Origin of the sequence: Occallatibacter sp. (assembly GCF_049510455.1) — a bacterium.
Taxonomy (GTDB): domain Bacteria; phylum Acidobacteriota; class Terriglobia; order Terriglobales; family Acidobacteriaceae; genus Telmatobacter.
Genome location: NZ_JBEKYX010000001.1, coordinates 57,672 through 106,919, shown reverse-complemented (window position 1 = coordinate 106,919; position 49,248 = coordinate 57,672). Strand labels below are relative to the sequence as shown.

The window sequence follows — 49,248 nt, the reverse complement described above, 5'->3', positions numbered from 1 at the left end:
CTTTCATCCGCTACATCATGCCGGCTTGATGCGGTCTACATCATGTCCTCCAGTCTGGTTGCTACTGCGTTTGAAGAGCACGATGCTTGCGCATCGGGTTGGCGCTACGACACGTCACCCCCAAACGGGATGCTGCTGGTAAACGTAACTTATGCCCGCGTTTACGGGTGTCAACGCTCAGGAAATCAGTAACTTGACGGCCTTCCAATCGAGAACAGTTTTGATGCGTTTACGCGCGTAAACCAGAATGTGCCAGAGAGGGCGCGCTGTGTAAACTCACTGATAGAGAATGGCTTGCCGCATCCGGCGCTTGACGGCCAAAATCGCAGGGTGCAAGCTATTTTTGAGCGGGTTCTCCTATGGGCACTCCCCGCATCCCGGCTTCGTTGCAGTCTCCAGCCTCGCCGAGTGGCGAAGCGCGTCCGGTTCTCCGTGCCAAAACCATTGCAACCAGGGTCACGCCGGAAGAGCTGGCCGAGGTAGAAACCGCCGCCGAAGGTGCGGGGAAGACCTTGGCGGAATGGCTGCGCGAGCTGGCCCTGAAAGCCGCACGGGAGCGTCCAGCAGACCCTACCGAATTGGTGCTGGCCGAGGTCTCAGCACTGCGCTACATGCTCTTGAATCTCTTCCACGCGACAGCCCAGGCGAACGCGGAAGGCAAGCATCTGCTGCCCGATTCCGTGGTCAAAATCCGTGACCAGGCGAATGCGCGGAAGCTGGCGGACGCCCGCAAGCTGCTCGAAGAGTTTCTGTCTCAGGACGGACCGGGAGGTGGTGAGCGATGAAGAAACTTCTCTTTGTCTTCGTGGCCGGAGTGTTCCTGCTGGGCGCTGGCTTTGGGGTGTTTCTGCGTCCACTGCTCTATACCCTGACGCCGCTCCAGCGGTACTACGTCGGCGCATATCTGGCCAGTTCCTGGCATGAGAAAGACCCGGCAGCAACGAGCGAGATTCAATGGGTATGGAAGTTCAAACCCGAAGCCGGATCGAAGAGGAACAAACCGATCCTGCAATATGCACTTGCTACCGAAGCCGACCTGCTTCCGATTCCGGCTCGGGAGCTGCTCTGGAAAGGGGACATCCTGCCCTTCTGGATGAACCGGAAGGCGGAGATGGACGGCTGGACAGGCATCGAACGAGGGTTGCCGACGGAGGTGAATTCAGCGAAGCTGGTGGCACTGCTTCGGGAGGAATTTTTCTATGGAGAGCCTGTGTGGCACTACTTTGTACAGCCAGCTTTGCTGCTCGTCGCTGCACTGCTTCTCTGGTCGCTGATCCTGTCGTGGCGGAGCGCTCGCCGGGAGCGGTATCTGTGGGGAAAGCCGGTTCCGCTATGGCGGGAGCTGGGGCAGAAAGTGCTCAGCTCGGGCGCTGACTTCAGGAAGAGTCTACAGAGGCAACGGGTACTGCGAGCCTCTGCCGCGAAGCCGTTGATTGAGGTTCGTCCCTTAGCCAAACCGGCAACGACGCAGCAGGCCACGTCAGCAGCCACACAGACCGCACTGCCGCCTCCTCAAACACCCGCTGCGAAGAACAACGGGTTTGTGTGGGACGAATCCAAAGGGATTGAGTGAGGCAAAGACAGGAGCAGAGCACAGATGCTGACCATCTCCAGACCGCTCTCGGCAAGCCAGGTGCGGACGTACCATGAGCGGGAGTTTGCTTCGGAGCGGCAGAACTATTGGAGCCGCGACCAGCAGGGACACAGCGAGTGGCAAGGCAAGCTGGCCGAGCAGTGGGGCTTGGAAGGTGCGGTTGGCAATGAGCACTTTGCGAGGCTGACCGAAGGCCAGCATCCGCACACGGAAGCGCAGCTCGTTCGCCATCAGGTTTCCAAAACCTATGAAGGCAAGTTCGGCAAGGAAGTGACGAGCGTGGAGCATCGCGCCGGTTGGGATGCTACGTTCTCTGCGCCGAAGTCAGTTTCTCTCACCGCACTTGTAGGCGGTGATGAGCGCGTGAGAGAGGCGCATCGGGAAAGCGTGTGTGTCGCTTTGGCCGAACTGGAGCGGTACACCCAGGCGCGGATTGGCAACGTCCATGTGCCGGAGACGACAGGCAAATTCGTTGCGGCGACTTTCGAGCATGACACGGCGCGTCCAGTAGATGGCTACGCCGCGCCGCAACTCCATACCCATGCTGTGATCTTCAACGTCACCGAGCGCGACAACGGACAAACCCGCGCCTTGCAACCGCAGGAGCTGTTCGCTTCGCAACGCTATGCCACCAGCGTGTACCGTTCCGAGCTGGCGATGCGGTTGCAGGGGTTGGGCTACGAACTGGAGCGGGGCAAGCATGGGCAGCCGGAGATCAAAGGCTATACGAAAGAGTATTTGGAGGCCAGCAGCCCGCGCCGGGAGCAGATCAAAGATCATTTGCGCGAGATGGGACTCGACGGAGCGGGAGCCGCGCAGGTTGCCGCTCACCGAACGCGGGATAGCAAGGAACTGCTCTCGCCGGGAGAGGTGTTGGAGCGGCACCGCGAGCTGGCAGCGCAGTATGGACATCAGGCCGACAAAGTTGTGGCCGAGGCGCGGGCGCATGAACAGCGCCACGTCTACGAACCCGATCGAATCGCGAAGCAGGCCGTGACCTATGCCCGTGACCATCTCTTCGAGCGTTCCGCCGTGCTGGACCGGCGCGAGCTTCTGGAAGCGGCGCTCAGTCGAGGGATGGGTGAGACAACGTATGCCCACATCCGACAGGAGTTTGAGCAGCGGGCCGCGCGAGGCGAGTTCCGCACCGTCGATCATGCCGGAGCGGGAGAGCAGTACACCACCGCTGCCATGCTTCGCATGGAACGCGAGATCGTCGCACGGATGCAGGAAGGCAATCAGCGTGGAGTGAATGATCCGATGCTTGTGGATTCGCGTATTCGGGTTGTGACGGAGAACCGGCACCCGGAGCTGAATGCCTCGCAGCGACATGTCATCGATGAGATATTTCTTTCCCGCGAAAAGATGGTGGGATTGGACGGCGTCGCCGGGGCAGGTAAGACCACGACACTGGCCGTCATCCGTGAAGGCGCGGAAGCCGAAGGGTACAAAGTGGAAGGCTTTGCCCCTACGTCCCGCGCGGCGCAAAAGCTGGCCGATGCCGGTATGGAAACATCCACGCTGCAAAAGCATCTTGCACGCGGACAGCAGCCGGACACGGGTGATCGACGATTGTATGTGCTCGACGAATCTTCGCTTGCCTCCACCAAGCAGATGCACGAGTTTGTGAATCGTCTGCATCCGAATGATCGCGTGTTGCTGGTAGGTGATCGGCGGCAGCATGAGGCGGTAGAGGCCGGGCGTCCCTTCGCGCAGCTCCAGGATGCGGGCATGAAAACAGTCAAACTCGAAGAGATCGTGCGCCAGAAAGATCCGGAGTTGAAACAGGTGGTCGAGCAACTTGCGCGTGGCGAGGTGCGCGAGGCCGTGCAGCGTTTAGAGCGGCAGGGCCGCGTTCATGAGATCGCAGGACGCGAAGAACGTATCGCCGCGATTGCGAAGGAGTATGCGAAGTCGCCGGAGGGTACGCTCGTCGTCTCGCCCGACAACCGTTCCCGTATGGAGATCAATGAACGTATCCATGTAGAGATGCAGGAGCGCGGCTCTGTCAGTAAAGACGAACATCGCATTCAAACACTTGTGCCGCGCCAGGACCTCACCGGGCCGGAGCGGACATGGGCTGCGCGGTACGAGTTCAACGACGTCGTGCGCTACGCGCGTGCGTCGAAAGAGACGGGCATGGAACGCGGCGAGTACGCGCGGGTCAAGAGCGTGGATGCGGAGAAAAACCTATTGACGGTGGTGCGGGCCGATGGCTCAGAGCTAACCTATGATCCTCGACGGCAGCAGGGCGTCTCTGTGTATCGAGAAGAACCGCGCAGCTTCGCTGTGGGTGATCGCATCCAGTTCACCGCGCCAGCGAATAACTTGAAGATTGCCAACCGCGAATTAGGGACGGTCGAAGCTATCGGGCATGATGGGCAGATGCGCTTGAAGATGGACGGAGGCCGCGACGTGCAGCTCGACGCGCGCGAGCATCCGCATCTCGATCACGGTTATGCGGTGACGAGCCATTCCAGCCAGGGGCAAACCGCCGAGCGTGTCTTGATTCATGTCGATACGGAATTGGCCGCAAAAGACCTGCTCAACAGCCGCATGGCATACGTAGCCGTCTCGCGCGGCGCGGAAGACGCACAGGTATACACCAACGACCGCACAAAGTTACCGGAGGCGTTAGGGCATGATGTGTCCCATGAGAGCGCCCACATGCCAGCGATAAAGCTGGAGAAATCCATCACGCCGCCGCAGCCCGAGATTGCGCCGAGGCACGAACATAGCATCGAGTTTGGACTCGGGATGTAAAGACTGCCTGCCCATCCTGAGGGCAGCACCGATTCGCCAGTTTGATCGAAGCACTTACGCGAAGCCACACAAACAACTTTCTGGGGTCTGCGGAGGAGGTGTCCTCCGCGCTGCGACCGCGTTCGCGTTCTTCGCTGCCACCTCTGCGGGAGTCTCCCTCCCGCAACGCCCTTCCTATAAATACTGTGCGCGGACGCGCACTCGATAAGGAAACCAAGGCTCCCTAGTGGGCGCTGCCCCCCGCGCTCTGCAAGGCCATTCGCCCTTCGGGTTTTGGCTCCCCCACGCTACGCGCAGTCCCCCCAAAAAGCTCCGCTCGAAGACCTTTCCGTTTGCTACCCCCGCCTTCGCCAGGTGGCGTTCGGCATGTACATGCCGCGTTTCAACGCGGAGGTGCAAAAGCCAAAACCAAGGAGCAAACACCATGAACACCACCATTACCACCATCGACAGCAAGAAGCCCCATACCAAGCAGGAATTGGTTGCCACCAATATCAAGCTGCTGATTGAGCAACTGGAGGCCGGACATTCGGAAGCTCTCACCAACTACCTCACGGCCATGAGCCGCTTTCACCAGTACAGCTTCGGAAACGTGCTGGAGATCGCGCGACAAATGCCCTCGGCAAAAAGAGTAGCGGGGTTCTGGACGTGGAAGAATCTTGGCCGTAGCGTTAAGGCCGGACAGAAGGGCATCCGCATTCTCGCACCCGTCGTTGGGGTTCGTCGCAAGAAAGACGCGGAAGCCAACAAGGACATTACCAAACAGAACGAGCGAGTATTGCTCGGCTTCCGTAACGCCTACGTCTTTGATATTTCGCAAACCGATGGTGTAGAACTGCCTGCGCTAAACGAGGTCACCGGCGACCCCGGCGAGAACATCGAACGATTGGCAGAATTCCTCAACAGCAAAGGCATTCAGCTTGTCTACAGCGAGAAGATCGCACCCGCGCTTGGCATGAGCTACGGCGGACGCATCGCCATCCTGCCCGGACAGTCGAAGGCAGAAACCTTCGCCACGCTTGTCCATGAAACGGCTCACGAACTCCTGCACCGCAGCGAACGCCGCACGGCCACCACGAAGACCGCGCGCGAGACAGAAGCCGAGGCGGTAGCGTTTGTTGTCGGCAAAGCCGTTGGGTTGGTCAACGAAGAAGCCAGCGCGTCGTACATCCAGCTTTATAAGGGCAACGCCTCACTGTTGGCCGAATCACTGGAAGTCATCCAGCAGACCGCCAGCGTCATCCTTGCCGCATTGGAGCCGCCCATCGCCGAGGGCGTAACCAGCGAGGAACTGGAGGCAGTTGCGGCATGAAAATCACGCCGTCACCATGTAACAATCGGACGACACACGAGAAACCGACAGACGGGATGCGTAGGCTCCCGTCTGCCATTTTCAGCGGCGCGGGAGACACCCTGCGGGTTTCTCCCGGCCCTCTTCCGCAAGGAGAAAGCTGTCATTCAAACCGGATTCTGCACATTCGCTCTGCACAGTTCCTACACAGCCAAATTCGTGGCATTTAGCTCAATCAGAATCAATAATTTCTAGAATCATTCTCACCCGCTCAGGATGACACGGGGTTGTGGCTGAGGGGTGGGAGTGCTGTTCCACCCCAGCGAGAGCGAGCAAGGCCGGATGGGCTAAACCCTGGTATGCAGGCTGGGCCATTCGGGTTTGCGGTGCTTCAGAAATGCCTGTACGCCTTCACGGAAGTCTTCTGCGGAGTGCTGGTGCGCGTTGACCTCGATGGCGTCTTCGATCTCCTCGTCGAGCCTGCGCTTGGAGTGCATGGCGAGAAGGCGCTTGACCTCCCGCATGGCCTGCGGGCTGTTCTGCAGAAGGCCCTGAGCGCATGCATACGCGGTCTGCATGAGTTCTTCAGCGTTGACGATCTGTGTGACTACGCCGAGGTGATACGCTTCCTGCGTTCGGATGAGCCTGCCGGATATGAGCAGCTCACGGGTGACCTTTTCTCCGACCTGGCGAAGGAGGAAGGAGGCGACGATGGCGGGCACGTAGCCGAGCTTGACTTCAGTGAAGCCGAATTTGGCTTCAGGGACGGCGAGGGTGAAGTCGGCGAGCATGGCGAGGCCCATGCCGCCCGCGATGGCCGGGCCGTTGACGGCGGCGATGACGGGCTTGGAGAATTCGTAGAGCGTGCGCAGGACGTTGGCCATGTTTTCGGAGTCGCGGCGGTCTTCTTCCTCTGTGGTGGCATGGAGCGTGGAGAGGTGCTCCATGTCGAGGCCGGCGCAGAAGGCGGGGCCAGCGCCGGTGAGGATGACGACGCGGCAGTCGGAGTCCTCGGCTTCATCGAGCGCCTGGGTGATCTCCTGCATGAGCAGCGGACAGAGCGCGTTGCGCTTTTCCGGCCGGTTCATGGTGATGGTGCGAATTTCGTTGGCGTTATGAATGAGCAGATGATGAAAGCTGGGCATGATGATCTCCGTTACTCTTCTTTCTTAAGGAGAAGCAGAGCATAACGCAAATTGGGCGCGCTGGGAAATGACTTTTGTCACGTGTCCGACGCGAATCGATACGCAGCGAAATTGTACGCGCATTTTGCGCGGTTGTGGCGGATTGAAACTGCCATGCCGATTGAGACAGGGGAACGGCTGCGAGGATGAGCCGGCAGGTAGTTGAGAGTAAGCTGTCTGGAGTATTTCTTACGAAGTTACGCACCTAAACTGAATGGGCATGCTTCCTTAACAGAAGCATGCCCATCTTTTCTTCCGTGCTTAGGTTGTCAAGACGTTGGAAGTTTTATTTTCCCGCGTCCTGGCGGGCGACACCGCGCACGAACATCTCGTTCACAGTGGCAACAAAGTGGGCCGCTGACGGAGGAGTTGGCACGCCGCCGCCAAGGATTCTGGCGTATGGAACGTTATGGCCGTAGACCTTTTCTGTATCCGAGGAATTCTGGTGAACCACATCTCCGTTGAGGTCGATGCCTGCAAAGAGGCCCTTGCTGCGTGAATAGGTAAGGAATTCGGCATTTGCCAATTCGGTTGTTGAGGCTTGAGCATTGCGGCCTACCGGGCCGGCGGCCACGGATGCATCCGCGCCAAGTTTCACCTTATCTTTCAGGAGATCATCCACCGCATGATGATTCATGCCAATCAAAACCAGATCCGTGGATTGTCCGCCAACTTGAAATCCGAAGCTCGCTCCCTCAAGTTGAACGAACGCGGGAGCGCTCCATCGACCGCTCCGAGTCCGGCAGGTTACCACGCCTTGTCCATATTCGGCGCCAAAAACAAATGCGGCCTTCTTGAAAGAGGGTACGACGAGAACGCATGTGGCTTTGGATGCGACATCGAGCGGCACTCCTCTGTCAGGAGTGTTCATCAGCTCATGTAGAACGGCGTGTGCGGCGTCAATGCGGGCGTCAATTTTCGCATCCTGTGCGACAGCCATTGGGCTCAGGCTGGCCGCTATCAATGTGGCGGTAAGAAAAACTTTCATGTGTCGCTCCTTGCGATTGTGCAGCATCTGGATAGCTTTATTTAAACCCTACGGTCGTTTTGAGACTCATTTTGCTTTTAAGGTTGGCTAAGTGCTCCAACAAAAGTGCTTGCACGTGTGTTGTCAGCGAGTTAGGGGAGGGATTACCAGGCTTGCGATTGATTACAGGCCCAGCTCCGTTGCGCGTTTCTTCATGGCATCGAGGCAGAAGGCTATGTGGGCGTCGAGTTCGACGCCTAGCCCGGCGGCGCCCTGGTAGACGTCGTCGCGGCTGACTCCGCGGGCGAAGGCCTTGTCTTTGAGCTTTTTCTTTACGCTGGAGGGTTCCACGTCGGCGATGGCTTTGGTGGGCTTGACGAGCGCGCAGGCGGTGAGGAAGCCGGAGAGCTCGTCGCAGGCGAAGAGAACTTTATCAAGATGGGTGACGCGGGGGACGCCGGAGTACTGCGCGTGGCCGAGGATGGCGGTGCGGGTTTCGGCGGGCCAGCCGAGGCGCTCGAGCTCGCGGACGCCGACGAAGGGGTGTTCCGCGGGGGTGGGGTGCTTTTCGTAATCGAAGTCGTGGAGCAGGGCGGTGGTGGAGTAGAGCGTTATCAGACGCTCGCGGGCACTCTCATGTTCTGGACCGGTGAGGCCGAGGCGATCGGCTTCGGATTCGCCGTAGGCGGCGACGCATGTCTCTACGGCGAGGGCGTGTTTGCGCAGAGATTCGCTTTGGGTCCACTCGTGAAGCAGGCTCAGGGCCTGGCTGCGGCCGTATGTATTTCCATTCTTGGAGGTTTCGGACATCTGTTCCCCTTATTAACTAACTTGGTTCGTTATTGATCGGTATGGTTCGTGTTTTTTCGGTTTTTTCCGAGTATTATAGTAGCAACTTAGGGGAGACCCTGAGTGAGTAATTGACAATTATGGTTCATTTCCCCCAATCTAGCAGCAATCGTGGTGCAGAGATGCACCGCGGAGATCACGCTCTGGACCTCCGCACACAACCTATGGCAACAGTCGTTGTGAGTATGCCTGTCGCAGGACCCGTGCCGGTGCCAATGGGCCCGGTTCCCGTGATGCAGATGCCAACCCGCGAGGTCATTCGCTGCGAGCATTGTCTTCTGGTTCAGTACCGCACCCAGAATTCGCTTTGCAGACGCTGCCACAAATCCCTTGATATGCCTGAGCCCGCTCCGGCGCCAGGTCCTGTGCCTGTTGCGGGAGTGAGGCCTGTAGCGCCGGAGGAAGAAGCCGGCCTGCAGGTTGCGGCGCAGGTGAAGGAGATTCGCCGGGCGCGCCACCTGAGCCAGCGGCAGCTTGCCGGCCGGATGCAGGTTCCGCGCACTTATATCTCGAAGATTGAGAATGGGAAGGCGATTCCGACGCTGGGCTCGCTGGCGCGGATTGCGAATGCGCTGGAAGTGGATGTTTGCCAGCTTGTGCGCGACACCCGCAGCCGGCGCGAGGAAGAAGTGGCGGGAATCTTTGCCGATCCGTTCCTTGCGGAGGTAGCGCAACTGTTGCCTCGACTGGACTCGCTGCAGCGTACGCTTTTTCTGGGCGCGGTTCGAGACAAGGCGACGGGCCAGCGGCGTACGGCTTAAGGAGAAAACTAGGACTCGACGGCGATTGCGAGCGGGTGGCGCGGCTCATACAGTCCGAGCTTGCCCCCGCCGGGCAGCGGGATGGTGGTGACTTCGCCCCATCGGGCCTGGTGGATCTCTCCGCAGGTTACGCCTTTGGCGGCGAGAGCTGCGATGGTTCGATCCAGATTGCGGCATATCAGGTAGATGTCGCCCGATGAGGAAGTGTCCGTTGGTGTGTCTTCCGGGTTTGGCGCTGGGTGCACGGCCATCTCCGCAGGCGGCAGGGCGAAGATGAGCCAGTTGTGCCCGGCGTCGATTGCCGGCAGCTCCAGCACGTCGCGGAAGAAGGCGCGGTCGGCTTCCGGGTTGCGGCTGTACAGCAGTAGATGCGTTCCGAGAAACATGGCGGGATTGTATGCCTGCGCGTGCAAGCTGTTGTGAAAAATCTCAATTTCTTTAACATGCAGGGGAATTGCAGGTGCGGCGCGGTTGTGCTAGCGTCAAAGAGTCCCACTTTCTGCTGCAAAGTGTGTGGCGTTTCTGGATGGGATTTCGCTCCATGCGCGGAGGGAGCGGATTAGACTAAATCAGGCGAATAGCGCGTATCGCCACTCTGGCCGTGTCCGGCCTCCCGGAATGAGGCATTTCGATTGCGACCCGCAGGCACGTTGCGTATTCATGAGCTGACGCCGGAAGAGCGCGCGATTTACGGCACGCTGAAGCTGGAATGTCTGCCGGAGCACGTGGCCATCATTATGGATGGCAATGGGCGCTGGGCCGGTTCGCGCTCGCTGAAGCGCTTTCTGGGCCATCAGCAGGGGGCCAAGAGCGTGCAGCTTGTGACGGAGACGGCTTCGCGCATTGGACTGCCGTGGCTCACGCTGTATGCTTTTTCGCTGGAAAATAATCTGCGCCGGCCCAAGGTTGAGGTCAACTTCCTGATGCGGCTGCTGAAGAGCTACCTGGAAGGCAATGTGCAGCGCATGATGGATAACAACGTGCGCATACGCTACATTGGCCGCACGCATGAGCTGCCCCGCGAAGTACAGGACACGATGCAGTGGGCGAGTGAGACTACGAACTGCAATACGGGTACGACGCTGACGCTGGCGTTGAACTATGGCAGCCGCTCTGAGCTTGTGGATGCTTTCCGCGCGCTTTCGGCGGAGCTGCGGCTGAAGCACATTTCTCCCGACCGCATTACGGAAGAGGACATTCACCGGCATCTCTATACGGCGCACATTCCGGACCCGGATCTGCTGATTCGGACTTCAGGCGAGATGCGGATTTCCAACTACCTGCTGTGGCAGATTGCTTATACGGAGATTTACGTCACGGATCGGCTGTGGCCGGACTTTCGCGGAGTGAATCTGCTGGAGGCTATCGCGAATTTTCAGCGGCGGGAGCGGCGGTTTGGCGGCCTGAGTGAAAATGTAGGCGTGACGGATGAGGAAGCCGAGCGGGTGAAGATTGCTGTGAGCTGAGCTGGTTGTGCCAGTTGGCATGAAATGATGTGCCATTTGGCGAAATCGGTGGTACGATGGCTGCATGGCGCGATCCGGAGCATTGGCTTTTCAACTTAAGACAAGCGGCGCGCCGCAGCGCGAGCTGATTGAGCGCATCAAGAATGGGCTCAAGTTTGGCGTGCTGGAATCGCTTTCTTCCGCTACCGGGCAGCCGTTGGCTGAGTTGGCCTCACGGGTTGGGATTCCTCCGCGCACGCTGGCACGCCGCAAATCTGCGGGAAAACTCAGCATGGAAGAGTCCGAGCGCGTGGTTCGGCTGGCTGGCCTGTATGAAAAGGCTGCTGAGCTGTTTAACGGTGACGTTGCGAATGCCCGCCAATGGATGAGCCAGCCGAAGAAAGCTTTGGGCGGGGACAGTCCACTGGATTATGCGGCGACCGAACTGGGCGCGCGTGAGGTGGAGAACCTGATAGGCAGGCTGGAGCATGGGGTCTTTGCTTAGCTGCCGGCGTATTGTGCAGGAGCGCTATTCCAAAGAGGCTTTTTCAGGCGAAGGCGCCAGGCTTTACGGTGGGCGGTGGAATAGTGCGGGCCATGCGGCCGTTTATGCTGCGGGGTCGCGCGCTTTGGCTGTGCTGGAGATGCTGGTACATCTCGACGGACCGCAACTGCTGAGTTCTTATCTGCTATTTGAGGCGGAATTTCCGGAGTCGCTGGTGACGGAGTTGCCTGTGGGCGATTTGCCGCAGGACTGGAGGGACGATCCTGCTCCGGCGAGTACGCAAGCGATTGGCGATGCGTGGATTCGGAGCGGCGCATCCGCGGTTCTGCGTGTGCCGAGCGTGCCGATTCCGCAAGAGCATAACTATCTGCTGAATCCGCGCCATGCGGAGTTTGGGAGGATTCGTATTTCGGCTGCTGAGAGGTTTGCGTTTGACTCGCGATTGAAGGGCTGAGGCGGATTGCCGGTTCAATAGCTGTTTCAGAGGATTGGCGCGTTGAAATCCACGATGAACTGAATGCCTGGCACGTCGAGTTTTACCAACTGCTTGTCGCCGGTGAGGAAGAGATCGATTCCGGCGGAGGCAGCGCAGGCGAGATGGATGGCGTCGGGGGCTTTGATGCGTTCTTTTGAACGAAGTTTGCTGAATGGAACGACTGCTCCAGCATCGAACGGCAAGAAAGAAAAGCCCATCTGGATCAGAGCTTCGCGCACGGATTCCGGCGCGTTGGGTTTCGGTGATTTGCCGGCTCCAGCCATTACCTCTCCTAAAGCGAGATAACTGGTATAAAGCCGATCTCCTCTTCGGTGCGCACGAGAAAGGAGCCCACGCACGCGCACAGCATGGTCGGGATGGCCCTCCAAAAGATATGCGAACAGCATCGTATCCCAGAAGATATTGCTCATTGCGCATCCTCATCTTCCGATCTCACCCATCGTATGAATCCCTCCGTGCCTCCAAACGCGGCAATTTCATCCTTGAGCAGACCGCGTATCTTTTCCGTTACCCGGAGTGCCCAGGATTCCGAATCCTCCTGCTCTACGACGTTCACAGCCTGTGTAGGCAACGGAGGCTGCGCTCCTTCGGGATTGATCACGCGGTAGTGGTATACAACGGTCGGACTCATTTTCTGGGGCGGACCATCAATGCTTTCAATTTCAAGATGATGCTCCCGCAAGAATTGTCTCTTGCGAAGTGCGCTGCAAACCTGCGGGATATTGGCCGGTGGAAAACCGACGGAGACAAGATCGTTCATGACATCCCTGACTGCAACAGAAAACTTGGTTGCTCCGGCGATCAATTTAGGCTTCATGAACTTCTCAAAAGCTACGGAGCGTACCAAATCACTCGACCCGCTTTGCATAGCCCCACCTCCACAAAGACAGTATAGACAATCTATAAATAAAAGACAAATTGTCTAACATAAATACATGTCTGAGAGAAGTTATATCCAAATTGTTATCTGAACGCGCCAGTGTATTCTCAACCTGAACGCAATGAAAAGAGTTCTGACTGCACTCGTACTGATTCCTGTAGTTCTGTTTCTGGTGTTTCTGGGGCCCCGATGGCAATGGGTCTTTACGCTGGTTACGGCGCTGGTGGCGTGCCTTGCGGCGTGGGAGTTTTTGACGCTGGCGCGGCAGACGGCGGCCAAACCTCCGCGGGTTGTCGTGCTGGCGGCGATCGTGGCATTGTTTGCCGCGAATTACCAATGGCCCGATCAGCTTGCCGCGATTGGCGGCAGTCTGTGCCTGCTTCTGCTGGTCTACTGCACCTTTACGAGTCCAGTTGCGCGTGTGCTGCCGGATGCTACGAGCTCGATCTTTGCGCTTGTCTACACGGGATTTACGCTTGTGGCGCTGCCTGCTCTGCATGAACAGGCAAACGGGCCTTCGCTAGTGGTTTTTCTGCTCTGCGTGGTGTGGGCGGGCGATATTGCCGCTCTCTATGCGGGCAGGCTCTTGGGGCGGCACAAGCTTGCGCCTTCAATCAGCCCCGGTAAGACGTGGGAGGGCTCCATTGCTTCGGTCATGGGTAGCCTGGCGGTTGCCGGGGCGCTGGTGGCTCTTTCCCGGCATTTGCTGACGAACTGGAATTCGGTGGTGCTTTCCTACCAGGATGAGATCTGGTGGTACTGGTTGATTCTGGCGGCGATTGTGAATGTGGCGGCGCAAGTGGGCGACCTAGCGGAGTCTGCACTGAAGCGGTCGGCTGGTGTGAAGGACTCGGGTACCTTGCTGCCGGGGCATGGAGGCGTCCTGGACCGGATTGACGCGCTGCTATTGGCGGCTCCGATGCTGTGGTACGCTCAGATTATTCATCAGCATTTCTAAGGTTTTAAGGCTGAATTAAAGCATTGAAAAGACTTGCGATTCTCGGTTCTACCGGCTCCATCGGCCAGAGCACCCTTTCTATCGTCGAGCAGTTTCCAGAGCGCTATTCCGTGGCCTCGCTGGCCGCCGGGCGCAATGTGGAGGAAGCCTTTGCGCAGGCTCTCCGCTGGCGGCCCAGGGTGGTTTCACTGGCGACGGAGGAACTGGCTGGGCAGCTTGCCGCACGGCTGAAGCAGGCGGGCGTAACTGGCGTTGAGGTGGTTTACGGAACGGAAGGCACCGTTGCCTGCTCGACGCTGACTGATGCGGATTTTGTGGTCTCGGCGATTGTGGGGGTTTCAGGGCTTGAGGCGACTTATGCTGCGATTCTGGCGGGCAAGCCTGTGGGGCTGGCGAACAAGGAGTGCATGGTGGCTGCGGGCGAGATTCTTACTGCCGCGGCGCGTGAGCGGAATGTGCCGATTCTGCCGATTGACAGCGAGCACAACGCCGTACACCAGTGCATGCGGGTGGGTACGCACGACGAGATCAAGACCATCTGGCTGACGGCTTCAGGCGGGCCGTTCCGGACGACGCCGCTGGAGCAGTTTGCGAGCATTGCACCGGAGCAGGCGCTGAAGCATCCGACGTGGGTGATGGGGCGGCGGATCACGATTGATTCAGCGACGATGCTGAACAAAGGGTTGGAAGTGATTGAGGCCTGCCGGTTGTTCGATGTGGCGCCGGGGCAGGTGCGGGTGACGATTCATCCGCAGTCAACGGTGCATTCGCTGGTGGAGTATGTGGATGGGTCGATTCTGGCGCAGATTTCTGTGACCGATATGCGGCTGCCAATTTTGTATGCGTTGGCGTATCCGGAGCGGCCTGCTTCGTCGCTGACTTTTGATCTGGCCGCGCTGAAGCACCTGGATTTTGAGCAGCCGGATTTTGCGCGCTTTCCGTGTTTGCGGCTGGCCTTTGAGGCCGCGGAAAAGGGCGGCGCGCATTGCATTGCGCTGAATGCCGCGGACGAGATTGCAGTGGAGGCGTTTCTGGACCGCCGCATCCCATTTATCGGGATCGCGGATACAATAGAAAAAGTGCTCGCAGCCACGCCGGAGTCGCATCCGGACACGATTGCCGAGGTGCTTGCGGCAGACGGCGAAGCGCGCGCTTTGGCGGCTGCTATGGTTGGCTGAAGGCTAGAGGAATACACGCTTGTTCTTGGAAAATCTTCATGGTTTTGTCGTTGCCGTCATCGCCTTTGTGGTGCTGATTGGCGTGATGGTGGTGGTGCATGAGTTTGGCCACTTTATTGTGGCGAAGCTCTTTCGCGTCCGCGTTGAATCGTTTTCGATTGGCTTTGGCCCACGCCTGTTTGGCGTGAAGTACGGCGACACGGATTACAAGGTCTGCCTGCTGCCGCTGGGCGGCTATGTGGCGATGACCGGCGAGGCGATGCCGGGCGAGAACATGAAGCTCGAAGCCGACAGCAAGGAAGAGATTGAGGCGTACCAGCGGGACCCCGGCGCGCTTACCTCGCACCCGCGCTGGCAGCGAATACTGATCGGGCTGGCGGGGCCGGTGTCCAACTTCATCCTCGCGTTTGTGCTGATGGGCGTTTATTACTGGTTCTTCAATGAAGAGCCGAAGGACGCGATCAAACAGACGGTCGTGGAGTGGGTGGTTCCAGGTTCGCCCGCGGCTCAGGCCGGCATTCATGCCGGCGATATCATCCGCCGTTTCGATTCCTACGACAATCCGGACTGGGGCATGGTTGGCGCGCGCATGGCCGTCAATCCCAACCAGACCGTGAGCGGTACGATTGAGCGCAACGGGCAGAGCATGCCGGTTTCACTGCATGTGCCGGCGGAAAATGCGAAGACTCAGGAGACGGAGACTACGTTTGCCGGAATGCTGGCGGAGAGCTATCGCGGGCCGATTGGCGTGTTTAAGGTGCAACCCGACAGGCCGGCAGAACGCGCGGGATTACAGAATGGCGATCAGATTCAATCAGTGGATGGGCAGCAATTTCATACGGTGAGCACGCTGCTTGCCTACATGCAGGCTTATCCCGGCAAGCAGATTACGCTTTCCGTGCTTCGCGGCGGTTCTCCGCTGACGCTGACGGCGCAGCCCTCGGTGCAGCCGGGAGATACGAACTGGACGCTCGGATTTGAGTGGGCCAGACCTTCAATGCAGATGAAGCCTCTGCCGTTTGGCGAGGCTATGGTGAAGTCCGCGACCTTCTGGAAGGATAACTCCACGCTGATTCTGGACATGCTGAAGCGGCTCTTCACACACAAGGTTGGGGTTTCACAGCTTTCCGGCCCTGTAGGCATTGCGCGCCTGGCTGGGCAGGCTGCGGAGATGGAAGGCTACCTGCCAAAGTTCGGGCTGGCGGCTGCGATCAGCCTCAATCTCGGCATACTCAATCTGATGCCGTTCCCGATTCTGGATGGCGGCATGATTCTGCTGTTGCTAATCGAAGGCGCTATGCAGCACGACATCTCGCTTGTGGTGAAGGAGCGCATCTACCAGGCGGCGTTTGTGGTGCTGGTGGTCTTCTTTGCGTTCATCATTTTTAATGATGTGACCAAGCTGCCGATCTTTACTCACTTGAAGCCGTAAAAACAGGGGTCAGGGATCAGGGGTCAGGGGTCAGCTTTTCCGCTGACCATGCCGCAATCTGATCTCTGATCTCTGACCCCTGATCTCTGTTCCTATGCCAGTTACCTCTAAAATCCGCGTGCGGTATGCCGAGACCGACCAGATGGGCGTGGTTTACTATGCCAATTATTTTGTCTGGTTTGAGATTGGGCGCGTGGAGGTGCTGCGCTCTGTGGGGCTTTCATACGACCAGATGGAGAAGGATCACAAGCTGATCCTGCCGGTTGTGGATGCGTCATGCCGTTATAAAGCGCCTGCGAAGTATGACGATGAGATTCTGATTGAGACGCGGCCTGCGATGCTGCGCGGGTCTGTGATCAAGTTTGCTTATCGCATTTATCGCGATGCAGGCCGGGACGGGGAAGAGCGAAAGCTTCTGGCGGAAGGCGAAACGGTGCATGTGGTGTGCGATGAGAAGTTTGAGCGGCAGCCGCTGCCGGACAGCTACGCGGCTGCGTTGCGGAATTTGATGGAGTAGAACTGAGCACGAATTCACGACAGGCTAGAGTGCATGGAACTGATCTTTGAGGTGCGTGAGGCGGAAGAGGGCGGATATACGGCGTGCGCGCTGGAGATCGTGATCAACATGCCGAGGAATTTCCGAAGAGCGGAGAGACATCGATGGACGGCAGTCCGTCGGCGCGATTGGATTCAAGCGCTGCTGAGAGATTCTCTTCCGGACGGATCAGCAACTGCTCAAGCCGCTGGTCCACGCGATTCCATAGATTCCGCATCGGGCGGCTTGGCATAGGGCCTGCTTTCGGCGAGCAATTTGAGCGCTGAATGGAGCGGCTATTTCTCTCGCGCTACAACAAAATCCGGCACCCAGAGGAGCGCGCGTTTGAAGTCCGACTCCGCGAATCCGGCGAGGGCCTGGCGCGCCTGCTCAGCGTAGCGCTCGGCTACTTCCATGGCATACGCCACAGAGCCGTGGCGCTTGAGGATCTCCTGAATCTCCTGCCGGGAGACGTGCTCAAAGCTGCGATCGTCGAGCACGCGCTGAATGAGCTGGCGCTCGGCGGCGGTTCCGTGATCCCATGCGTGAATGATGGACAGCGTCGTTTTGCCCTCGCGCAGGTCGCTTGCGACGGGCTTACCGAGAACTTCTTCGGTTGCGGTCAGGTCGAGAACATCGTCCACGATCTGGAAGGCGAGGCCTACGGTGCGGCCATAAGCCGCTACGTTATTTTCTTCGGCTTCGGATGCGCCGGCTAGGACCGCGCCGAGTCGCATGGAGGTTGAAAAGAGGCAGGCGGTCTTGCGGAAGATGAGGTCGTAATACTCGGCTTCAGAGACGGCTTTGCCGAGCTTCTGAATTTGCAGCAGCTCGCCTTCGACCATCTGCTGGGTGAGGGCGATGAGCAGGTCGAGGACGCGGAGATTTTTTTCTTCGAGAGCGACCCGGAAGGCCTGCATGTAAAGCCAGTCGCCGGCGAGAACGCATTTTTCATTGCCCCAGGTGGTGTTGGTGCTGGGGCGGCCGCGGCGGGTGCTTGCGCCGTCGATGATGTCGTCATGCACGAGCGTGGCAGTGTGCACCATTTCAACGACGGTGCCGAGGCGGATGGCGCTCTGGCCGAAGAAGCCCATCATGTGCGCGGAGAGTAGAAGAACAGAGGGGCGGATGCGTTTGCCGCCGCCCTCGCGAAGGTACTCGGCGATCTCCGTGATGGTGCTGACACTGGAGGCGGCGTCGCGGCCCAGCTCCTGCTCAATGGCTACGAGATCGTCCCGCAGCAGCTCAAAGACCTCTCGTGCCGTGGCTATGGCCAGTGTGCTTATCATTCTCTTCCTGGTTTTGGACTTGTTTTGTGCTGGAACCTAGTTGGTCCGGTAGTTGGTGAACTGCAGATCGACGCCGAGGTCTTTACCGCGCAGCAGGGCGATGACGCCTTGCAGATCGTCGCGGTCTTTGCCGCTGATTCTGACGGTATCGCCTTGAATGCTGGCCTGTACCTTCTTTTTTGAATCCTTGATAAGGCGGACAATCTCCTTAGCTTTTTCGCCGGGGATGCCTTGCTGAAGGGTGATCTTCTGGCGCACGCTCTGGCCGGCGGCCTGCTCAAGCTTGCCGTACTCAAGGTTTTTGAGCGAGACGCCGCGTTTGACGAGCTTCTGGCCGAGGATTTCCTTGACCGCTTCAAGTTTGTACTCGGCGGCTGAGGCGAGTTGAATTTCCTTGTCGCCCTGCAGCAGCTCGATCTCGGACTTGGAGTCCTTGAGGTCAAAGCGCTGCTTGACTTCCTTGAGCGCCTGGTCGATTGCGTTGCGGACTTCCTGAATGTCGACCTTGCTCACAATATCGAATGAATTGTCCTGCGCCATATTTGCCCTCGGAGCGGCCTGGGCGCGCGGGGCGCCCGGCGGAGCTGTAATTATCAGTTTCCCATGAAGGGGGCTAATCGGAACAATCTTTGGAAGTTTTTCGTTGTTGCCTCGCCTAGTTCGTCAGCTAGCACGCCCTGCAAAACGGCCAAAGTTTCCGCGGTGTGGACCACGTGTGCGGGCTCATTTCGCTGGCCACGTAGAGGCGCGGGTGCGAGCCAGGGGGCGTCGGTTTCGACTAATACGCTGTCGAGCGGGAGCTTTGCAGCTACATCGCGCAGATCCTGGGCTTTGGGGTAGGTGATCTGGCCAGCAAAAGAACAGAGGAAGCCCATATCGAGCGAGCGCCGCGCCTGATCGTAGTTTCCGGAGAAGCAGTGCATGATGCCGCCGAGACCGGTGTGCTGCCAATGTTCGTCAAGGACAGCGAAGAGGTCGTCCCAGGCGGCGGTGGTGCCGTCTTTGGGGCGGCAGTGGATGAGGATGGGGCGCTTGCGCGCGGCGGCGATTTCAAGCTGCGCGATGAGCATTTTGCGCTGGAGATCATGGGGTGCGCCTTCGTGGTAATAGTCGAGGCCGATTTCGCCGCAGGCGATGACTTCAGGCTCGGCGAGCAGGCTGTCGAGTTTGGCGAGTGCTGAGTTGTCAGCGTCAACGGTGGAGTGCGGATAGATTCCTGCGCTTGCGTAGAGCTGCGGCATGCCGAGTTGGCCGTTGTACTCGCGGCAGATGTCGAGGGCCTGATGCATCTCCAGTGGGTTTTCGCCAATGCCGATAGACAGCACTGCGCTCACGCCGGCGGCGGCGGCGCGGCGGAGCATTTCTGCGCGGTCTTCGGCGTAGCGCGGGTTGTCGAGATGGGCGTGAGAGTCGATGAGCAGGGCAAGACCTCGTATGGAGTGAAAATCAGTTCAATGTGACTGGACGGACGGTCTCAAGATGAAGATGGTTTTCAAAGGCGGTGAAATCGCGATCGTTGTGAAGGAGCGTATGGCCTTCTTCAATGCAGAAGGTTGCCGTGATGCAGTCGATGGTGCTGCGAATTGTAAAACCCAGTTTGCGGAGTTCCCTGTAGTTGCGCGCAGAGGCGATGGCCAATTCCCGGCCGCCGGTTTCAAATACGGCGAATTGTTGCAGGATGCGAAGAGTCTCAGGGAATGCGTCATCGCTGCGAACTCCCTGCAGAACCTCGCTGAGAATCAAGCTGGTGATTCCGATACGACTGGAATCAGGAGATCGAAGCAGCCATTCCGTTTGCGGCGTCAAACGGCCCGCCAGGTAATCGATCAGAACAGAAGAATCAACGATTACCATCGCGGTCAGCGGCTTTGTGTGCCGGTGTGCCTGCGCCGGCGGGTTAGCGAATCTGATAACGCCTCGCCGGAATCGGATGCGGCGGTTTCCTTCCGGCGTTTCTCGAGAATCTCCCCATCCGTGGCAAACCAATCATCGTCGTGGCCGCGCCAGACGACTTTGCCAAAAAGCTTGCGAATCTCGCCCTGGTTCTTGATCTGAACCATCTGGCGCAACGCAGCTTCAACCGCGGCCTTTTTGGTCGTGGCGCCGGTAGCTTTCATCGCCTGGCGCATGAGCTTGTCGTCGATCTCGATGTTGGTTCGCATGGCGCGCCTCTCGATGTGTAAGGATAGCACGATTTATGTGTATGCCTTACTTCAACCGTGCGCCGAGCGGGACGTCTTCCAGGAAGCCTGCGAGGACGGGAGTGCTTTCCGGATTGTCGGGCAATGAAGCGGCTAAAAGCATGCCGTTCGATTCGAGGCCGCGCATCTTGCGTGGGGCGAGGTTGGCGATGATGACGATCTTGCGGCCGATGAGCTTTTCGGGCTCGTAGTATTGCGCGATGCCGGCGAGGATCTGGCGCTTTTCGTAGCCGAGGTCGACTTCGAGGCGGAGGAGCTTGTCGGCTTTGGGGATGCGCTCGGCGACGAGGATCTGGGCAACGCGCAGATCTACTTTGGTGAAGTCATCGATGGTTATGAATTGCTTTTCTTCTGCTGTTGCCACCCCTGGTGTAAGCGGGGTGCCAGTGGGTGCGTCGGCTGGCGTGCTGCTGAGACGCGCGCTGGCGATTTCTGCAGGAACGGAATGAACCCTGGCGGTTTCAACGGGCATATCTGTGTGATGCGGTGCTACGGTGGTTGGTGTTGTCGCGTGTACTTGTGTGGCATCCGGCGCGGATGTGGGATCGACGGATGTGGCTGCGGGAGCGTGGATGGGCTCGGCCTGCTTGCCTGCTGCTGCGTCTACCGCGCTTGCGTTGTTCTGCTTCTCTAGGTTTTCCATACGTTCTATCGCGTCCTTTTCTGCACGGGGGAAGAGCGGCGCCGGCTCGCCGAATTTTGTGCCGGGCTTGAGGCCGCCCCATTTGATATCCGTCAAAAATGCTTGCTTTGCCGCATTTTGAATTTCGCCGAGCCCAAGCTGCTGCCAGACCTTTGCGGCGGAAGCCGGCAGAATGGGGTACACCAATGCTGTGATGATGCGGATGGCCTCCGCGGCGTTGGCTAACACGCGCGCTTGCAGCGCTAAGTGGTCGGTGTCGCTGCGGTCGGCGGGTTTCTTCCAGGGGGCGTTGGCGGTAAGATAGCCGTCGGTCTCGGCTACCAGCGCCCAGAGGATTTTCAATGCTTCAGAGAAGTTGAATTCGTCGAAGGCGATGGGGAATTCGTTGATGGTGCGCTCGGCGGCTGCGCGCAGGGCTGTTTCTGCCTCTGTTGGCGCGCCTGAATCCGGTACGGTTCCGCCGAAGAACTTGTGCATCATGTTGACGACGCGGCTGACAAGGTTGCCGTAGCCGTTGGCGAGATCGCCGTTGTAGCGGCGGACGAGGGCGTCAAAGGTGAAGCTGCCGTCCTGGCCGAAGGGAATTTCGCGCAGGAGGAAGTAGCGCAGAGCATCTGCGCCGAGGACTTCGTCGATTGTTTCGGCGCGGACGATGTTGCCGAGCGACTTCGACATTTTGGTGTCGTCAAAGAGCAGCCAGCCGTTGGCGTGGACGGATTTAGGTGTTGCGATGCCCGCGGCCATGAGGAATGCGGGCCAGTAGACGCAGTGGAAGCGGCTGATTTCTTTGCCGATGAGATGAATGTCCGCGGGCCAGAATTTTGCGAATTTTGCCTTGTCTGCGGGATCGTCGGAGCCGTAGCCGAGGGCGGTAATGTAGTTGGCGAGGGCGTCGAGCCAGACGTAGATGACGTGCTTTTCATCGCCGGGGACGGGAATGCCCCAGGTGAAGCTGGTGCGGCTTACGGAAAGATCCTTGAGGCCGCCGCGAACGAAGGAGAGGACTTCTTTGCGGGTGCTTTCCGGCTGCATGAAGCCGGGGTTGGCCTCGTAGAACTCAAGCAGCTTGCGCTCAAAGGCGGAGAGCTTGAAGAAGTAGTTTTCTTCGCTGACGGTTTCTGTGATGCGGCCGCAATCGGGGCAGGGAGCGCCGGGTGGCACGTCGACCCAGGCTTCGTCGCTGACGCAGTACTGGCCGGTGTAGGTGCTTTTGTAGATGTAGCCCTTGTCGCGCAGTGTGGCGAAGAGATGCTGCGCGCCGCGGATGTGGCGGGGTTCTGTGGTGCGGATGAAGTCGTCGTAGCTGAGGCCGAGGCGATCCCAGAGTGCGCGGAACTCGCTGGAGATTTTGTCGGCGAACTCCTGCGGGGTTTTGCCCGCGAGTCTGGCGGAGCGCTCAATCTTCTGGCCGTGCTCGTCGGTTCCGGTGAGGAACCATGTTTCAATGCCGAGGGCGCGCTTGTGGCGGGCGATGGCGTCGCAGACGATTGTTGAGTAGGCAGTGCCCAAGTGTGGCCGCGCGTTTACGTAGTAAATGGGCGTGGTGAGGTAGAAGGGGGCTGTTCTCGAATCGGGGCTGGAGTCGGGCTTTGTCATTGATGAGGTGCAGGGCAGACGGCCATGCTGCGCGGAAAGCCCCGACACTTCATTTTAAGGCATTGGGTTTATTGGCAACTTATGTGACTGATGGCAGCAGGCCCATGAAGAAATAGTCCAGTGGCAGGTCAGCGGTTATGCCGTGCTGGCGTACGAGTGTGGCTAGCTGCGCGTAGTGGCGGATGGAGTGTGTGAGGGATTGTACTAACGCTGTGCGGCGGGACATGCGCAGAGTGCCGATGCTGCGGGTTTTGAATTCGAGCACTTCTTCCCACCAGTCGTCGTCTTTTTCGAACAGTGGTTTGATGAGGTCCATGGCGCGGTTGTGAGTGGCGTAGATAGCGTCGACTGAGTCATAGGGGATTGCTGAGTAGTCGGTTTGCGGGAGTTCGAGGAGGCGCTCGGGGTAGCGGAGTTCGACGGCGACGATGTGCTGGAGAAGCTGGGCTACGGATTGAGTTTCGCGGATGCCGCAAGGGAGGGTCAGGATTTCCGGATGCGCTGTTAGCAGCTTCTTGAATTTGTCGGTGGTGTATTCGACATACGCGAGTAGTTCTTCTCCGGTGAGGGCGACCATTTTTGCTGTCTCCTTGAGCAGATGGTATAGGGAGTGGGTCAGTTTGAATGCGGGCGAAACAGGTTGCGGAAGAAGGTCAGACGGCGAGATGTTTTGCAGATGCGAGGCTGGCAGGGGCTAAAGCCCGAGACTTCGATTCAGGCATTTTCGGCCCGACTGAAGTCTGGCCCTGTTACAAAACATCTGCATCAGAATGCTAGAATTGCCCTTGTAAATCAAGGATTTCCGAGGTTTTAGCGCGTGTATCTTGAACTTCAAAGGCAGCTTGCCGGGCATTTGCGCTCGGTTCTCCAGGCCAAATACTCGATTGAGATTGAGAACGTTCCGGTTGAGATTCCGCCGGATCTGAGGTTCGGCGAGCTGGCGACGCCGATTGCGCTGCAACTGGCGCGGACGCTGCGCAAGGCGCCGAAGGTGATTGCGCTGGAGATTGTTGAGGCTATCGGCACGTTGCCGGGATTTGCTGGCTTTGAAGTGGCTGGTGCGGGATATATCAATGCGCGGCTGGACCGGGCTGCGGGTGTTCGCTCGATTGCGGATTCCCGCCCTAGCGACAAGGACAAAGGCGTCGCGAGGATGGGGCACCCGGAACACGTGCTGGTGGAGCATACGAGTATCAATCCGAATAAGGCTGCGCATATTGGGCATCTGCGGAATGCGATTCTTGGCGATACGTTTGTGCGGCTGCTGAGGGCTGCTGGGAACCAAGTGGATGTGCAGAACTACATCGACAACACCGGGGTGCAGGTGGCGGATGTGGTGGTGGGCTTTCAGCATCTTGAAGGCAAGTCGCTGGCAGAGGTTCGCGCACTTCTGGATGAGCTGAAGGCGCACGGCGAGCGCGTGGATTATTACTGCTGGGATTTGTATGCGCGGACTTCGCAGTGGTATGAGCAGGGGAGCGCGGAAGAGAATGCTGAGCGCAAGAAGTTTCGGTATGCTACGCTGCACGCGATTGAAGAGGGCGGCAATGAAACTGCGGAAGTGGCGGAGCTGATTTCTACGGCTGTGCTGCGGCGGCATCTGGAGACAATGCTGCGGCTGGATATTGAGTATGATTTTTTGCCGCGCGAGAGCGAGATTCTGCACCTGAAGTTCTGGGATGTGGCGTTTGAGCAGTTGAAGCAGACGGGTGTGCTGTACTTCGAGACTGAGGGCAAGAACAAGGGCTGCTGGGTGATGCAGCGGCCTGGGGCGGAGATTGCTGAAGGCGAGCTCGACGAAGATGCGAAGGTGATTGTGCGGTCGAATGGCACGGTTACTTATGTGGGCAAGGATATTGCTTACCATCTTTGGAAGTTCGGGTTGCTGGGGCGCGATTTTGGGTACAAGAAGTTTTTCAAATATCCGGATCATGAGTGCTGGATTTCTACGGAGCATGGTGAGGCGGAGCATCCGCACTTTGGCGGGGCGACGGCGATTTACAACGTGATTGATTCGCGGCAGTCTGATCCGCAGGCTAACGTGATTCAGGCGCTGCGCGGGATGGGGCACACGGCGCAGGCGGATCACTATACGCACTTCAGCTACGAGATGGTGGCGCTGACGCCGCGCTGCGCGGTTGATTTGGGATACACGGTTTCGGATGAGGATTTGAGCCGGCCGTATATCGAGGTGAGCGGGCGCAAGGGCTTTGGCGTGAAGGCTGACGATCTGATCGACAAGCTGATTGCGGCGACGCGCGAGGAAGTGGAGAAGCGTCAGACGAGCCGCGATGAGGCTGAGCGGCAGAGGATTGCCGAGCAGGTTGCGATTGGAGCGCTGCGGTACTTCATGCTGAAGTTTACGCGGAACTCGGTGATTGCTTTTGACTTTAAGGATGCGCTGAGTTTTGAGGGCGAGACTGGGCCTTATGCGCAGTATGCCGCGGTGCGTATCCGGAATATCTTCCGGAAGGGTGGGACTACTCCCGAAGCGGAGCTGGCGCGCTTGGCGGAGATAGATGAGTTGGGAAGCTATCTCTCTGGCGAGGAGAACGAGGATATTTGGGCGCTTTGGCTGCGTGCGGGACGGCGGTCGCTGGTGCTGGACCAGGCGATTGGCGCTTCAGAGCCGGCTTATCTTGCCAAGCATGCGTTTCAGCTGGCGCAGGAGTTCAACAACTTCTATCACAAGCACCACATTTTGACCGAAGAGGATGCGGGGAAGAAGACGTTTCTGCTGGCTACGGCGGCGGTGGCGTTTCGAGAGCTGGTCACTGTGCTGGGGTGGCTGGGGATTGAGACGCCGGAGGCGATGTAGGACGAACTACTGCCGGAGACGCTGGAGCAGTTGCGCATCGGTAAGCACGGCGATTTTACGCAGCGCGAGGAAATCAGAGGCGGGCGGCGTGAAGAAGTCACGGTCGAAGGTGCAGATGGCATCGGCATTGCCGCTGAGAGTCGTCTGCAGAATGACGATGTCGTTGGGGTCTCGCACAGGGCCGGTCAGAAGCGGATTCAGCAAAACCATTTCGACGTTTTGCAGCAGCCGAACTCGAAAACCATACAGGTCATCTTCGGTTTTCCCGTGCAACAGCGACATCAGCGGCTTGCGCAGCACGCGCATCGATTCCTGCAAAATCTCTATAGATAGCAGAAGCCGGTGATTGCCTGCGAGAATTGCCTCCAGAGCCTCGTTTGCCGGGCCACGCGGGCTGATAAATGTACGAACGAGGATGTTCGTATCGAAGACGATTCTCACCGGACTTCTGTGTATCCTGGGCGCGTTTCCCGCATCGCTTCCACAATGGCCGCATCCAGCTCCGCTTCTGTTGCCGCCGGCTCTGGCAGGCCTCTCAGGAACGCGATCAATCCATCGGCCGCCGCTCTCCGCTCTGCGTCGGATCGTGTGTCCGCGGGAACTGCCTGAAGGCTGATGGCTTCCTCATTGCTGAGGCTGCGGCCCATCAGCTCTTCAATGACGGCTTTCTGGTCTGGCGTTAATTCGGTTGCGTTAAAGTGCATGGCTCACTGTGCCTTCGATAACCAGTTTATCGCTTTGCCGCGAATTTCAATAGCTTCGCGCCCATTCCACGATGGAGCGGACGGCTATGCCGGTAGGGCCTTTGGCGAGGAAGGACTTGTTCTCGTCATTCCAGGCGAGGCCGGCGATGTCGAGGTGAAGCCACGGGGTGTCTTCGGCGAAGACTTTTAGGAATTCGGCGGCGGTGATTGCGCCGCCGTAACGGCCGCCGGTGTTCTTGATGTCGGCGATGTCGGATTTGATTTGCTCCGCGTATTCGTCGCCTAGTGGGAGACGCCAGAATTTTTCGCCGCTGTTGGTGAGTCCGGCATTGAATTTGTCGAAGGTCTCCTCGTTGTTGGAGAAGACGCCGGCGTTGATCTGGCCGAGGGCTACGGCGACTGCGCCGGTGAGGGTGGCGGCGTCAATGAGGTGGGTTGCGCCGAGCTGCTTCGCGTAGGTGAGTCCGTCGGCGAGGACGAGGCGGCCTTCGGCGTCCGTGTTGATGATTTCGATGGTTTTGCCGGGCTTATCTGATGCAAAAGGCATGGCGGTTTGTATGTCGCCGGGCTTCTGGGCTTTGCCGTCGGGCATGTTTTCTGTGGCGCAGACGATGCAGATGACGCGCACTTTGGGCTTGAGAAGAGCGATGGCGCGAATGGCGCCGAGCATGGCTGCGCCGCCTGCCATGTCGTACTTCATCTTTTCCATGTTGTCGGCGGGCTTGATGGAGATTCCGCCGGTGTCAAAGGTGACGCCTTTGCCGACGAGGCCGAGGATGGGGCCGTCGGTGACGCCTTCCGGTTCGTATTTGAGAACGATGAGCGCGGGCGGCTCTTCGGAACCCTGCGTGACGCTGAGGAAGGCTCCCATTTTGAGCTCGCGGAGGCGTTCGGTGGAGCTGATGTCCCAACCGAGGCCGACTTCCTCGGCCATGATGGCGGCGCGGCGGCCGAATTCGGTGGGAGTGAGCACGTTGCCTGGCTCGTTGACGAGGAGGCGCGCGAAGTTCTGGCTTTCGCCGATGATTGCGCCTTCGGCGAAGGCGGTTTGCACTGCGGATTTGTCGGCGTTGGCAGGGGCAATGGCTGTGAAGGAGTGGACGCTGAGGTCCTTGCGGTCGCTGCGGTAGGTGTCGGAGTCGAAGTCGCCGACAACAGCGCCTTCGGCTGCGGCGCGGGCCGCGGCGGGGAGCGGAATTTCGGAGTCGGGGAGTGCGAAGGCGAGCTCGCGGATGCCGCGTGGCTTGGTGAAGCGGACGGCGGTTCCGGCAGCGTTGCGCACGGTGGTCAGCGTGGCTTTGGCCTGTTTGCCGAGGCCGATCAGGAGCAGACGCTTTGCTTTGAGGCCGGATGGAGCGTGGAGAAGGAGGGTTTCATTGGAGGCTGCCTTGAATTCGCCGCTGGAGAGGATGCCAGCAACGGCGAATTTTACGGATTCGTCGGCGGTGAGCAGAAGTGGCTCGGGCTTGGCGTCAGGGCCTTTGGCGGTCTGGGTGTCTGCGGCCAGAACGGCCAGCAATTCTGTTTCGATTTCGTTCAGGGAGGCAAAGGAGAGTTCAGTCCGCATACCCGATTGTTGCATTACCCGGTGGAGAGTCGGCAACACGGCATCCCCGATTCATTGGCGATAATGTCTAAGTTAATAAATTGTCAAAACGATTTATAGGTGTCAAAATGAATAAAGGTGTCAATTATGCCCGAACTGGCAACTCAGTCAAAAACCCGTATAAGTTCCAACGGAAGGATTGTGATCCCCGCTTCGATGCGTGAATTGCTCGGGGTCAAGCCTGGAGACACGGTTCTTATGGATGTTGAGGATGGGGTTTTGAAGATCGAATCCTATACTACCCGTGTAGCACGGATCCAGGAGGAGTTGGCGCATCTCAGGAGGCCGGGTGTTCTGGCTTCGGATGAACTGATCGCGGAACGGCGGGCGGAAGCTCGGCGCGAGGAAGAAGAGTTTGAGCGCGATGCCGCAACAGTTCGGAAAATGATCGAGGAGAAAATTGCCTGACAGCACGGTGCTGGACTCTTCAGCGATTTTGGCGCTTCTTCTTGGCGAACCCGGCGGACGACTGGTGGTGCCTCACCTGGATGAAGCAGCGGTGAGTGCGGTGCATCTATCCGAAGTCCATAGCCGTCTCATTCATCTCGGCGAGCCGCCTGCGGCAGCATGGGAGCGGCTTATGGCGCTTCGATGCGAGATATGGCCTTTCACCGAGGAGCAGGCAAGAGTCGCCGCGGAGTTGATCTCGATCACGCGTCCGTATGGGCTGTCCCTGGGAGACCGCGCCTGCATTGCTCTTGCGATGGAGCGCAAAGCAAAGATTCTTACGGCGGATCGCGTCTGGAAGCAGCTTTCCCTGGGTGTTGAGGTCGAGGTTGTCCGCTGAGCAACGGTGGCCGGTTTTACTTCTGGTTGCGGCGTTTGCTGTCATTGATGGCGGAGCGGGCTTCGCGGTCGGCTTCGCGGCGTTTTTCGGTTTCGCGCTTGTCCCAGTCCTGCTTGCCTTTGGCCACGGCCAGCTCACACTTGACCCGTCCGTGGCGGAAATAAAGTCGGGTGGGGATGAGCGTATGTCCTTTGATCTGCGTCTTGGAGAGTAGCTTACGAACCTCTTCCCGGTGCAGAAGCAGTTTGCGCGTGCGGGTTTCGTCGTGGTTGGAGATGTTCCCGTGCGAATAAGGCCCAATATGCAGGTTGAGCAGAAATGCCTCGTCGTTTTTAATCAGACCGTAGGCGTCCTTGAGATTGGCTTTGCCCTCGCGGATCGACTTGACTTCGGTTCCGCGGAGCGACACGCCCGCCTCAAACCGCTCCAGGAGAAAGTAGTTATGGCCGGCCGCGCGGTTTTGAGCCGCATCGCGCTCGCCGGAGGCCACGGGGTCGCGCGGACGCACAGCCTTTTTCTGGCCGGCTGTGTCGGGCTGGGCGATTATATGACTGGTCTGGCGCGGCATTCTATGGGTTCCTTCAAGCTATATCGTAGCATCGGCATAGTTTCGGCCAAGCGCGCACTGGGGTGTCCGGCACATGGTCTTTGCTAAAATGAGGCATCGCCTGATGGTAAGGATGTACCGACAAAAAGGCGTCCGACAAGGGAGCTTGATGAATCGTAATTGGCTGTTCTCCCCTTTGAGGGCCACCTTTCTACTCGTTTTCGCCTTGACGCTGGCCGCAGGCACTTCGCTCTATGCGCAGTCCGCCGGCAAGTTTTATAAACGGGGCCAGGCCGCTGAGAATACCGAGAGCTGGGATGTGGCCTACCAGGCCTACCAGAAGGCCTACCAAAAGAACCCCAAAGACCTTCGCTATCGCACCGCGATGTATCGGGTGCGGGGCGCTGCGTCCGGGATGCATCTGACCAAAGGGCGTCAGCTTGAAAAAGCCGGGGAAGACCAGGCGGCGATGGTAGAGTTTCTGCGCGCGGCGGATATCGATCCGAGCAACGAGGCCGCCACGCAGGAGATGGAGGCGGTGCGCGAGCGCCAGAAGCGTGCCGCGGCACAAGCACCTCCAATTCCGCCAGTTGAAGTGGCCAGACAGGCGCTCTTCGATTCGCTTGGCGGCCCGATTGAGCTTAAGCCCATCTCTACCGAGCCGCTCACGATGCGGGCGACGGAGGACACGAAGAATATTTACCAGGCGATTGGACGTGCCGCGGGTATCAATGTGCTCTTCGACCAGGCTTACACTTCCAAGCGGATTACGGTGGATCTGACTAACGTTTCTTATCTCGATGCGCTGCGTATTGTCGGCGTTCAGTCGAACACCTTCTGGCGCCCGGTTACGCCGAATACCATTTTTGTCGCAGAGAATACTCCGGCCCACCGGCGCGATCTCGACGAGCAGGGTGTCCAGACCTTTTATCTGACCAATGCCGTCCAACAGTCCGATTTGACTGACACGCTGCAGACGCTTCGCAATGTACTGGGAACGGATGTCAAGGCGTTCCCGGTCAATAGCCAGAACGCCATCATCGTAAAGGGCACGCCGGACCAACTGCTGCTTGCCGCGAAGATCATCAGCGACATCGACAAGGCCATGCCGGAGGTAGTGGTCGATATTGCGATCATGGAAGTGAGCAAGGACTGGGAGCGCACCCTGGGCATAGCGTGGCCCGGCAACATAGGCGTGCAACTGCAGTCGCCCTGCACGACCAGCAGCACGAGCAGTAATTGCACTTCCAGCACGACTTCTACTACGTCGTCCTCTACTTCAAGTTCAAACCTGACACTTTATAACCTGGCCAATCTCAACTCGAATGACTTTGCCATCACCATGGGCGCGGCGACGGCTAATCTGCTGCTTTCCGACGCCAATACCAAGGTTCTGCAAAGCCCGCGCCTGCGCTCCACCAATATGCAGAAGGCAACGACGAAGATCGGTGAGCGCATTCCGATTGCCACGGGCACCTTCAGCACTGGCGTCGCCTCCACCCTTACTGCCGGCGTGTCCCAGACGCAGTTCACATACATCGATATCGGCGTGAACGTGGAGATGACGCCCACTATTCACAACAACGGCGACGTTACGCTCAAAATCAAGATCGAAGATCAGTCCGAGGGCAGCAACGTGACCATTGACGGCGTTACCGAGCCGATCATCATCCAGAAGAACAGCGAGCAGACAGTCCGCCTGAGCGAGGGTGAGGTCAGTATCCTTGGCGGGATTCTGGAGCAGACCGATTCGACGAGCTGGAGCGGCATTCCAGGCCTCAGCGCGATTCCAGGTCTGCGCTACCTCTTTGGTTCAAAGGACCATACCATCATGACCGATGAGCTGGTCTTTATGCTGGTGCCACACATTGTGCGTGGCGCAAACTACTCCGCTTCCAATCTGCGCATGGTGGATACCGGCACTGGGGCGAGCATCCAGCTTCGCCGTCTTCCCGTGGACGGACCCGCGGCCAGCGCCGCGCCGGTGGTGCAGACGGGAGTGGCTACTACCTTTGTGAGCTCATTCAAGGCTCCCAGCGCCTCGGCTGCCGCGCCTATGGCGCTTGCCGATATGCGTAAGTCTGCCGAGGGCGCGCTGGATGCGGTACAGACGCAAGGGCCCAAGTCACCTGCTTCGCCACCTCCGATGGTTCCGCCATCGCTGCCGATGACTCCCGCTGCTGCTGCTCAGCCTGCTGCGAATCCGGCTCCGGGCTCCGCGGTTCGCTTTATTCTCAGCAATCCCGGGCCGGTTACAAACGGCGCTACCTTCCAGGTTCCTGTCGTGATCAGCGGCGCGGCTGACATTGCCTCCGTTCCGCTTAAGCTGCACTATGACGCAACGAAGCTTTCGCTGGTGGGAGTTGCGCCAGGGGACTTCCTGAACCGCGACAACCAGACCGTGAGCCCCACCTTCAGGGACGATCCCGCGGGTGACATTACCATCAACGCTTCCCGTCCCAGCAGCGCTCCGGGCGTGAGCGGAGCGGGAGTGGTGTATGTGCTCAACTTCCAGGCGAAAGCGCCTGGAGACAGCACTATTGCAATCACACAACCCGTTGCGATGAACAAGAGCCAGCAGTCCGTGCCGGCTACGGGCGGCGGCGTGAACATTACCGTGAAGTGAGATGAGACGCAGCAGGCCAATACGGAAGCGGAGCGAGCAGGGACTTACCCTGCTGGAGCTGATTGTGACCGTGGGGATTCTGGGCATTCTGGCTGCTGCGGCGTTGCCGGTTGCGCGCATGGAGATCAAGCGGCAAAAGGAACGCGAGTTGCGCGCAGACCTGTGGATGATTCGCGATGGGATCGACAGGTACAAAGACGCGGCGGACAAGGGCGGCATTATGGTCAAGCTAGACAGCAACAACTATCCGCCCGATCTGGACACGCTGGTGAAAGGCGTGGACCTGAAGGGGGTCAAGATGAAGTTTCTGCGCCGCATTCCGATTGACCCCATGACAGGCAGCACCGAGTGGGGCCTGCGTTCGATGCAGGACGATCCGAAGGCCGACACGTATGGCGGGCAAAGCATATTTGACGTGTATTCAAAATCGCAGGGAACAGGTCTGGACGGCACGAAATATGCGGACTGGTAAACCAAAGCACGAGGCCGGTTTTACGCTCCTGGAGATGATGATTGTCATGACAATCATGCTCGTCCTGGTGGCGGTCGCCATTCCCGCCTACAAGGCAACGGTGCGCGGGGCTCGCGAAGCTGTGCTGAAGGAAGACCTGCACACCATGCGATCCGCTATCGACTCCTATACCGCGGACAAGCAGAAGGCTCCGCAATCGCTGGACGACCTGGTACAGGATGGCTATCTGCGCGAGGTTCCCGTGGACCCGATGACGCAGAGCAAGGATACGTGGACTACCGACATGGGAGATACGTTGCACTTGCTCGACCAGACCGATCCGGGCGTGGATGACGTGCATTCGGGCTCGCAGGAAACGGGCACCGATGGGCAGCCTTATTCGACCTGGTAGCTGATGCAGGCAGCTCCTGTAGCATGAACTTCATTCATGCGCGATTTAGCGACAACCGATCCTGTTCTCTTTGCGGAGTTGGCGCGCGATTCCGGGAAGCGACAGCGGTTACCGATCGCTGTTTGTTGCTTCAATCCTGGCCCACAACGCGCCGATTCCTGAGCCTGTTTTGGCTGAGACTGCGAGAATCTCCTCTACGCCGAGCCCTTTTTTGAGTGCTGCCATGTTGCGCGTGCGCTCATTGCCGCTGAGGCGATCGACTTTGGTTGCGACGACTACAAAGGCGCGGCCCATGTGGCGCATCCAGTCGATGAGCTGGCGGTCGCGGTCCTGCTGAGGAACATTGGAATCGATGAGGCAGACGCAGAGGGCGAGGGTTTCACGCTCGGCGAGATAGGGCTCGATGAACTTTGGCCACTCTGCGGAGATCGACTTCGATATCTTGGCGTAACCGTAGCCGGGCAGGTCCGCAAAGACGAGCTTTGCGCGTTGGCGCTCGTCGAGGAGCGCGAAGAAGTTGATGGCGCGAGTGCGGCCGGGCGTGGAAGAGACTTTAGCTGCTTTCTCGCCGGCAAGCGCATTGAGAAGGCTTGATTTGCCTACATTGGAGCGGCCCAGGAAGGCGATCTCCGGCGCGTTGCGCAGGGATTCCGGGGCGGGAAATTGTTCGGCGGCCATGGCCGAAAGAAGAAACTGTGTGGTGTATTTCATATTTATGTCCAACCATCCACTCTTGCAAAGCGCGCGGTTACGGGAAAGAGCACTTCAATGCGTTTGAGCCGAACCGCGAGTGTGATTGCGCGGGCGGCCATGAAGCCGCAAAAGGCGCACCACAATCCATTGTTACCGAACCAATGCTGAAGTGCGATGGCCGCGGCAAGAAAGATGACGAAGGAGATGATCATGGCGTTGCGCAGCTCGCGGCCGCGCGTTGCGCCGATGAAGATGCCATCGAGTTGAAAGCTGGCGACGGAGATGATTGGCAGCGCTACGGCCCAGGGCAAGAAACGCAGGGCGAGCGTTTGCACGGCTTGCACGTTGGTAAAGAGGGGCACCAGCCATGGGCCGGCGACAAGATACGTGAGCGAGACGAGAGCAGCGACTGCGACGGCCCATGTCCACGAAGCCTTCAGCACGGCGCGGTAGTCCTCGATTCTTTGCGCTCCGATGGATTCGCCCACAAGGGTCTCCGTGGCGTTGGCAAAGCCGTCGAGCCCGTATGCGGCGATGTAGTGAAGATTCATGAGCACGGCATTTGCGGCCAGGATAACATCGCCTTCGTGCGCTCCTGTGCGCGCAAACCACAGGTATGCCGCCGCGAGGCTTGCGGTTCGCAATAGGATATCGCGGTTGAGCGCGAAGAGTTTTATTAGTTTTGGACGGTCGATGAGGACGTGCCATTGGACCGGCGCCCATACGGATCGTTCGACCAGTGCAAGGCCGAGCAGGCATCCGATCCACTCTGCTATGGCTGTTCCAGTGGCGATGCCGGTTACGCCCCAATGCATGCGCAGGACGAGCATCAAGGCTACGCAGACGTTCACCACGTTGATGACCACCTGCAGGAGCAGCGCCAGCTTTGCGCGCTGGCGACCCAGAAGATAGCCGAGGATGGCGAAGTTGGCCAGCGCCGCCGGAGCCGACCAGATACGAATATGGCAGTAGAGGCTGGCGTTTGCGGCGGCCTCCGGGCTTGCGCCGAGAAGCTGCAGGGTGAAGGCGATGAGCGGAGCCTGGAGCGCCAGGACCATTATGCCGATCAGCAGAGCGAGTAGCAGGGAACGCAGAAAATGCAGGCGTAGCTCTTCGCTCCGGCCCGCGCCCTGCGCCTGCGCTACCAGCCCTGTGGTGCTCATGCGGAGGAAGCCGAAGCTCCAGTAGATGGTGTCGAAGAAGACGCCGCCAAGCGCGACCCCTCCCAGAGCTGCCGCGCCTGGAAGGTGCCCGCTTAATGCGGTGTCTACCGTTGCCAGCAGCGGCTGCGTCAGATTGGAAAGGATCAGCGGAACAGCTAGCAGAAAGACGCGCCGATACCAGTGTGTCATTGGGTTGATTCTATCTGGTACGCGTCAATCTGCTATCGGCATTTTCCTGAAGGTCGCGGTTGGCTACTGCCGAGTTGCCTGTCCGCCTGATATCTCTGGCGGGACTGGAACGGAGGCCAGCACTTCGGCCTCCGATGGAACGGGGGTGGGCAGCGGTTCGGTGAGCGCGAGCGCAAGGACTTCATCCATTGAGTCCACGAAGTGCAGCTTCATGGAGTTCTTGATTTTGTCCGGCATCTCGGACAAATCCTTCTCGTTGCCGCGGGGAAGAATGGCTTCAAAGATGCCGGCTCGCAGTGCGGCGAGGAGTTTTTCTTTAAGGCCACCGATGGGCAGCACCTTGCCGCGCAGCGTGATTTCGCCCGTCATAGCGATGTCGCGGCGAACGGGAATTCTTGCAAGCGCGCTGGCCAGCGCTGTGGCCATGGTGATGCCGGCGGATGGGCCGTCCTTGGGGATTGCGCCTTCCGGGACGTGCAGATGCAGGTCTACGTTGCGGTAGAACTCGCGTGTGAGGCCGAGGGCCTGGGCGCGGCCGCGAATGTAGCTGAGCGCGGCTTGCGCCGATTCCTGCATGACATCGCCGAGCTGGCCGGTGATGGTGAGCTTGCCCTTGCCGTCGAGGACCTGGACTTCTGTGTAGAGAATGCTGCCGCCGACTTCCGTCCAGGCGAGGCCGGTGACGACGCCGATGTCATTCTTCTCCTGCATCTCGGAGTCGCGGAAGCGCGGCACGCCGAGGAATTCGGCGATATTGGCCGCCGTGATTTCCTCTTTGTGCTTTGCGCCGTTCTTCACGACTCGGCGGGCTACTTTACGGCAGAGATTGCCCAGTTCGCGCTCAAGATTACGGACGCCGGCTTCGCGCGTGTAGCTGCGGATGAGCTCAACGATCGCGTCGTCGTGGATGATGACTTGCTTTTCGTTCAGGCCGGTTTGTTCGCGCTGCTTTTTGACGAGATACTGGCGCGCGATTTCGAGCTTTTCCTGCTCGGTGTAGCCCTGCAGGCGGAGGGTCTCCATGCGGTCCTGCAGGGGCGCCGGAATGGTGTGCAGCACGTTGGCCGTGGCGACGAAGAGAACCTGCGAGAGGTCGTAGTCCACGTCAAGATAGTGATCCTGGAAGGTGGAGTTTTGCTCGGGGTCGAGCACTTCAAGGAGCGCCGATGCCGGGTCGCCGCGGAAATCCGAGGCCATCTTGTCTACTTCATCGAGCAGGAAGACGGGGTTCTTGGTGCCGGCACGCTTCATGTGCTGGATGATCTGGCCGGGAAGCGCGCCGATGTAGGTGCGGCGGTGGCCGCGAATCTCGGCTTCGTCGCGTATGCCGCCGAGAGCAAGGCGCACGAACTTGCGGCCCGTTGCCTTGGCAATGGACATGCCGAGCGAGGTTTTGCCTACGCCAGGAGGTCCTACGAAGCAGAGGATAGAGCCTTTGGGGTTTTTGACGAGCTGACGAACGGCAAGAAATTCGAGGATGCGTTCTTTGATTTTTTCGAGGCCGTAGTGGTCTTCGTTGAGAACCTTTTCGGCGAAATCGATGGAGCGTGTTTCCTTGGAGCGCTTCTTCCACGGCACGGCCAGGAGCCAGTCGACGTAGTTGCGGCTGACGGTGGACTCGGCGGACATGGGCGGCATGGCTTCAAGCTTTTTGAGCTCGGCGATGGCTTTCTCAAGCACATCCTTGGGCATTCCGGCGGCTTCAATCTTTTTGCGAAGCTCGTCGAACTCGCTCTTTTCGCCGCGGCCAAGCTCCTTCTGGATGGCCTTGATTTTCTCGTTGAGGTAATACTCTTTTTGCGCGCGCTCCATCTGCCGCTTTACGCGCGACTGGATGTTGCGGTCGAGGTCGAGTTTTTCGATTTCGACGTCGAGCACGTCAGCGATGCGCGCGAGACGGGCCGCGGGATCGAAGATGCTGAGCAGTTCCTGCTTTTCCTCTACGCCGATCTGGAGGTTGGTTGCGATGACGTCGGAGAGCTTGGAAGCCTCGTCCATGCGAACGGTGGCGATGATGGTTTCGTAGTTGAGCGACTGCTGGAGCTTGACGTACTGCTCAAAGAGGCTGGTGACGCGCTGCATGAGCTGCTCGACAGGCTGCGTCAACTCGAAGTTTGATTTGCCGGTGCGAATGGTGGCGACGAAGAAGCCGTCGCGGTCGCTGACTTCGGTGGACTTGGCGCGCTCTACGCCTTCGACAAGGACCTTGATGTTGCCGTCAGGCATCTTGACGTTCTGCACGATGCGGCAGATGCAGCCGACCTGATAGATTTCCTTGGCTTTGGGCTCGTCTATGGTGGCGTCATGCTGCGTGGCCAGAAAGATGAGCCGGTCGCCGGTGAGCGCCTCTTCCAGTGCGCGCACGCTCGACTCGCGCCCCACCACGAAGGGCGTCATCATATAGGGAAAGATCACCATGTCCCGGATGGGCATCATGGGTAGCTTGCGCGGGTCGGATTTGTCGCGGGGAGTGGTCATAAGCAAGTGTAGCGCCGCTCATTCGACGCGGCAAAATCGGTTCCGTATGCGTCGAAGAGCAGTGGCTTTAGATTGGATTGTACAGCGGGTGAGGACGCAGGCTGTAGATTGCGGAATTTGAAAGCGAATCGCGCGTTCTGGTCACGGCCTTACCGCTCCGGGCTTCCCATAAAGATAATGCACTTTGCGCCGATGAGGCGCTTTTCTGCTGCTCCGTGCCTCTGGATGCAGCTAGTCACAGGATTTTAACTCTGATAAGATGGGAGTGATTACTCTGGACGAACTAACTCTAACTCTATATCAACCCTTAATTAACTCTATCTGGATCAACGGAGACGCTTCCATTATGGTAAATAGCGCCGGACCGGCCGTGGACCCATCGCTAGCTGAATCAGAAGTTCTTGCTGTGCTTGTTGAGCCTGAGCTGACAGTCGTCATGCCGTGTCTGAATGAGGCTGAGACGCTGGCCGACTGCATTCTGCAGATTCAAGACGCTGTGAATCCGCAGGGAATTGCCACCGAGATACTGGTGGCGGACAACGGCAGCACGGATGGATCGATCGAGATTGCCGAGGGCCTGCACGCCCGGGTGGTGCGTGTGACGGCCAAGGGCTACGGCAATGCTCTTCGTGGCGGCATTGAAGCGGCGCGTGGCCGTTATGTGATGATGGGCGATGCGGATATGAGCTATAACTTCGGCGATATTCCGAAGTTTCTATCTAAACTGCGCTCCGGCTCCGACCTAGTCATGGGCAATCGCTTTCTCGGCGGGGTCAAGCCCGGCGCCATGCCACCCCTGCATCGGTACCTTGGCAACCCGGTGCTGACGACAATCGGCAGGTTGTTCTTCCGCTGCCCGGCGGGCGATTTCCACTGCGGCCTGCGCGGTTTCAGCAAGGATGCCTACCGCCGAATGGACCTTCAGACAGCGGGAATGGAATTTGCCAGCGAGATGGTGGTGAAGGCATCCCTCTTCGGCATGAATATTACCGAAGTTCCCACGACGCTGAGCCCCGATGGCCGCAGCCGGCCTCCGCATCTGCGCAGCTGGCGCGACGGCTGGCGGCATCTGCGCTTTCTGCTGCTGTATAGCCCGCGATGGCTGTTCCTTTATCCGGGTCTCGCACTCATGCTGACGGGTCTGCTGGCCGGAATATGGCTTTTGCCAGGACCGCGCCCGCTGGGCCATACGGTTCTGGATGTGCATACGCTGCTCTATGCGGCCTGCGCTTTCATGCTCGGCTATCAGGCTGTCAGCTTTGCCCTCTTTACCAAGATCTTCGCTATTCGCGAGGGACTGCTTCCGGAGGATGCGCGGCTTTCGAAAATGTTCCGTTATGTCACGCTGGAGACCGGCCTCATTATCGGCGCGGCTCTGCTGCTGCTCGGGCTGGCAGGATCGTTCTGGGCTGTTTCCATCTGGAGCGGACGACACTTCGGCAACCTGGATGCGGGCGTGATGCTGCGCCGCGTTTTGCCCTCTGTGCTGGCGCTGATGGTGGGTGGGCAGACTATTTTTTCCAGCTTCTTTTTGAGCGTCCTGGGAATGAAGCGGCGGTAGACGCCGGCTCCGATTCCTGTATCCGGTCGCATGACATACAGTTGACCCCGGTAGGAGTTTAAAGGATGAACGCAGCCGCATCGGGCTTTCCTCTGGTTTCCCAATTAGCTCTTGTCCTCGATCCGAATGTGAGCACACAACTCCGGGGTCTGGTATTGCCGGTGGCGTGCCTGGCGTTCGGCGCGGTTGTTGCTTTTGCCTTGCGAGCTTTTCCTGGGCTGCGCTTTCAGCCGCTGCGCTGGCTGGGGAGAGTGCCGCGGAATTCGATTGCGGCGATGGCGTTACTGATCGTCGTTTCGCTTGCGGGCCGATTTGTGGACTGGCACTGGCGCGCTGTTAAGGTGCCCCGAAATTTCGACGAATTTTCCTACCTGCTGCAGGCCGAGACTTTTGCGCATGGACGATTGACAAACCCTACGCCGGAGTTCTGGACGCACTTCGAGACCTATGAAGAGCTTCTAGTGCCTAGCTACTCGGGCAAGTATCCGCCGGGGCAGTCTCTTTTTCTTACCCTGGGATGGGTTGTATTCGGCACCCCTTTTGCCGGCGTGCTGCTGAGTTGCGCGCTTATGTGCGCGGCGCTTTACTGGGCTCTGCTGGGGATCATGCCGCACCGATGGGCCTTCCTCGGGGGGCTCATTGCTGCTGCTCAGATCACGTGGACATCGTACTGGAATGACACGTATATGGGCGGCGCGGCAGCGGCCATTGGAGCCTGTCTGGTGGTGGGGTCCGCCCTGCGCCTCTGGAAGAGGTTTACTGTCAGCAATGGCGCGATTCTTGCGCTTGGCTGCTGGCTTCTTGCCAACACGCGACCCTATGAAGGGACGTTGCTTGCCGCGCCGATCGGCATTGCGATTCTTGTCCGCTTCCTGGCTTCACTTCGCAGTGGACAAAAAATACCGGCGGCGAAGGCTGCCGCTGCTTATGTTCTTGTGCTTGGCGTGGGGGCGGTGTGGCTTGGCTACTACGATTGGCACGTGACCGGGCATGCCGGTAATCTTCCCTGGGCCGAAGATGGACGGCAGTATTCCGCCACTCCGGCATTTCTTTTCCAGAAGGATGCTACGCCAACGAATCATTTTGAAGCGCAGTACACGGAAAGCAATTCTGAGATCGCGGCTCAGAAAAATCAATATCTCGTCATAGAACACCCGCATAAATGGCGCATGCGCACGCTTTCAGGATGGTTCCTTTCCATCGCGAGGAAGTTCATCCTGATCGGGTCATTTTTTATCGGCGTGACGCTGGCACCGCTCGCAGCCGGCCTGCTGCTTTGCGCCGGAAACAGAAGGTTGCGTTGGGTATGGCCGCTGCTTGGATTTATGGCGCTCGGATTTTCGGTTGAGACATGGAATCACGAGCATTACTTCGCTCCGATCCTGCCTGTGATCGCCATCCTCGGGATGTTTGCCTTGCGCTCGGTCTATGCGTGGCATCGCAGGACACGCCTTGGAGCTGCGCTTGTCTTTACAGCTCTTGTGGCTCTCGTGAGTGTTGAAGCCCTGCAATTTGCCAACATACCGCCGTATCCGGAACGGACGACAGCTCCTGCCGTTCTCTCCAAAGCCGCTACGGAAGAAGCGCTGAAGGCCATTTCCGGCAATAGCCTGGTGCTGGTGCGGTATACGACGGACCATCAACCAACGGAAGAATGGGTGCGCAATGGATTTGACATTCCTTCTCAACGCATCATCTGGGCTCACAGCCTGGACCCGGTCGACCCCGATCAGCCACTCATCTGCCACTATCGCGACCGTCATGTCTGGCGGCTTACAGCGCCGGATCACGGGGAAATATGGTCAGCCGAAGAGGCACGTCAGGCGCTCAAGCTGGTGGATACGGATGAGCTTTGTTCTGCTGGTTCTGCGATGTCTCCCACTCCAGTAGCTTTGCAAAGTAAGTAAGCGGAAAAATAAAAGGCCGCGCTATGCAGCGCGGTCTTTTTATTTTTGAAGCGTCTTGCGAGTTATCCTGCTTTTTCCAGCAGGCAGAGCGAGAGATCGCGACGCTCGACCATGTCGCGTGTGATTTCCAGATCGCGTGCCTTCTTGTTGGTTGGCAGGTTGTACATCAGGTCAAGCATCAGCTCTTCCAGGATCATGCGAAGGCCGCGCGCGCCGACCTTGCGAGTCAGAGCTTCGCGGGCAATGGCGCCCACTGCGTCCTGCGAGAAGTGGATCCGGACGTTCTCGTATTCGAGCAGGCGCTGATACTGCTTCATAATTGCATTGCGGGGCTTGGTGAGAATTTCAACCAGGGCGGCTTCATCCAGCTCGTCAAGCACGCCCATTACAGGCAGACGGCCAACGAACTCCGGAATCAGCCCGTACTTGATCAGGTCCTGCGGCTCAGTCTTGCGCAGCAGTTCCGTATCGCGATGGGCACGAGTTGTTGCGGCATCGGCTTCGGCGTCAATGGTCTTGAAGCCGAGCGCCTTCTTGCCAACGCGCCGGCCTACTACGCGCTCAAGGCCCACAAAGGCTCCGCCGCAGATGAAGAGGATATTTGTGGTATCGACCGCGGTGAACTCCTGGTGCGGATGCTTGCGCCCGCCCTGCGGAGGAACGTTGGCAACGGTGCCCTCAAGTATCTTAAGCAGCGCCTGCTGCACGCCCTCACCGCTCACGTCGCGCGTGATGGAGGGGTTTTCATCCTTGCGGCCGATCTTGTCGATCTCGTCGATGTAAATGATGCCCTGCTGCGCCTTGGTCACGTCCCCGTCGGCGGCCTGCAGGAGCTTGAGGATGATGTTCTCCACATCCTCGCCTACATAGCCGGCTTCGGTGAGTGTTGTTGCGTCGACGATGGCGAAGGGGACATCGAGCATCTTGGCGAGGGTGTGCGCGAGCAATGTTTTGCCGGAGCCGGTGGGGCCGACCAGAAGGATGTTCGACTTCGCCAACTCGACATCATTGTTCCGCACCCGGTTCATCTGGATGCGCTTGTAGTGGTTGTAAACCGCCACGGCGAGCTTCTTCTTGGTCTGGTCCTGTCCGATTACATAGTCATCGAGAAAACTTTTGACTTCATGCGGTTTGGGCAGGTGGCCGGCGTTGGTGGAGGGATGCGCTTCGCCGCGGTCGTCTTCGAGGATCGAGTTGCAGACACCCACGCATTCATCGCAGATGTAGGCCCGGGGATAGTCGCTGGGCGACGAGATCAATTTTGCAACCGCATCCTGCGATTTGTGGCAGAACGAGCAGCGCAATGCTTCTTCAGGTCCCGTGCGCGTTTTCATGGTTGTACGACTCCTCCCGGACTTTCCGGACTTGCATTTGGTTTCTGCATCCGCCTGAGCGGAAAAAGTTAAAGCCGCGCTAGCTACCGCGCGGCCGGTCGATAATCTCGTCGATGATGCCGTATTCCTTGGACTGCTCGGCATTCATGATGAAGTCGCGCTCTACGTCGCGTTCGATGCGATCGAGAGGCTGGCCTGTGTGCTTGGCCATCAGGGTATTGGTGATCTCACGGATGCGAAGGATCTCGCGAGCGTGGATGTCGATGTCCGTGGCCTGGCCGCTGAGGCCGCCCATGGAAGGCTGGTGAATGAGAATGCGCGAGTTGGGCAGCGCGAACCGCTTACCCTTTGTTCCAGCGAGCAACAGAAACGCGCCCATGCTGGCCGCCTGACCGATGCAGAAGGTTGTTACGGAGTTCTTGATGTACTGCATGGTGTCGTAGATGGCAAGGCCGGCCGTGATGGAACCGCCCGGCGAATTGATGTAGAGTTGAATGTCCTTGTCCGGGTCTTCGCCGGAAAGGAACAACAACTGTGCGACCACCAGATTGGCTATCTGATCATCAATCGGCGTACCAAGAAAAATGATGTTATCGCGCAGCAGACGCGAGTAAATGTCGTAGGCGCGCTCGCCCCGGCTCGTCTGCTCAACAACCATGGGAACCAATGCCATGTATGCCCTTTTCGCTCTCCAGTTCAGTTACGCTTGTCTTCGCCGCCCGTTTATGAGCGCGACGTTGCCCCCAGCTAGGCAGGCAGCCGATCGTACAAAAGTTGAGCGGTTTTTTCGCGCTTCAGTTGTTCACGGATTCTAGCTAGGCCGCCCTCCTGCGTCAATCGCGCAAGCAGGGCATCGGCTGATTCGCCGGTTTGCATGGCGCCAATCTGAACCTCGTGGTCCACTTCCTCGTCCGTTACCTGCACGTTCTCAGCGTGTGCAATTTTGGCGAGAAGAATGCCGCTCTTCACTTCAGCAGCCGCGGAATCGCGCTGGGCTGCGCGCAGGCGGGCAAAGTCCAGCTTCCGCATCTGCTCTGGGCTCATACCCTGGCCGGCGAGCGCGCGCAATCCACGCTCCAGGCGGGCGTCAATCTGCTCCTGCACCAGCGATTCGGGAACAGGGAACGGGAAACGCTCGACCAGCGCATGAAAGAGCCGATCCTTCGTTTCGCCTTCCACGCTGCGCCGCTTGCGGCTGGCTACATGCTCGCGCACCTTGGTTTCGAGATCGGCCAAGCTCTCGTATTCGCCCAGCTCCTTGGCGAAATCATCATTGAGTTCAGGTACGGTGCGCTTGCGGATGGCCTTGACGTCAATCGTGTAGTCCACTGTCTTGTTGGCAAGTGTGGCCTGCGGATATTCCGCGGGGTAGCTTGCGGAAACGTCCAGGGTCTGGCCTACCGTTGCGCCGCGCAGGGCGCTGGTGAAGGCTTCTACGGTGTCTTTGCCGCCAATTTCAACGAGCGCTTCTTCTCCCTTGATGGGGGCGGTGTCGTCGGAGCCTTCGATCTTGCCCTCGTAGGAGATCAGGGCCCAGTCACCGTCCACCAGCGGACGCTCTTCTTCGACCGGCTCGACCGTGGAGCGCGAGTCGCGGAGCTGCTCCATCTCGGCGTTAAACTCCTCGTCCGTTGCTTCAACAGAGGGCTTGGGCACGGTCACATTCTGGTAGCCTTCGATCGAAAACTCGGGGAGATACTCAAATACCGCCTTCACATGCAGCGGCTCGCCGTCTTCGAGCTTCAAGTCCGTTACCTGGGGCTGGCCAACTGGCGACACGCCCTGCTCCGCTACTGCCTGGTTGAATTTCCCAGGCAGAATCTGATCCAGCACATCTTTGCGAATCTCATTTTCGTACTTGCGCTTGATGACGCTCTCCGGGGCTTTGCCGGGGCGGAAGCCGGGGATGCGGGCATACTTCTGATAGTTTCGCGTGACGCCGCGGAAGGCCTTGGTCACATCTTCGGCGGGAATGTCCAGCACCACTTCGCGGGTGCAGTCAGGATTCAGGACAGGAGCGGGGGTGTGAGAGTGATCATGATCGTGATGGTCGTGGTCATGCGTGTGGCCTTCGTGGCCAGTGGCTTCCTGCTCCGGTGTGTTTTCGATGGTGTCAACAGAACTCAACTTCGTTGCCTTCCAGGCGCGCTTGGCGCCGCGTGAGAACTCCCCGGCAATGGGGCAATACGACAAAGGCCGCCAGCTCGGGGGAGGTGCTTTGTTAATGGTAAGAGGGAAGCAACCGAAGGGTCAAACTGAGAGGCGGAAAGCCCGGTTCGAACGTACCCTTTGGGGAACGTTACCATCAGTCGCGCGCCAGCCCCGGTACAATCGCTTCGCGATCATTTTTGCCCGAGACTGCCCATGCCGCTCAGATCTCTATTCCGCGTTTTTCTTCTTGCACTTTTCACCGTTGCCTCACTCTCCGCCCAATTGGCTGTAGTTCCGGTTTGGCGGGCGGCAGGTAGTGGAAGCGGACTAAGTAGATGTTTTCGCCGGGACCGTGTTTTGCGACCTTGAGAAGGTCAATTACGCCCAGAAAGCCGGATGCTCGCGCTAACTCCGGTGTGATGTCCGGGAACCCGATGGGTTCAATCGAGTCGATTTCTATCTCGCCTTCGTCCATCTTGTAGCGATGGCCGACCTTTACGTGGGGACGCATCCAGATGCGTACGCTGCAGGTGATTTCGCCGCGGCGAACACCTTCGCGGAGGCGTTTTGTAAAGACCATGCTGAGCGTGTAATCAGTCCGCCGCCAGTTCAGTGGATTCCGGCCTGCGGACGTAGGGCAGGAAGCGGGGATGCGCTGCGCCGCACTCGGCGAAGTGCATGCGGGCCTCGCTGAGGCTCAGTGCGCCGTTGACGGTGAGGCGGATTTCGCCGGCGTCTTCGTCTTCCTGGCCGTCGTCTTCCCACCAGCAGACGGGGCACAGCTCCATCGATTCCGGTGTGTTCAATGTGCGGTAGCCGCAGCACGGACAGCGAAAACGCGTCTCCATGTCGAGAGAGACGGCGAAGAGCCATAAGGAGTTTACGGGAATGGTTCGGTTTTGTTTGTGCGGTCAGGGCGTTGATTTTTGGGAGTTATCCTGTGCAATGGTTTCTCCTAAGATATTTATTTTGTGTTGATTGTGGGCGTTTCCACACTTCTTATTTGAATCTTTATGCGATCTTCATTTCAAGACTGTGCAGCTTGCACAGGTGGTACGGCACCTTTTGCACCAGTTGTGGTGCAAGGGGGATGGGGGAGGGGTACCGTACCGTCCCTGAACGAAACGGCCCGAATCCGTGATGGATTCGGGCCGTCTTTTGCTGCTGATTATGAGTATGGCATAAACGGCGGTTATTTTATGCAAATTTTCTGGAGGGTTGGGACGGTACGAAAGGGCATTGGACTTTAGTAATGGAGGATGGGGATCGGTGGTGGTGGAGTTTGAAATTTACTGATTGTTGAATATCGAAGGCGAATCGGAAATTGAGTGACGGAAAGCGCGTTTCGCGGGATCATCTCGCGCGAGTGTTCGGAAATCTTGCTCAATTGAGTGCTTCGGCCTGACTGTTCTCTTCATTGGAGATTTGCTTTCGGCTGCCCCGTTATACGGAAGGAATTCAAAGGCGCTGAATATTTGCCAAGGCAATCGGTGAATGCCTTCGGTTGCATTTCTGTGCCATAGCGCTCGATACGACTTCTTCGCTAAAAATCAGCTTCGTGTTGACCGTACAGAAGTTCAGGTTCTGCGAAGATTGGGTAACGCCGAAAAGATGGTGCTTGTTTCGTCAACAAACCGCTTTTACCCGATCGCTTATGACACCATCGGCACATAAGCTCAATCGGGTGTATGCTCGGGACAGTAGCCAGTTTTTCCTTCCTCGCCTCCAGCATCTCAGGCTTAGCTCCAGACGAGCACCGCTCAAGTACGCAACCGAACAACTCGAGTTGCCGGGAGCCTTCTACAACCATTCGATATGCGGAGCTACCTTTAGCCCCCTTTGGCGCATCCATACGTTGACTCAACCAGGAAGCTCTCCAGACGCAATGAGTTTCTGGTGACGGCAGCCTGGCTGGACTAAGACAAATTGGTTGAAGTGTGCTGTCCGCCAGTTCGGTGGATAACCGCACCAGGTGGGGCGCTTCTTTCGACAACCTAACTTGTCGAATTCGCTAGATATGAAGCGCAATCAAGATGTTATGCAAGAGCATGACGCTGCCGCAAGTGAAAGTAGGAACGATGTCGTTCTCTAAAATGACGCATCCCAACAGGCTTGTCGCAACTTCCGGTCCAGTTGCCGCGCTTCCAATCGTGTTGAAGGAAAGCAGCCTGCCTTTGCCAACGCGCATCGCGTTTATCGGAAATTATCTGCCCCGAGAGTGCGGCATCGCGACCTTCACAACCGATCTATGTACCGCGCTGGCAGCGGAATATGGTCCGGCGCGGTTGTTTGCCATACCCGTCAATGATCCGGATTCAAGTTATGAATATCCAGAACGAGTGCGATTGGAGATTACGCAAGAGGACTTGTCCTCGTATGAACGAGCCGCCGATTTTCTCAACTTCAACGGAAATGATCTCGTCTGTTTGCAGCATGAATATGGCATTTACGGAGGCCCCGCAGGCCGCCATATTCTGACAATGCTGCGCAGATTAAAAATGCCGCTGGTCACAACCTTGCATACGGTCTTACGCGAGCCTAGCTGGAACCAGCGTGTGGTCCTCGAGGAGATTGCGCAACTATCAGATCGTCTGGTTGTGATGAGCGAGTTAGCGGCGCAACTGCTCCGCGAAGTGTACGCGGTTCCGAGTGGCAAGATTGACGTCATCCCGCACGGCGTTCCCGATCTGCCGTTTATGGACCCGAATTACTTCAAAGACAAGTTTGGCACTGAAGGCAAGTCTGTCCTTTTGACCTTTGGCTTGCTTTCTCCCAACAAGGGAATTGAGAATGTCATCCGCGCGTTACCCGCAATCCTGGCACAACATCGAGATGTGGTTTATATCGTCTCCGGCGTGACGCATCCTCATCTTCGAAAGCGGGAAGGCGAACGCTATCGGGAAGAATTACAGGCTCTGGGCGAAGCGCTTGGCGTCTCCGATCATCTGATCTTTAACAATCACTTTATCAGCGCGGAAGAACTTGTCGAGCATGTAGGCGCGGCCGATATTTATATCACGCCCTACCAGCAGGAAGCGCAGGTTGTGTCTGGTACGCTGGCAATCGCGTTTGGCGCAGGGAAAGCGATCATCTCCACGCCATACTGGCACGCCAAGGAATTGCTTGCGGAGAAGCGTGGCGTGATCGTTCCCTTTGAGCGTCCCGATGCAATTGCGGAAGCTGTCCTTGCATTGCTTGAGAATGATTCAGAACGTCATGCGATGCGCAAGCGAGCCTATTTGCATTCTCGCGGAACGACCTGGCCAAAGACAGCGCACGCCTACATGGCCAGCTTTCAACGCGCGCGTTTTGAGCGTTCGTTGCAGCCAAGGCCTGCGCAACAGTTGGATGCGGCTACGGAATTGCTGGATCGAATCGATCGCTTGCCGCTTCTCGACACTGGCCATTTGTTGTCCATGACGGACGACACAGGTATCTTGCAGCACGCGATCTTTTCGGTGCCGAATACGCGCGAAGGCTATACAACCGATGACAACGCGCGGGCTCTCATGGTATCCACCCAACTCGATGAAAACCTCGCGTACAGCGGCGATGTAAAGAGTTCTAATCTTTCAAGCCGCTATCTGGCTTTCTTGTGGCTGGCATTTCATTCCGACAGTGGACGCTTTCGCAACTTTCTGGGCTATGACCGGCAGTGGTTGGAAGATATAGGCTCGGAAGACAGTCATGGCCGCGCTTTGTGGGCGTTGGGATATGTACTTGGGCACTCTCAGGATGCCGGCTTGCGTGGAGCAGCGGGAAGACTATTTGAGTCCGCTGTGCCTGCGGCCATGACCTTCAGCAGTCCTCGCGCGTGGGCCTTCAGCGTTCTCGGCATGCAGGCATACCTGGATTGGTTTCCTGGCGACAGAGTAATTCAAGGCTTCCGTAACGCACTTGGCAATCGCCTGCTGGACATTTATGAACGCAACCGCTCCGATAGCTGGCACTGGTTCGAGAAAAGCTTGTCCTATTCCAATGCCCGGTTGTCTCAGGCCCTCATCCTGACTGGATGGCGCAGTGACAACACGAGAATGGTTGCGGCCGGGATTGAGTCACTTGAATGGCTAGTATCCGCACAGCACAGGGGCGATGGAGAAACCTTTGTTCCCATCGGCTCCAATGGATTCTTTACCGAAGGCAGAGAGAAAGCTCGCTTCGATCAGCAGCCGGTGGAAGCCTGCGCGACGGTCTCCGCTTGCCAGCAGGTCTATAGGCTCACCGGCGAGAGCCGTTGGCAAACGGAGGCGTCGCGAGCATTCCGCTGGTTCCTCGGTAAGAACGACCTTCTTGCGCCGCTCTATGACCCGTCTACAGGTGGATGCCGAGACGGTCTTCATCCCGACCGCGTGAATGAAAACCAAGGAGCGGAATCGACCCTCTCGTTTCTTATGGCTCTGCTTGATATGCAGGCTGCTGAAGTAGCAAACGTAGACGAATTACAACAGGAAATGAGTGTGTATTCTTGAACATGAATGCTTCCGCGATGTTATTGCCAGATTCACTCCTTTCCGAACCGCGAGTGCAGAAAACGTGGGTTGAAACTTCCCTCTTCGAGCGGCATTCCGGAAATCCGATTCTCAGCCGGGAGCACTGGCCCTATCCGATCAATAGCGTGTTCAACGCTGGAGTGGTTCGCCTGGCAGACGGAGATACTTTGCTTCTTTGCCGAGTGGAAGACCGGCGTGGTCTTTCGCATCTCTGCGCAGCTCGCTCCAGCAATGGAATCGACGGATGGCGTATTGATGCTGAGCCCACGCTCGCCGCAAAACCTCATGAATATCCGGAGGAGTTGTGGGGCATTGAAGATCCCCGCATCACTTTCGTCCCCGAACTTGATCAATTTGCGGTGGCCTATACATCCTTCGCGCGCGGCGGTCCGGGAGTGTCTCTAGCGCTCACCAAAGACTTCAAGACTTTTGAGCGCTATGGCGTCATCATGCCTCCGGAAGACAAGGATGCCGCACTGTTGCCGCGAAGAATCGGCGGCAATTGGGCACTCGTTCATCGACCGGTGACGACGTTGGGCGCTCACATGTGGATTTCCTATTCGCCTGATTTACGACATTGGGGAAGTCATAAAATCATCCTCGAAGCACGGCGGGGAGGATGGTGGGACGCTAACAAGATAGGGCTGTGCTCTCCGCCGATTGAGACCGCAAAGGGATGGCTGACCATCTATCACGGGGTGCGACAGACCGCATCTGGAAGTATCTATCGTCTTGGTCTCGCACTCTTTGACCTGGAACGCCCG

At 58.2% G+C, this 49,248-nt stretch carries 49 protein-coding genes (1 of these 49 cut by a window edge); 23 read left to right on the top strand and 26 right to left on the bottom strand.

The window, feature by feature from the left end:
- The 5 genes from ABSG47_RS00450 to ABSG47_RS00430 form a co-directional block, all read left to right on the top strand.
- Positions 1-192 (top strand): hypothetical protein (locus ABSG47_RS00450; protein WP_424164923.1); only part of this gene is annotated, 192 nt, incomplete at its 5' end.
- 167 nt (positions 193-359) lie between these two features.
- Positions 360-785, top strand: coding sequence for a plasmid mobilization protein (locus tag ABSG47_RS00445; RefSeq protein WP_424164921.1), 426 nt, complete (start codon positions 360-362; stop codon positions 783-785).
- Positions 782-1,573: a hypothetical protein gene (locus tag ABSG47_RS00440; protein WP_424164918.1), complete on the top strand. Its 792-nt coding sequence runs from the start codon at positions 782-784 to the stop codon at positions 1,571-1,573. Before ABSG47_RS00445 ends, ABSG47_RS00440 begins: the two co-directional genes overlap by 4 nt.
- A gap of 24 nt (positions 1,574-1,597) precedes the next feature.
- Positions 1,598-4,357 (top strand): MobF family relaxase, encoded by a 2,760-nt coding sequence (gene mobF, locus ABSG47_RS00435; protein WP_424164916.1) that lies wholly within the window; start codon positions 1,598-1,600, stop codon positions 4,355-4,357.
- A 424-nt stretch (positions 4,358-4,781) separates the two neighbouring features.
- Positions 4,782-5,669: an ArdC-like ssDNA-binding domain-containing protein gene (locus ABSG47_RS00430; protein ID WP_424164913.1), complete on the top strand. Its 888-nt coding sequence runs from the start codon at positions 4,782-4,784 to the stop codon at positions 5,667-5,669.
- 326 nt (positions 5,670-5,995) lie between these two features.
- On the opposite strand, the gene ABSG47_RS00425 is transcribed toward ABSG47_RS00430, so the two are convergent.
- The 3 genes from ABSG47_RS00425 to ABSG47_RS00415 all read right to left on the bottom strand — a co-directional run bounded on the left by ABSG47_RS00425 (position 5,996) and on the right by ABSG47_RS00415 (position 8,609).
- A complete protein-coding gene (locus ABSG47_RS00425; protein WP_424164911.1) occupies positions 5,996-6,793 on the bottom strand; it encodes an enoyl-CoA hydratase/isomerase family protein in 798 nt (265 codons plus the stop codon).
- A gap of 325 nt (positions 6,794-7,118) precedes the next feature.
- Complete coding sequence (locus ABSG47_RS00420; RefSeq protein ID WP_424164909.1) at positions 7,119-7,820, bottom strand: lipid-binding SYLF domain-containing protein; 702 nt, start codon at positions 7,818-7,820, stop codon at positions 7,119-7,121.
- A gap of 162 nt (positions 7,821-7,982) precedes the next feature.
- A complete protein-coding gene (locus ABSG47_RS00415; RefSeq protein WP_424164907.1) occupies positions 7,983-8,609 on the bottom strand; it encodes an HAD family hydrolase in 627 nt (208 codons plus the stop codon).
- A 203-nt stretch (positions 8,610-8,812) separates the two neighbouring features.
- On the opposite strand from ABSG47_RS00415, the gene ABSG47_RS00410 reads away from it, so the two are divergent.
- Entirely contained in the window at positions 8,813-9,409 is a 597-nt protein-coding gene (locus tag ABSG47_RS00410) for a helix-turn-helix domain-containing protein (RefSeq protein WP_424164905.1), read from the top strand.
- An 8-nt stretch (positions 9,410-9,417) separates the two neighbouring features.
- On the opposite strand, the gene ABSG47_RS00405 is transcribed toward ABSG47_RS00410, so the two are convergent.
- The gene (locus ABSG47_RS00405) at positions 9,418-9,795 is read right to left on the bottom strand and encodes a VOC family protein (RefSeq protein ID WP_424164902.1); all 378 of its coding nucleotides are present in this window, start codon (positions 9,793-9,795) and stop codon (positions 9,418-9,420) included.
- 246 nt (positions 9,796-10,041) lie between these two features.
- Here ABSG47_RS00405 and uppS point away from each other — a divergent pair, with 246 nt between their 5' ends.
- The 3 genes from uppS (at position 10,042) to ABSG47_RS00390 (ending at position 11,813) form a co-directional block, all read left to right on the top strand.
- The gene (gene uppS / locus ABSG47_RS00400) at positions 10,042-10,875 is read left to right on the top strand and encodes an undecaprenyl pyrophosphate synthase (RefSeq protein WP_424164899.1); all 834 of its coding nucleotides are present in this window, start codon (positions 10,042-10,044) and stop codon (positions 10,873-10,875) included.
- A 64-nt stretch (positions 10,876-10,939) separates the two neighbouring features.
- A complete protein-coding gene (locus ABSG47_RS00395) occupies positions 10,940-11,359 on the top strand; it encodes an Xre family toxin-antitoxin system antitoxin (RefSeq protein WP_424164896.1) in 420 nt (139 codons plus the stop codon).
- The gene (locus tag ABSG47_RS00390) at positions 11,343-11,813 is read left to right on the top strand and encodes an RES family NAD+ phosphorylase (protein ID WP_424164893.1); all 471 of its coding nucleotides are present in this window, start codon (positions 11,343-11,345) and stop codon (positions 11,811-11,813) included. Before ABSG47_RS00395 ends, ABSG47_RS00390 begins: the two co-directional genes overlap by 17 nt.
- Positions 11,814-11,839: 26 nt before the next feature.
- On the opposite strand, the gene ABSG47_RS00385 is transcribed toward ABSG47_RS00390, so the two are convergent.
- Together ABSG47_RS00385 and ABSG47_RS00380 are read right to left on the bottom strand one after the other, a co-directional pair.
- Complete coding sequence (locus ABSG47_RS00385) at positions 11,840-12,265, bottom strand: type II toxin-antitoxin system VapC family toxin (protein ID WP_424164890.1); 426 nt, start codon at positions 12,263-12,265, stop codon at positions 11,840-11,842.
- On the bottom strand, positions 12,262-12,672 hold the full coding sequence (locus ABSG47_RS00380; RefSeq protein ID WP_424164887.1) for a hypothetical protein: 411 nt from the start codon (positions 12,670-12,672) through the stop codon (positions 12,262-12,264). Before ABSG47_RS00380 ends, ABSG47_RS00385 begins: the two co-directional genes overlap by 4 nt.
- A gap of 184 nt (positions 12,673-12,856) precedes the next feature.
- Between ABSG47_RS00380 and ABSG47_RS00375 the strand changes: the two genes are divergently transcribed.
- From ABSG47_RS00375 to ABSG47_RS00360, 4 genes are all read left to right on the top strand, one after another.
- The gene (locus ABSG47_RS00375; RefSeq protein WP_424164884.1) at positions 12,857-13,693 is read left to right on the top strand and encodes a phosphatidate cytidylyltransferase; all 837 of its coding nucleotides are present in this window, start codon (positions 12,857-12,859) and stop codon (positions 13,691-13,693) included.
- Between the two features lie 23 nt (positions 13,694-13,716).
- The gene (locus ABSG47_RS00370; protein ID WP_424164882.1) at positions 13,717-14,871 is read left to right on the top strand and encodes a 1-deoxy-D-xylulose-5-phosphate reductoisomerase; all 1,155 of its coding nucleotides are present in this window, start codon (positions 13,717-13,719) and stop codon (positions 14,869-14,871) included.
- 25 nt (positions 14,872-14,896) lie between these two features.
- On the top strand, positions 14,897-16,303 hold the full coding sequence (gene rseP, locus ABSG47_RS00365) for an RIP metalloprotease RseP (RefSeq protein WP_424164880.1): 1,407 nt from the start codon (positions 14,897-14,899) through the stop codon (positions 16,301-16,303).
- Positions 16,304-16,397: 94 nt separating this feature from the next.
- Positions 16,398-16,820, top strand: a complete 423-nt coding sequence (locus tag ABSG47_RS00360) for an acyl-CoA thioesterase (RefSeq protein WP_424164878.1) — start codon at positions 16,398-16,400, stop codon at positions 16,818-16,820.
- Between the two features lie 103 nt (positions 16,821-16,923).
- On the opposite strand, the gene ABSG47_RS00355 is transcribed toward ABSG47_RS00360, so the two are convergent.
- The 8 genes from ABSG47_RS00355 to ABSG47_RS00320 form a co-directional block, all read right to left on the bottom strand.
- Positions 16,924-17,091, bottom strand: coding sequence for a hypothetical protein (locus ABSG47_RS00355; protein ID WP_424164876.1), 168 nt, complete (start codon positions 17,089-17,091; stop codon positions 16,924-16,926).
- A 43-nt stretch (positions 17,092-17,134) separates the two neighbouring features.
- The gene (locus tag ABSG47_RS00350; protein WP_424164931.1) at positions 17,135-18,124 is read right to left on the bottom strand and encodes a polyprenyl synthetase family protein; all 990 of its coding nucleotides are present in this window, start codon (positions 18,122-18,124) and stop codon (positions 17,135-17,137) included.
- 39 nt (positions 18,125-18,163) lie between these two features.
- The gene (locus ABSG47_RS00345; RefSeq protein WP_424164873.1) at positions 18,164-18,667 is read right to left on the bottom strand and encodes a YajQ family cyclic di-GMP-binding protein; all 504 of its coding nucleotides are present in this window, start codon (positions 18,665-18,667) and stop codon (positions 18,164-18,166) included.
- Positions 18,668-18,720: 53 nt separating this feature from the next.
- Positions 18,721-19,542: a TatD family hydrolase gene (locus ABSG47_RS00340; RefSeq protein ID WP_424164929.1), complete on the bottom strand. Its 822-nt coding sequence runs from the start codon at positions 19,540-19,542 to the stop codon at positions 18,721-18,723.
- 31 nt (positions 19,543-19,573) lie between these two features.
- On the bottom strand, positions 19,574-19,981 hold the full coding sequence (vapC, locus tag ABSG47_RS00335) for a type II toxin-antitoxin system VapC family toxin (protein ID WP_424164870.1): 408 nt from the start codon (positions 19,979-19,981) through the stop codon (positions 19,574-19,576).
- Positions 19,982-19,986: 5 nt separating this feature from the next.
- Positions 19,987-20,289 carry a type II toxin-antitoxin system VapB family antitoxin gene (locus ABSG47_RS00330; protein ID WP_424164867.1) on the bottom strand — a complete coding sequence of 101 codons (303 nt, stop codon included), beginning with the start codon at positions 20,287-20,289 and terminating at the stop codon, positions 19,987-19,989.
- A 46-nt stretch (positions 20,290-20,335) separates the two neighbouring features.
- Complete coding sequence (gene metG, locus ABSG47_RS00325) at positions 20,336-22,567, bottom strand: methionine--tRNA ligase (RefSeq protein ID WP_424164865.1); 2,232 nt, start codon at positions 22,565-22,567, stop codon at positions 20,336-20,338.
- 79 nt (positions 22,568-22,646) lie between these two features.
- Complete coding sequence (locus ABSG47_RS00320; protein WP_481133016.1) at positions 22,647-23,144, bottom strand: DinB family protein; 498 nt, start codon at positions 23,142-23,144, stop codon at positions 22,647-22,649.
- A 240-nt stretch (positions 23,145-23,384) separates the two neighbouring features.
- On the opposite strand from ABSG47_RS00320, the gene ABSG47_RS00315 reads away from it, so the two are divergent.
- Positions 23,385-25,385, top strand: coding sequence for an arginine--tRNA ligase (locus tag ABSG47_RS00315; protein WP_424164862.1), 2,001 nt, complete (start codon positions 23,385-23,387; stop codon positions 25,383-25,385).
- Positions 25,386-25,391: 6 nt separating this feature from the next.
- Here ABSG47_RS00315 and ABSG47_RS00310 read toward each other — a convergent pair whose 3' ends face one another.
- From ABSG47_RS00310 to ABSG47_RS00300, 3 genes are read right to left on the bottom strand one after another with little or no spacing between them, the layout of a single operon-like run.
- On the bottom strand, positions 25,392-25,826 hold the full coding sequence (locus ABSG47_RS00310; protein WP_424164859.1) for a putative toxin-antitoxin system toxin component, PIN family: 435 nt from the start codon (positions 25,824-25,826) through the stop codon (positions 25,392-25,394).
- A complete protein-coding gene (locus tag ABSG47_RS00305; protein WP_424164855.1) occupies positions 25,823-26,089 on the bottom strand; it encodes a hypothetical protein in 267 nt (88 codons plus the stop codon). Before ABSG47_RS00305 ends, ABSG47_RS00310 begins: the two co-directional genes overlap by 4 nt.
- Positions 26,090-26,135: 46 nt before the next feature.
- On the bottom strand, positions 26,136-27,656 hold the full coding sequence (locus tag ABSG47_RS00300; protein ID WP_424164852.1) for a leucyl aminopeptidase: 1,521 nt from the start codon (positions 27,654-27,656) through the stop codon (positions 26,136-26,138).
- A 126-nt stretch (positions 27,657-27,782) separates the two neighbouring features.
- Between ABSG47_RS00300 and ABSG47_RS00295 the strand changes: the two genes are divergently transcribed.
- On the top strand, positions 27,783-28,103 hold the full coding sequence (locus ABSG47_RS00295; protein ID WP_424164849.1) for an AbrB/MazE/SpoVT family DNA-binding domain-containing protein: 321 nt from the start codon (positions 27,783-27,785) through the stop codon (positions 28,101-28,103).
- On the top strand, positions 28,096-28,482 hold the full coding sequence (locus ABSG47_RS00290) for a type II toxin-antitoxin system VapC family toxin (protein ID WP_424164846.1): 387 nt from the start codon (positions 28,096-28,098) through the stop codon (positions 28,480-28,482). The genes ABSG47_RS00295 and ABSG47_RS00290 overlap by 8 nt, the downstream gene beginning before the upstream one ends.
- 16 nt (positions 28,483-28,498) lie before the next feature.
- On the opposite strand, the gene smpB is transcribed toward ABSG47_RS00290, so the two are convergent.
- Positions 28,499-29,050, bottom strand: coding sequence for an SsrA-binding protein SmpB (smpB, locus tag ABSG47_RS00285; protein WP_424164843.1), 552 nt, complete (start codon positions 29,048-29,050; stop codon positions 28,499-28,501).
- 148 nt (positions 29,051-29,198) lie between these two features.
- Here smpB and ABSG47_RS00280 point away from each other — a divergent pair, with 148 nt between their 5' ends.
- From ABSG47_RS00280 to ABSG47_RS00270, 3 genes are read left to right on the top strand one after another with little or no spacing between them, the layout of a single operon-like run.
- Positions 29,199-31,655 carry a secretin GspD/PilQ domain-containing protein gene (locus ABSG47_RS00280; RefSeq protein WP_424164840.1) on the top strand — a complete coding sequence of 819 codons (2,457 nt, stop codon included), beginning with the start codon at positions 29,199-29,201 and terminating at the stop codon, positions 31,653-31,655.
- 1 nt (position 31,656) lies between these two features.
- Positions 31,657-32,127 carry a type II secretion system protein gene (locus ABSG47_RS00275; RefSeq protein ID WP_424164837.1) on the top strand — a complete coding sequence of 157 codons (471 nt, stop codon included), beginning with the start codon at positions 31,657-31,659 and terminating at the stop codon, positions 32,125-32,127.
- Positions 32,114-32,518, top strand: a complete 405-nt coding sequence (locus ABSG47_RS00270) for a type II secretion system protein (RefSeq protein WP_424164834.1) — start codon at positions 32,114-32,116, stop codon at positions 32,516-32,518. Before ABSG47_RS00275 ends, ABSG47_RS00270 begins: the two co-directional genes overlap by 14 nt.
- A 108-nt stretch (positions 32,519-32,626) precedes the next feature.
- Here the strand turns inward: ABSG47_RS00270 and yihA are convergent, their stop codons facing one another.
- From yihA to lon, 3 genes are all read right to left on the bottom strand, one after another.
- Positions 32,627-33,229, bottom strand: coding sequence for a ribosome biogenesis GTP-binding protein YihA/YsxC (gene yihA, locus ABSG47_RS00265; RefSeq protein ID WP_424164831.1), 603 nt, complete (start codon positions 33,227-33,229; stop codon positions 32,627-32,629).
- Positions 33,230-33,231: 2 nt separating this feature from the next.
- Entirely contained in the window at positions 33,232-34,563 is a 1,332-nt protein-coding gene (locus ABSG47_RS00260) for an MATE family efflux transporter (protein WP_424164828.1), read from the bottom strand.
- Positions 34,564-34,626: 63 nt separating this feature from the next.
- Complete coding sequence (gene lon, locus ABSG47_RS00255; RefSeq protein ID WP_424164825.1) at positions 34,627-37,041, bottom strand: endopeptidase La; 2,415 nt, start codon at positions 37,039-37,041, stop codon at positions 34,627-34,629.
- Positions 37,042-37,387: 346 nt separating this feature from the next.
- Between lon and ABSG47_RS00250 the strand changes: the two genes are divergently transcribed.
- Together ABSG47_RS00250 and ABSG47_RS00245 are read left to right on the top strand one after the other, a co-directional pair.
- The gene (locus tag ABSG47_RS00250; protein ID WP_424164822.1) at positions 37,388-38,602 is read left to right on the top strand and encodes a glycosyltransferase family 2 protein; all 1,215 of its coding nucleotides are present in this window, start codon (positions 37,388-37,390) and stop codon (positions 38,600-38,602) included.
- A gap of 65 nt (positions 38,603-38,667) precedes the next feature.
- Positions 38,668-40,509, top strand: coding sequence for a hypothetical protein (locus ABSG47_RS00245; RefSeq protein WP_424164820.1), 1,842 nt, complete (start codon positions 38,668-38,670; stop codon positions 40,507-40,509).
- Between the two features lie 62 nt (positions 40,510-40,571).
- Here ABSG47_RS00245 and clpX read toward each other — a convergent pair whose 3' ends face one another.
- The 5 genes from clpX to ABSG47_RS00220 all read right to left on the bottom strand — a co-directional run bounded on the left by clpX (position 40,572) and on the right by ABSG47_RS00220 (position 44,842).
- Positions 40,572-41,843: an ATP-dependent Clp protease ATP-binding subunit ClpX gene (clpX, locus tag ABSG47_RS00240; protein WP_424164817.1), complete on the bottom strand. Its 1,272-nt coding sequence runs from the start codon at positions 41,841-41,843 to the stop codon at positions 40,572-40,574.
- 79 nt (positions 41,844-41,922) lie between these two features.
- Complete coding sequence (gene clpP / locus ABSG47_RS00235; protein ID WP_058188904.1) at positions 41,923-42,516, bottom strand: ATP-dependent Clp endopeptidase proteolytic subunit ClpP; 594 nt, start codon at positions 42,514-42,516, stop codon at positions 41,923-41,925.
- Positions 42,517-42,590: 74 nt separating this feature from the next.
- Positions 42,591-43,970 (bottom strand): trigger factor, encoded by a 1,380-nt coding sequence (gene tig / locus ABSG47_RS00230; RefSeq protein WP_424164813.1) that lies wholly within the window; start codon positions 43,968-43,970, stop codon positions 42,591-42,593.
- Positions 43,971-44,250: 280 nt separating this feature from the next.
- Entirely contained in the window at positions 44,251-44,574 is a 324-nt protein-coding gene (locus tag ABSG47_RS00225; RefSeq protein WP_424164810.1) for an ASCH domain-containing protein, read from the bottom strand.
- A gap of 13 nt (positions 44,575-44,587) precedes the next feature.
- Positions 44,588-44,842, bottom strand: coding sequence for a CPCC family cysteine-rich protein (locus ABSG47_RS00220; RefSeq protein ID WP_424164807.1), 255 nt, complete (start codon positions 44,840-44,842; stop codon positions 44,588-44,590).
- A gap of 1,230 nt (positions 44,843-46,072) precedes the next feature.
- On the opposite strand from ABSG47_RS00220, the gene ABSG47_RS00215 reads away from it, so the two are divergent.
- Together ABSG47_RS00215 and ABSG47_RS00210 are read left to right on the top strand one after the other, a co-directional pair.
- Complete coding sequence (locus ABSG47_RS00215; RefSeq protein WP_424164804.1) at positions 46,073-48,463, top strand: glycosyltransferase family 4 protein; 2,391 nt, start codon at positions 46,073-46,075, stop codon at positions 48,461-48,463.
- Positions 48,464-48,516: 53 nt separating this feature from the next.
- Positions 48,517-49,248: the 5' portion of a glycoside hydrolase family 130 protein gene (locus tag ABSG47_RS00210; protein ID WP_424164801.1), read on the top strand. Its footprint extends 240 nt past the window's final position; the window shows 732 of its 972 coding nt (coding positions 1-732); it begins with the start codon at positions 48,517-48,519; its stop codon lies off the right edge, out of view.

What these genes read in the sequence shown, in the direction of transcription:
- ABSG47_RS00445 (WP_424164921.1), top strand. Translation starts at nt 360, where the DNA reads ATGGGCACTCCCCGCATCCCGGCTTCGTTGCAGTCTCCAGCCTCGCCG.
- ABSG47_RS00440 (WP_424164918.1), top strand. Translation starts at nt 782, where the DNA reads ATGAAGAAACTTCTCTTTGTCTTCGTGGCCGGAGTGTTCCTGCTGGGC.
- mobF (WP_424164916.1), top strand. Translation starts at nt 1,598, where the DNA reads ATGCTGACCATCTCCAGACCGCTCTCGGCAAGCCAGGTGCGGACGTAC.
- ABSG47_RS00430 (WP_424164913.1), top strand. Translation starts at nt 4,782, where the DNA reads ATGAACACCACCATTACCACCATCGACAGCAAGAAGCCCCATACCAAG.
- ABSG47_RS00425 (WP_424164911.1), bottom strand. Translation starts at nt 6,793, where the DNA reads ATGCCCAGCTTTCATCATCTGCTCATTCATAACGCCAACGAAATTCGC.
- ABSG47_RS00420 (WP_424164909.1), bottom strand. Translation starts at nt 7,820, where the DNA reads ATGAAAGTTTTTCTTACCGCCACATTGATAGCGGCCAGCCTGAGCCCA.
- ABSG47_RS00415 (WP_424164907.1), bottom strand. Translation starts at nt 8,609, where the DNA reads ATGTCCGAAACCTCCAAGAATGGAAATACATACGGCCGCAGCCAGGCC.
- ABSG47_RS00410 (WP_424164905.1), top strand. Translation starts at nt 8,813, where the DNA reads ATGGCAACAGTCGTTGTGAGTATGCCTGTCGCAGGACCCGTGCCGGTG.
- ABSG47_RS00405 (WP_424164902.1), bottom strand. Translation starts at nt 9,795, where the DNA reads ATGTTTCTCGGAACGCATCTACTGCTGTACAGCCGCAACCCGGAAGCC.
- ABSG47_RS00395 (WP_424164896.1), top strand. Translation starts at nt 10,940, where the DNA reads ATGGCGCGATCCGGAGCATTGGCTTTTCAACTTAAGACAAGCGGCGCG.
- ABSG47_RS00390 (WP_424164893.1), top strand. Translation starts at nt 11,343, where the DNA reads ATGGGGTCTTTGCTTAGCTGCCGGCGTATTGTGCAGGAGCGCTATTCC.
- ABSG47_RS00385 (WP_424164890.1), bottom strand. Translation starts at nt 12,265, where the DNA reads ATGAGCAATATCTTCTGGGATACGATGCTGTTCGCATATCTTTTGGAG.
- ABSG47_RS00380 (WP_424164887.1), bottom strand. Translation starts at nt 12,672, where the DNA reads ATGAAGCCTAAATTGATCGCCGGAGCAACCAAGTTTTCTGTTGCAGTC.
- ABSG47_RS00375 (WP_424164884.1), top strand. Translation starts at nt 12,857, where the DNA reads ATGAAAAGAGTTCTGACTGCACTCGTACTGATTCCTGTAGTTCTGTTT.
- ABSG47_RS00360 (WP_424164878.1), top strand. Translation starts at nt 16,398, where the DNA reads ATGCCAGTTACCTCTAAAATCCGCGTGCGGTATGCCGAGACCGACCAG.
- ABSG47_RS00355 (WP_424164876.1), bottom strand. Translation starts at nt 17,091, where the DNA reads ATGCCAAGCCGCCCGATGCGGAATCTATGGAATCGCGTGGACCAGCGG.
- ABSG47_RS00345 (WP_424164873.1), bottom strand. Translation starts at nt 18,667, where the DNA reads ATGGCGCAGGACAATTCATTCGATATTGTGAGCAAGGTCGACATTCAG.
- vapC (WP_424164870.1), bottom strand. Translation starts at nt 19,981, where the DNA reads ATGGTAATCGTTGATTCTTCTGTTCTGATCGATTACCTGGCGGGCCGT.
- ABSG47_RS00330 (WP_424164867.1), bottom strand. Translation starts at nt 20,289, where the DNA reads ATGCGAACCAACATCGAGATCGACGACAAGCTCATGCGCCAGGCGATG.
- metG (WP_424164865.1), bottom strand. Translation starts at nt 22,567, where the DNA reads ATGACAAAGCCCGACTCCAGCCCCGATTCGAGAACAGCCCCCTTCTAC.
- ABSG47_RS00320 (WP_481133016.1), bottom strand. Translation starts at nt 23,144, where the DNA reads ATGGTCGCCCTCACCGGAGAAGAACTACTCGCGTATGTCGAATACACC.
- ABSG47_RS00305 (WP_424164855.1), bottom strand. Translation starts at nt 26,089, where the DNA reads ATGCACTTTAACGCAACCGAATTAACGCCAGACCAGAAAGCCGTCATT.
- ABSG47_RS00300 (WP_424164852.1), bottom strand. Translation starts at nt 27,656, where the DNA reads ATGCGGACTGAACTCTCCTTTGCCTCCCTGAACGAAATCGAAACAGAA.
- ABSG47_RS00295 (WP_424164849.1), top strand. Translation starts at nt 27,783, where the DNA reads ATGCCCGAACTGGCAACTCAGTCAAAAACCCGTATAAGTTCCAACGGA.
- smpB (WP_424164843.1), bottom strand. Translation starts at nt 29,050, where the DNA reads ATGCCGCGCCAGACCAGTCATATAATCGCCCAGCCCGACACAGCCGGC.
- ABSG47_RS00280 (WP_424164840.1), top strand. Translation starts at nt 29,199, where the DNA reads ATGAATCGTAATTGGCTGTTCTCCCCTTTGAGGGCCACCTTTCTACTC.
- ABSG47_RS00275 (WP_424164837.1), top strand. Translation starts at nt 31,657, where the DNA reads ATGAGACGCAGCAGGCCAATACGGAAGCGGAGCGAGCAGGGACTTACC.
- ABSG47_RS00270 (WP_424164834.1), top strand. Translation starts at nt 32,114, where the DNA reads ATGCGGACTGGTAAACCAAAGCACGAGGCCGGTTTTACGCTCCTGGAG.
- yihA (WP_424164831.1), bottom strand. Translation starts at nt 33,229, where the DNA reads ATGAAATACACCACACAGTTTCTTCTTTCGGCCATGGCCGCCGAACAA.
- ABSG47_RS00260 (WP_424164828.1), bottom strand. Translation starts at nt 34,563, where the DNA reads ATGACACACTGGTATCGGCGCGTCTTTCTGCTAGCTGTTCCGCTGATC.
- lon (WP_424164825.1), bottom strand. Translation starts at nt 37,041, where the DNA reads ATGACCACTCCCCGCGACAAATCCGACCCGCGCAAGCTACCCATGATG.
- ABSG47_RS00250 (WP_424164822.1), top strand. Translation starts at nt 37,388, where the DNA reads ATGGTAAATAGCGCCGGACCGGCCGTGGACCCATCGCTAGCTGAATCA.
- ABSG47_RS00245 (WP_424164820.1), top strand. Translation starts at nt 38,668, where the DNA reads ATGAACGCAGCCGCATCGGGCTTTCCTCTGGTTTCCCAATTAGCTCTT.
- clpX (WP_424164817.1), bottom strand. Translation starts at nt 41,843, where the DNA reads ATGAAAACGCGCACGGGACCTGAAGAAGCATTGCGCTGCTCGTTCTGC.
- clpP (WP_058188904.1), bottom strand. Translation starts at nt 42,516, where the DNA reads ATGGCATTGGTTCCCATGGTTGTTGAGCAGACGAGCCGGGGCGAGCGC.
- ABSG47_RS00225 (WP_424164810.1), bottom strand. Translation starts at nt 44,574, where the DNA reads ATGGTCTTTACAAAACGCCTCCGCGAAGGTGTTCGCCGCGGCGAAATC.
- ABSG47_RS00220 (WP_424164807.1), bottom strand. Translation starts at nt 44,842, where the DNA reads ATGGAGACGCGTTTTCGCTGTCCGTGCTGCGGCTACCGCACATTGAAC.
- ABSG47_RS00215 (WP_424164804.1), top strand. Translation starts at nt 46,073, where the DNA reads ATGTCGTTCTCTAAAATGACGCATCCCAACAGGCTTGTCGCAACTTCC.